The sequence below is a fragment of the Streptomyces sp. NPDC059255 genome, assembly GCF_042752355.1.
In the GTDB taxonomy this organism is placed as follows: Bacteria; Actinomycetota; Actinomycetes; order Streptomycetales; family Streptomycetaceae; genus Streptomyces.
In genome coordinates this window covers 137,142-191,878 of the sequence record NZ_JBHYZP010000007.1, presented here as the reverse complement: position 1 = coordinate 191,878, position 54,737 = coordinate 137,142, and the positions used below count along the sequence as shown (strand labels likewise).

At 72.1% G+C, this 54,737-nt stretch carries 56 protein-coding genes and 1 pseudogene (1 of these 57 only partly in view); 22 read left to right on the top strand and 35 right to left on the bottom strand.

Going from position 1 to position 54,737, the window contains the following annotated elements; translation table 11 throughout:
• Positions 1-40: 40 nt before the first annotated feature.
• Entirely contained in the window at positions 41-466 is a 426-nt protein-coding gene (locus tag ACFXKG_RS12520; protein ID WP_384836348.1) for a winged helix-turn-helix transcriptional regulator, read from the bottom strand.
• 130 nt (positions 467-596) lie between these two features.
• Between ACFXKG_RS12520 and ACFXKG_RS12515 the strand changes: the two genes are divergently transcribed.
• The gene (locus ACFXKG_RS12515) at positions 597-1,460 is read left to right on the top strand and encodes an aldo/keto reductase family oxidoreductase (RefSeq protein WP_384836345.1); all 864 of its coding nucleotides are present in this window, start codon (positions 597-599) and stop codon (positions 1,458-1,460) included.
• 124 nt (positions 1,461-1,584) lie between these two features.
• Here ACFXKG_RS12515 and ACFXKG_RS12510 read toward each other — a convergent pair whose 3' ends face one another.
• The 4 genes from ACFXKG_RS12510 to ACFXKG_RS12495 all read right to left on the bottom strand — a co-directional run bounded on the left by ACFXKG_RS12510 (position 1,585) and on the right by ACFXKG_RS12495 (position 4,902).
• The gene (locus ACFXKG_RS12510) at positions 1,585-2,646 is read right to left on the bottom strand and encodes an SCO1860 family LAETG-anchored protein (protein WP_384836342.1); all 1,062 of its coding nucleotides are present in this window, start codon (positions 2,644-2,646) and stop codon (positions 1,585-1,587) included.
• Positions 2,647-3,051: 405 nt separating this feature from the next.
• Positions 3,052-3,495: an NUDIX hydrolase gene (locus ACFXKG_RS12505; protein WP_384836339.1), complete on the bottom strand. Its 444-nt coding sequence runs from the start codon at positions 3,493-3,495 to the stop codon at positions 3,052-3,054.
• 211 nt (positions 3,496-3,706) lie between these two features.
• On the bottom strand, positions 3,707-4,306 hold the full coding sequence (locus tag ACFXKG_RS12500; protein WP_384836336.1) for a hypothetical protein: 600 nt from the start codon (positions 4,304-4,306) through the stop codon (positions 3,707-3,709).
• Positions 4,300-4,902, bottom strand: coding sequence for an exonuclease domain-containing protein (locus ACFXKG_RS12495; protein ID WP_384836333.1), 603 nt, complete (start codon positions 4,900-4,902; stop codon positions 4,300-4,302). The genes ACFXKG_RS12500 and ACFXKG_RS12495 overlap by 7 nt, the downstream gene beginning before the upstream one ends.
• Before the next feature lie 23 nt (positions 4,903-4,925).
• Here ACFXKG_RS12495 and ACFXKG_RS12490 point away from each other — a divergent pair.
• Positions 4,926-5,018: pseudogene (locus ACFXKG_RS12490) on the top strand (GNAT family N-acetyltransferase); the annotation flags it as partial.
• 23 nt (positions 5,019-5,041) lie between these two features.
• On the opposite strand, the gene ACFXKG_RS12485 reads toward ACFXKG_RS12490, so the two are convergent.
• A complete protein-coding gene (locus ACFXKG_RS12485; protein ID WP_384836330.1) occupies positions 5,042-6,133 on the bottom strand; it encodes an amidohydrolase family protein in 1,092 nt (363 codons plus the stop codon).
• Between the two features lie 112 nt (positions 6,134-6,245).
• Here ACFXKG_RS12485 and ACFXKG_RS12480 point away from each other — a divergent pair, with 112 nt between their 5' ends.
• From ACFXKG_RS12480 to thpD, 5 genes are all read left to right on the top strand, one after another.
• The gene (locus ACFXKG_RS12480) at positions 6,246-7,388 is read left to right on the top strand and encodes a pyridoxal-phosphate-dependent aminotransferase family protein (RefSeq protein WP_384836327.1); all 1,143 of its coding nucleotides are present in this window, start codon (positions 6,246-6,248) and stop codon (positions 7,386-7,388) included.
• Between the two features lie 329 nt (positions 7,389-7,717).
• Entirely contained in the window at positions 7,718-8,266 is a 549-nt protein-coding gene (gene ectA, locus ACFXKG_RS12475; RefSeq protein WP_384836325.1) for a diaminobutyrate acetyltransferase, read from the top strand.
• A 147-nt stretch (positions 8,267-8,413) separates the two neighbouring features.
• Positions 8,414-9,682, top strand: a complete 1,269-nt coding sequence (ectB, locus tag ACFXKG_RS12470; RefSeq protein ID WP_384836322.1) for a diaminobutyrate--2-oxoglutarate transaminase — start codon at positions 8,414-8,416, stop codon at positions 9,680-9,682.
• 133 nt (positions 9,683-9,815) lie between these two features.
• A complete protein-coding gene (locus ACFXKG_RS12465) occupies positions 9,816-10,214 on the top strand; it encodes an ectoine synthase (protein WP_365808728.1) in 399 nt (132 codons plus the stop codon).
• 2 nt (positions 10,215-10,216) lie between these two features.
• Complete coding sequence (thpD, locus tag ACFXKG_RS12460) at positions 10,217-11,113, top strand: ectoine hydroxylase (RefSeq protein WP_384836319.1); 897 nt, start codon at positions 10,217-10,219, stop codon at positions 11,111-11,113.
• A 67-nt stretch (positions 11,114-11,180) separates the two neighbouring features.
• On the opposite strand, the gene ACFXKG_RS12455 is transcribed toward thpD, so the two are convergent.
• Both ACFXKG_RS12455 and ACFXKG_RS12450 read right to left on the bottom strand, forming a co-directional pair.
• Positions 11,181-12,260, bottom strand: coding sequence for an alkene reductase (locus ACFXKG_RS12455; protein ID WP_384836316.1), 1,080 nt, complete (start codon positions 12,258-12,260; stop codon positions 11,181-11,183).
• 274 nt (positions 12,261-12,534) lie between these two features.
• The gene (locus tag ACFXKG_RS12450; protein ID WP_384836313.1) at positions 12,535-13,938 is read right to left on the bottom strand and encodes an aminotransferase class I/II-fold pyridoxal phosphate-dependent enzyme; all 1,404 of its coding nucleotides are present in this window, start codon (positions 13,936-13,938) and stop codon (positions 12,535-12,537) included.
• A gap of 165 nt (positions 13,939-14,103) precedes the next feature.
• Between ACFXKG_RS12450 and ACFXKG_RS12445 the strand changes: the two genes are divergently transcribed.
• The 5 genes from ACFXKG_RS12445 (at position 14,104) to ACFXKG_RS12425 (ending at position 18,910) form a co-directional block, all read left to right on the top strand.
• On the top strand, positions 14,104-15,072 hold the full coding sequence (locus ACFXKG_RS12445; RefSeq protein ID WP_384836310.1) for a hypothetical protein: 969 nt from the start codon (positions 14,104-14,106) through the stop codon (positions 15,070-15,072).
• A 168-nt stretch (positions 15,073-15,240) separates the two neighbouring features.
• The gene (locus tag ACFXKG_RS12440) at positions 15,241-16,047 is read left to right on the top strand and encodes a deaminated glutathione amidase (protein ID WP_384836307.1); all 807 of its coding nucleotides are present in this window, start codon (positions 15,241-15,243) and stop codon (positions 16,045-16,047) included.
• The gene (locus ACFXKG_RS12435; RefSeq protein ID WP_384836304.1) at positions 16,047-17,006 is read left to right on the top strand and encodes an ABC transporter substrate-binding protein; all 960 of its coding nucleotides are present in this window, start codon (positions 16,047-16,049) and stop codon (positions 17,004-17,006) included. Before ACFXKG_RS12440 ends, ACFXKG_RS12435 begins: the two co-directional genes overlap by 1 nt.
• A 24-nt stretch (positions 17,007-17,030) precedes the next feature.
• Positions 17,031-18,068: an amino acid ABC transporter permease gene (locus ACFXKG_RS12430; protein WP_384836301.1), complete on the top strand. Its 1,038-nt coding sequence runs from the start codon at positions 17,031-17,033 to the stop codon at positions 18,066-18,068.
• Complete coding sequence (locus ACFXKG_RS12425; RefSeq protein ID WP_384836299.1) at positions 18,065-18,910, top strand: amino acid ABC transporter ATP-binding protein; 846 nt, start codon at positions 18,065-18,067, stop codon at positions 18,908-18,910. Before ACFXKG_RS12430 ends, ACFXKG_RS12425 begins: the two co-directional genes overlap by 4 nt.
• Before the next feature lie 59 nt (positions 18,911-18,969).
• Here the strand turns inward: ACFXKG_RS12425 and ACFXKG_RS12420 are convergent, their stop codons facing one another.
• From ACFXKG_RS12420 to ACFXKG_RS12400, 5 genes are all read right to left on the bottom strand, one after another.
• On the bottom strand, positions 18,970-20,028 hold the full coding sequence (locus tag ACFXKG_RS12420) for an aminotransferase class V-fold PLP-dependent enzyme (RefSeq protein WP_384836296.1): 1,059 nt from the start codon (positions 20,026-20,028) through the stop codon (positions 18,970-18,972).
• Positions 20,029-20,098: 70 nt separating this feature from the next.
• Positions 20,099-20,758 (bottom strand): DsbA family oxidoreductase, encoded by a 660-nt coding sequence (locus ACFXKG_RS12415; protein ID WP_384836293.1) that lies wholly within the window; start codon positions 20,756-20,758, stop codon positions 20,099-20,101.
• Between the two features lie 147 nt (positions 20,759-20,905).
• The gene (locus ACFXKG_RS12410; protein ID WP_382889414.1) at positions 20,906-21,151 is read right to left on the bottom strand and encodes a hypothetical protein; all 246 of its coding nucleotides are present in this window, start codon (positions 21,149-21,151) and stop codon (positions 20,906-20,908) included.
• A gap of 107 nt (positions 21,152-21,258) precedes the next feature.
• Positions 21,259-21,600, bottom strand: coding sequence for a hypothetical protein (locus ACFXKG_RS12405; RefSeq protein ID WP_384836289.1), 342 nt, complete (start codon positions 21,598-21,600; stop codon positions 21,259-21,261).
• A 231-nt stretch (positions 21,601-21,831) separates the two neighbouring features.
• On the bottom strand, positions 21,832-23,364 hold the full coding sequence (locus ACFXKG_RS12400) for an aldehyde dehydrogenase (NADP(+)) (RefSeq protein ID WP_384836286.1): 1,533 nt from the start codon (positions 23,362-23,364) through the stop codon (positions 21,832-21,834).
• Between the two features lie 192 nt (positions 23,365-23,556).
• Between ACFXKG_RS12400 and ACFXKG_RS12395 the strand changes: the two genes are divergently transcribed.
• From ACFXKG_RS12395 to ACFXKG_RS12385, 3 genes are all read left to right on the top strand, one after another.
• Positions 23,557-24,327 (top strand): IclR family transcriptional regulator, encoded by a 771-nt coding sequence (locus ACFXKG_RS12395; RefSeq protein WP_365808702.1) that lies wholly within the window; start codon positions 23,557-23,559, stop codon positions 24,325-24,327.
• A 124-nt stretch (positions 24,328-24,451) separates the two neighbouring features.
• Positions 24,452-25,900 (top strand): peptidoglycan D,D-transpeptidase FtsI family protein, encoded by a 1,449-nt coding sequence (locus ACFXKG_RS12390; protein ID WP_384836283.1) that lies wholly within the window; start codon positions 24,452-24,454, stop codon positions 25,898-25,900.
• A 361-nt stretch (positions 25,901-26,261) separates the two neighbouring features.
• Complete coding sequence (locus tag ACFXKG_RS12385; protein ID WP_384836280.1) at positions 26,262-27,527, top strand: MFS transporter; 1,266 nt, start codon at positions 26,262-26,264, stop codon at positions 27,525-27,527.
• On the opposite strand, the gene ACFXKG_RS12380 is transcribed toward ACFXKG_RS12385, so the two are convergent.
• Positions 27,510-28,688 carry a hypothetical protein gene (locus tag ACFXKG_RS12380; RefSeq protein WP_384836277.1) on the bottom strand — a complete coding sequence of 393 codons (1,179 nt, stop codon included), beginning with the start codon at positions 28,686-28,688 and terminating at the stop codon, positions 27,510-27,512. The two genes, ACFXKG_RS12385 and ACFXKG_RS12380, sit on opposite strands and share 18 nt — an antisense overlap.
• On the bottom strand, positions 28,685-29,692 hold the full coding sequence (locus ACFXKG_RS12375; protein ID WP_384836274.1) for a 5-dehydro-4-deoxyglucarate dehydratase: 1,008 nt from the start codon (positions 29,690-29,692) through the stop codon (positions 28,685-28,687). Before ACFXKG_RS12375 ends, ACFXKG_RS12380 begins: the two co-directional genes overlap by 4 nt.
• Before the next feature lie 277 nt (positions 29,693-29,969).
• Between ACFXKG_RS12375 and ACFXKG_RS12370 the strand changes: the two genes are divergently transcribed.
• Both ACFXKG_RS12370 and ACFXKG_RS12365 read left to right on the top strand, forming a co-directional pair.
• Positions 29,970-30,779 (top strand): NAD(P)-dependent oxidoreductase, encoded by an 810-nt coding sequence (locus ACFXKG_RS12370; RefSeq protein WP_365808693.1) that lies wholly within the window; start codon positions 29,970-29,972, stop codon positions 30,777-30,779.
• Positions 30,780-30,916: 137 nt separating this feature from the next.
• Positions 30,917-32,110 (top strand): TerD family protein, encoded by a 1,194-nt coding sequence (locus ACFXKG_RS12365; protein WP_384836270.1) that lies wholly within the window; start codon positions 30,917-30,919, stop codon positions 32,108-32,110.
• Positions 32,111-32,249: 139 nt separating this feature from the next.
• Here ACFXKG_RS12365 and ACFXKG_RS12360 read toward each other — a convergent pair whose 3' ends face one another.
• Both ACFXKG_RS12360 and ACFXKG_RS12355 read right to left on the bottom strand, forming a co-directional pair.
• Positions 32,250-32,477: a hypothetical protein gene (locus ACFXKG_RS12360; protein ID WP_078490871.1), complete on the bottom strand. Its 228-nt coding sequence runs from the start codon at positions 32,475-32,477 to the stop codon at positions 32,250-32,252.
• Positions 32,478-32,686: 209 nt separating this feature from the next.
• Positions 32,687-34,105 carry an alkaline phosphatase PhoX gene (locus ACFXKG_RS12355; protein WP_384836266.1) on the bottom strand — a complete coding sequence of 473 codons (1,419 nt, stop codon included), beginning with the start codon at positions 34,103-34,105 and terminating at the stop codon, positions 32,687-32,689.
• 165 nt (positions 34,106-34,270) lie between these two features.
• Here ACFXKG_RS12355 and ACFXKG_RS12350 point away from each other — a divergent pair, with 165 nt between their 5' ends.
• Positions 34,271-35,122 (top strand): SDR family NAD(P)-dependent oxidoreductase, encoded by an 852-nt coding sequence (locus tag ACFXKG_RS12350; RefSeq protein ID WP_384836263.1) that lies wholly within the window; start codon positions 34,271-34,273, stop codon positions 35,120-35,122.
• Between the two features lie 141 nt (positions 35,123-35,263).
• Here ACFXKG_RS12350 and ACFXKG_RS12345 read toward each other — a convergent pair whose 3' ends face one another.
• From ACFXKG_RS12345 to ACFXKG_RS12335, 3 genes are all read right to left on the bottom strand, one after another.
• Positions 35,264-36,775, bottom strand: coding sequence for a hypothetical protein (locus ACFXKG_RS12345; RefSeq protein WP_384836260.1), 1,512 nt, complete (start codon positions 36,773-36,775; stop codon positions 35,264-35,266).
• Between the two features lie 174 nt (positions 36,776-36,949).
• Positions 36,950-37,678 carry an antibiotic biosynthesis monooxygenase gene (locus ACFXKG_RS12340; protein WP_384836258.1) on the bottom strand — a complete coding sequence of 243 codons (729 nt, stop codon included), beginning with the start codon at positions 37,676-37,678 and terminating at the stop codon, positions 36,950-36,952.
• Positions 37,679-37,950: 272 nt separating this feature from the next.
• Positions 37,951-38,553, bottom strand: a complete 603-nt coding sequence (locus ACFXKG_RS12335) for an SMI1/KNR4 family protein (protein WP_384836255.1) — start codon at positions 38,551-38,553, stop codon at positions 37,951-37,953.
• Positions 38,554-39,158: 605 nt separating this feature from the next.
• Here ACFXKG_RS12335 and dapA point away from each other — a divergent pair.
• Positions 39,159-40,049, top strand: a complete 891-nt coding sequence (gene dapA / locus ACFXKG_RS12330; protein WP_384836252.1) for a 4-hydroxy-tetrahydrodipicolinate synthase — start codon at positions 39,159-39,161, stop codon at positions 40,047-40,049.
• A 31-nt stretch (positions 40,050-40,080) separates the two neighbouring features.
• Here the strand turns inward: dapA and dapD are convergent, their stop codons facing one another.
• The 8 genes from dapD to ACFXKG_RS12290 form a co-directional block, all read right to left on the bottom strand.
• Entirely contained in the window at positions 40,081-41,088 is a 1,008-nt protein-coding gene (dapD, locus tag ACFXKG_RS12325) for a 2,3,4,5-tetrahydropyridine-2,6-dicarboxylate N-succinyltransferase (RefSeq protein ID WP_384836250.1), read from the bottom strand.
• A 117-nt stretch (positions 41,089-41,205) separates the two neighbouring features.
• Complete coding sequence (locus ACFXKG_RS12320) at positions 41,206-41,409, bottom strand: hypothetical protein (protein ID WP_384836247.1); 204 nt, start codon at positions 41,407-41,409, stop codon at positions 41,206-41,208.
• 4 nt (positions 41,410-41,413) lie between these two features.
• Entirely contained in the window at positions 41,414-41,962 is a 549-nt protein-coding gene (locus tag ACFXKG_RS12315) for a TetR/AcrR family transcriptional regulator (RefSeq protein ID WP_384836245.1), read from the bottom strand.
• Positions 41,962-42,288: a DMT family transporter gene (locus ACFXKG_RS12310; RefSeq protein ID WP_384836242.1), complete on the bottom strand. Its 327-nt coding sequence runs from the start codon at positions 42,286-42,288 to the stop codon at positions 41,962-41,964. Before ACFXKG_RS12310 ends, ACFXKG_RS12315 begins: the two co-directional genes overlap by 1 nt.
• 72 nt (positions 42,289-42,360) lie before the next feature.
• Positions 42,361-43,026: an aspartate/glutamate racemase family protein gene (locus tag ACFXKG_RS12305; RefSeq protein ID WP_384836239.1), complete on the bottom strand. Its 666-nt coding sequence runs from the start codon at positions 43,024-43,026 to the stop codon at positions 42,361-42,363.
• A 58-nt stretch (positions 43,027-43,084) separates the two neighbouring features.
• Positions 43,085-43,840, bottom strand: coding sequence for an AroM family protein (locus ACFXKG_RS12300; protein WP_384836236.1), 756 nt, complete (start codon positions 43,838-43,840; stop codon positions 43,085-43,087).
• Between the two features lie 124 nt (positions 43,841-43,964).
• Positions 43,965-45,674, bottom strand: coding sequence for an OPT family oligopeptide transporter (locus tag ACFXKG_RS12295; protein WP_384836235.1), 1,710 nt, complete (start codon positions 45,672-45,674; stop codon positions 43,965-43,967).
• 304 nt (positions 45,675-45,978) lie between these two features.
• On the bottom strand, positions 45,979-46,941 hold the full coding sequence (locus tag ACFXKG_RS12290; protein WP_384836232.1) for a DUF1177 domain-containing protein: 963 nt from the start codon (positions 46,939-46,941) through the stop codon (positions 45,979-45,981).
• 265 nt (positions 46,942-47,206) lie between these two features.
• Here ACFXKG_RS12290 and ACFXKG_RS12285 point away from each other — a divergent pair, with 265 nt between their 5' ends.
• Both ACFXKG_RS12285 and pepE read left to right on the top strand, forming a co-directional pair.
• Positions 47,207-48,019, top strand: a complete 813-nt coding sequence (locus ACFXKG_RS12285) for an IclR family transcriptional regulator (protein ID WP_365808673.1) — start codon at positions 47,207-47,209, stop codon at positions 48,017-48,019.
• A 46-nt stretch (positions 48,020-48,065) separates the two neighbouring features.
• Positions 48,066-48,797 (top strand): dipeptidase PepE, encoded by a 732-nt coding sequence (pepE, locus tag ACFXKG_RS12280; protein WP_384836229.1) that lies wholly within the window; start codon positions 48,066-48,068, stop codon positions 48,795-48,797.
• Positions 48,798-49,014: 217 nt separating this feature from the next.
• Here the strand turns inward: pepE and ACFXKG_RS12275 are convergent, their stop codons facing one another.
• The 3 genes from ACFXKG_RS12275 to ACFXKG_RS12265 all read right to left on the bottom strand — a co-directional run bounded on the left by ACFXKG_RS12275 (position 49,015) and on the right by ACFXKG_RS12265 (position 51,305).
• On the bottom strand, positions 49,015-50,112 hold the full coding sequence (locus ACFXKG_RS12275; protein ID WP_384836226.1) for a Gfo/Idh/MocA family protein: 1,098 nt from the start codon (positions 50,110-50,112) through the stop codon (positions 49,015-49,017).
• Positions 50,105-50,497: an ester cyclase gene (locus tag ACFXKG_RS12270; protein WP_384836223.1), complete on the bottom strand. Its 393-nt coding sequence runs from the start codon at positions 50,495-50,497 to the stop codon at positions 50,105-50,107. Before ACFXKG_RS12270 ends, ACFXKG_RS12275 begins: the two co-directional genes overlap by 8 nt.
• A 202-nt stretch (positions 50,498-50,699) precedes the next feature.
• The gene (locus ACFXKG_RS12265) at positions 50,700-51,305 is read right to left on the bottom strand and encodes a TetR/AcrR family transcriptional regulator (RefSeq protein WP_384836220.1); all 606 of its coding nucleotides are present in this window, start codon (positions 51,303-51,305) and stop codon (positions 50,700-50,702) included.
• Positions 51,306-51,453: 148 nt separating this feature from the next.
• Here ACFXKG_RS12265 and ACFXKG_RS12260 point away from each other — a divergent pair, with 148 nt between their 5' ends.
• The gene (locus ACFXKG_RS12260) at positions 51,454-52,425 is read left to right on the top strand and encodes an aldo/keto reductase (RefSeq protein WP_384836217.1); all 972 of its coding nucleotides are present in this window, start codon (positions 51,454-51,456) and stop codon (positions 52,423-52,425) included.
• Here the strand turns inward: ACFXKG_RS12260 and ACFXKG_RS12255 are convergent.
• From ACFXKG_RS12255 to ACFXKG_RS12240, 4 genes are all read right to left on the bottom strand, one after another.
• Positions 52,389-52,670, bottom strand: a complete 282-nt coding sequence (locus ACFXKG_RS12255) for a DUF397 domain-containing protein (RefSeq protein WP_384836214.1) — start codon at positions 52,668-52,670, stop codon at positions 52,389-52,391. The genes ACFXKG_RS12260 and ACFXKG_RS12255 overlap by 37 nt on opposite strands.
• Before the next feature lie 162 nt (positions 52,671-52,832).
• Positions 52,833-53,171 (bottom strand): metal-sulfur cluster assembly factor, encoded by a 339-nt coding sequence (locus ACFXKG_RS12250; RefSeq protein ID WP_365808662.1) that lies wholly within the window; start codon positions 53,169-53,171, stop codon positions 52,833-52,835.
• Positions 53,168-53,632, bottom strand: a complete 465-nt coding sequence (gene sufU / locus ACFXKG_RS12245) for a Fe-S cluster assembly sulfur transfer protein SufU (protein ID WP_382889354.1) — start codon at positions 53,630-53,632, stop codon at positions 53,168-53,170. Before sufU ends, ACFXKG_RS12250 begins: the two co-directional genes overlap by 4 nt.
• Before the next feature lie 22 nt (positions 53,633-53,654).
• Positions 53,655-54,737: the 3' portion of a cysteine desulfurase gene (locus tag ACFXKG_RS12240; RefSeq protein WP_382889352.1), read on the bottom strand. 174 nt of this gene lie beyond the right edge of the window; the window shows 1,083 of its 1,257 coding nt (coding positions 175-1,257); its start codon lies beyond the right edge, outside the window; its stop codon occupies positions 53,655-53,657.

Genomic DNA, 54,737 nt, shown 5'->3' with positions numbered 1-54,737 from the left:
TCGTCTCAGCCCGCAGCAGAGATGGAGAACGCTGTCCACACTAGGAAGCTCGCGCGTCGTGCGCCTCGCGGTTGGCGAGGACCTCGTCCATGTGGGTCTGCGCCCACTGTCTGAGGCCGCGTGTCAGGTGGTGAAGCGAGAGGCCGAGGTCGGTCAGCTCGTAGGTGACGGTGACGGGGACCGTGGGTATCACGGTGCGGGTGAGCAAGCCGTCGCGTTCGAGGGCTCGTAGGGTCTGGGTCAGCATCTTCTGGCTGACGCCGGCCAGGAGCCGGGCGAGCTCGGAGAAACGCATCGCCTTCGGGGCGTGCGGTGCGCCGCCGGACTGTTCGGACGCGTCACCACCCAGTGCGCACAGGATCAGGACGGCCCACTTGTTCGAGATCCGGTCGAGGAGCTGACGGCTGGGGCACACCGCCAGGAACGCGTTGTACTCCGCCTTCTTGTCGGGCTTCGTCGTCGCCACTGATCCGCCTCTCACTCTCTGGGTTAGTTACGCACTTCAGAGTGCCTACTTCCCGATAGGAAGTCTGTCTCCAATGCTGGTGCAAGGGGCCCGGAGACACCACCCCCAGCGACAAGTGAAAGGCACCACGATGAACACGCCTCTTCCCGGCGGAATCCGGACGCTGGGTGACTCGACCGTCACCCGTTTCGGCTATGGCGCGATGCAGCTCGCCGGACCGTGGGTCATGGGGCCGCCCGCCGACCGCGACGGCGCCCTGGCCGTCCTGCGCGAGGCGGTCAGTCTCGGGATCACCCACATCGACACCAGCGGCGCCTACGGACCGCGCATCACGAATGAGCTGATCCGCGAAGCGCTGCACCCCTACCCGGAGTCGCTGTTCATCGCCACCAAGGTGGGCGCGACCCGCGACGCGCAGGGCGGCTGGCCCACGGCCCGGCGCCCCGAAGACCTGCGCGAGCAGGTCCACGAGAACCTCGAATCCCTCGGTGTCGAGACCCTCGACCTGGTCAACATGCGCATGGGCGACGCTCAGGGCACCGTGCCCGGCTCGATCACCGAAGCATTCGAAACGCTCGCCGACCTCCAGCGGGAGGGCCTGCTCCGCCACCTCGGCGTCAGCAACGTCACCGCGGAACAGGTCGCAGAGGCCCGCGCCATCGCCCCGATCGTGTGCGTGCAGAACATGTACAACCTCGCCCACCGCCACGACGACGACCTCGTGGACGACCTCGCCGCCGACGGGATCGCCTACGTGCCGTTCTTCCCCCTGGGAGGCTTCACGCCGCTACAGTCCGAGGCCCTCTCGCGGGTCGCGAGCCGGCTGGAGGCGACGCCGATGTCGGTCGCGCTGGCCTGGCTGCTGCAACGCTCGCCGAACATCCTGCTCATCCCCGGCACCTCGTCCACCGCCCACCTGCGCGAGAACATCGCAGGCGCCAGGCTCTCCCTCTCCGACGAGGACGTGGCCGAACTGGACGGCATCGGCCACTGAACGACACACACGTCGTCGACATTCGGCGGCCGGCCGCCTGCTCCCCGAGGAAGTCCCCGGCGCCGTCGCGGCGGCGCCGAGAACTTCCTCACGGCCACTCTGGCGCGGGCCCATGGGGAAAGGGTCACCGACGGGCGCGGGACCGCCTCGTCAGGGCCAGCGCGCCCGCGCCCGCCGCGAGAAGGGCGGCCGCGCCCGTGACCAGGTAGGGCGTGGTGGAGCTGCCGCCCGTCTCCGCCAGGCCGGCCCGCTCCGGTTCCGCCGCGCTCTGCGCCTTCACGTCGGCCTGCTCCGGCCCGGCCTTGTCGACAGGCCGCCCCGTCTCGGACGCCTCGGGTGTCTCGGAGGCCCTGGACGCCCCGGAGGGCGCCGACTGCCCGGACTCCGGCTGCTCGCCCGCTCCCCCTGCCGCTTCCTCCGCCGGCTCCTCAGCGGCCTTCGCGGGGGCCTTCGGCGACGTGCAGGTCGCTTCGGCGAGCGTCAGCGTGCCCGTCACCTCGGCGACGTTCAGCTTCAGCGGGTTGACGGAGACCTTCAGGCCGAGCGCCGTCGCGGCGGCCGTACGGGAGGTGGTCCGCGCCTTCGACAGGTCGAGGGTCACCTCGCCCACCCCCCGGACCTCGACCCGCGTAGGGCCGCCCGCCGAGAGCGTGACCTTCTTGCCGAGCACGGTCACCTGCCCGAGCAGGTTCGCGTCGGCGACCGGCCGCTTCCCGGCCTCGCAGACCGCGCTGGAGGTGACCTCCTCGATCTCGACGAGCGAGAGCAGCGGAAGCCCGGGGACATGGACCTTCGCATGGGCGAGCCGGGTGTACCCCTGGGCCCGATGCGCGTCGGCCGTCGCCTTCGCCGTGGCGACCTCCGCACGCAGCACGCTGAAGGGCCTGCCCCGGTCGACCCCCTCCAGCTCGGCCGAGAGCGCCGTCCGCTCGGCGCTCGCCGGGGCGTGGACCTCGTTGAGCGATGCCTTCAGCGGAACGTCGACGGTCTTGTTGAGCAGGGACACATCGAGACCGGTCCGCAGCACGACCGCGCTCGCCCGCCCCTCGCCCGCGCCCTCACCCGGGCCCTCGGTGGCCCCCGCCGGTGCGGCGAGGAGCACGGGCCCGGCCGTCAGGGCCGCGACGGCCATGGCGGCAGCGAGGCGGTAACGGCGCACGGGCAGGCAGAAGGTGTTGCTGTTCAAGAGATGGAACCCCCACAAGAGATCTGGTGCCGCTGCCCTTAACGGCTCGGGGACACGAGCCGGCGGCGACTGGGACACCGGAATCTTTACGCACTGAGAGTGAACTAGCGAGCACCTGAAGTGAGTTCACCCTAAAGGGGGGTTTTCGGGTCCAAATTCGATTTTACTGGCACGGACGTTCGCGCGCTTCCCCCGAATGGCCGGGGGCGCAGTCGCGCGACGGGGCAACACCCGCCGGAGCACGGCGAAGGGCGCATAAGGACCTTCAACGACACGACCGGTCGCCGCGTCACGCCCGGTCAACCGGCAGCCGCTGCCGGGGTACGGCCCCGGCAGCGCACCCTGGGCTTCGCGGCCCACACGTCACCATCTCCCCGGGCCCGGGCCGTCCCCGTGGGCTCCTTGTCAAGCTGCGGCCAGCTGCTGGGTCAACAGCAGTGCCAGGGGCCCGCCTTGGAGCAGAAAGCAACCCTGGGTGGCGGCCTGGACCGCGTCGGCCATCGGCCACCACATCAGTTTGAAGTCCGCTTCGCTCGATGTGAGTTGCTGCGGGCCGCAGGTGACATCTTCGGCCAGGAAAAGGTGGATGCGGGCGGGGGAGTCCAGAGTGATGGCGTACGAGCCGAGGGGCCGCCAGGTCCGGGCGGTGACACCGGCTTCCTCGCGCAACTCGCGCCGTGCGCACTCCTCCGGTGTCTCCCCGCCTTCCCGGCGCCCTCCGGGCAGGAACAGGTACGCGCCGCCGTGCCGTGGGAATTCGGCGGTCAGGACGGCGACCATGCCCTCCCTGTCCCGGGCCACAATGACGGAGGCGTCAGATGTCGCCCCCCGCTGGGATGTGTCGTTCATGGCCCGGGAGCGTAGCCGCCTGCTTTGGCAGCAGGGCGGCGAACGGCACGTTGAGAACGGCAGGACGCTGGTGACATTGATGGCGGCAGGGCCTGGTCACGGTCGTCGGGGTCGCTCCAGGTACCGGGACCGGTCAGGCGCATGGTGCCGAACCCGAGGCGGGAGATGGTCTTGCCCGCGATGATGATGGTTCCTGCGGGAGGAGTGCTGGTCATAGCGGCGCCTCCGTCGTGCAGAGTTGGAGGGCGCGCTCGATGGCCAGGTCCTGGCTGGCGGGGTCGCTGGTGACACGGACGTGCCGGATGTTCTCCTCTCGCAGGAGATCGTGGGTGTGGCGGTCGACCAGCGTGCGGTAGCGGGCGTCGTAGTCGTGCTTGCGTTCGACGGGGAGGGTCGGGGTGAGGACAGTGTCCAGAAGAAGGTCGTACGTGTGGCCGTGGGCCGAGGCGAGACGGTGCAGTGCCTCGCGGTCCGCCCGCGCAGCGGGCTGCCGACGCCATTCCTGCGCGGCCCGGAAGTAGGCGAGCGCGTCCCAGCACGCTCGGTCGGCGAGCACGACCTGTAGGGGGCCTTCCTCCAGTCGAGCCGCGGCGGCGATACCGGTGGCCATGACCCACATGGTGGACGCGAGGGTGTGGTGCTGCATCTTGGGCAACGGTACGAGGGCGGCACGCCGACCGAGCTTGCCGGTGCGGGCCACAGGAATGCCCTGGCCTCGCAGTTCCATCTCGATGCGCCGCATCAGCAGGGTCTTGCCGGTGGAGTGGGCTCCCATCACGCCGATGCGGATGGGCACGGGTGAGGTCACCACAGAGTTGGCTCCTGTTCCGGCTCGGGAGCGCCGGGCAGTCCGGGCGGTACGGCGGCGGCTACGAGCTGGTCCCAGTTCTCGAAGCGGTTGGCCATGGCAATGAGGAGCTGTGCGGTTGCGTAGGCGTCGAAGGTGGCACGGTGGCGTTCCGCGGGGGCCGCGCTCAGATCCGGAGCGACGTGTTCGATCAGCGCGTCAAGGCTGTACTTGCCGAGGCCGGGGTAGGTGGCCTTGGCCAGCCGGAGCGTGTCGAGCACTCCGGCCGGCTGCCATAGAGGGAGGTGCGCGGAGAGCACCTTGTAGTCCACGTGCGCGTTGTGGGCGCAGATCCATGACGTGCCCAGGATCGTGTGTACCTGGTCGGCGATCTCGGCCCAGCCCGGCTCCTTCTCCAGCCGCTGATTGGTCAGGCCGTGGACGCGAGCGGCGAACGGGGTGACGGGGCGGCGCGGCCTGGTCAGCCACGCCCCCGCCGTGCTGGTGTCCGGGCGCCTTTCCCGTACGGGGAGGGCGGCGACCTCGACCAGGTCGGGCGGGTTGGTGCCGTTGCCCTCGACATCGACAACGAGCAGCGGGGGCCAGAAGGAGAAGTTCATGTGCCGGTGTTTCCGTTCTCCGCCTTCCACAGGCGTGGGGGTACCAGGACATCGGGCGGAGCCAGCCCTCAGCAGCCTCGCCGGTCCTCACGGTGATGATCCGCGCAACGCGCTGACCGGCCTGACCGGCGCGGACACATCAGCCCACCACCCGCCCGTTCAGCACGATCCGCCGCGGCGCCGCCAGGACCCGTACGTCCGCCCTGGGGTCCTCGTCGTACACCACCAGGTCGCCCGGTGCGCCCTCCTCCAGGGACGGGCGGCCCAGCCACTGCCTTGCGCGCCAGGTCGTCGCGGAGAGGGCTTCGAGGGGCGGGATGCCCGCGGTCACCAGTTCCGCGACCTCGCCGGCGACCAGGCCGTGGGCTAGGCCGCCGCCCGCGTCGGTGCCGACGAAGACCTCGATGCCCGCGTCGTACGCCGCGCGCACGGTGTCGTAGCGGCGCTCGTACAGCCGGGTCATATGGGCCGACCAGCGCGGGAACCGCTCCTGGCCGCCCGCGGCGAGGCGCGGGAACGTCGCGATGTTGACCAGCGTCGGGACGATCGCCACGCCGCGCTCCGCGAAGAGCGGGATGGTGTCCTCGGTGAGCCCGGTGGCGTGTTCGACGCAGTCGATGCCCGCCTCGACCAGATCGCGCAGCGCGGCCTCCGCGAAGCAGTGCGCGGTGACCCGGACGCCCAGCCGGTGCGCCTCGGCGATGGCCGCCTCGACCTCGGGGCGCGGCCAGCAGGCGGTCAGGTCGCCCGCGTCGCGGTCGATCCAGTCGCCGACGAGCTTCACCCAGCCGTCGCCGCGGCGGGCCTCCCGGGCGACGTAGGAGACCAGGTCGGGGGGCTCGATCTCATGGGCGTAGTTGCGGATGTAGCGGCGCGTACGGGCGATGTGGCGGCCCGCCCTGATGATCTTCGGGAGGTCCTCGCGGTCGTCTATCCAGCGGGTGTCCGCGGGCGATCCGGCGTCCCTGAGCAGCAGGGCGCCCGCGTCCCGGTCCCCGAGCGCCTGCTTCTCGCTGGTGGCGTCGTCCACCGCGCCGTGGTGGTCGAGGCCGACGTGGCAGTGGGCGTCGACCAGTCCGGGCAGCGCCCAGCCGTGGACCGTACGGACGTCACGGGCGCCCGCGGGCCGGTCGAAGGTGATTCTGCCGCCCACCACCCACAGCTCGTCCCTGACCTCCTCGGGGCCGACCAGCACCCGTCCCGTCACCCGCAGCACCGCGTGATCACTCATATGCAGCACTGTACGAGGCCGTGAGTACCCTCGACCGGAGGGATTCCCCTGCCCGGCCGGGAAGGGGGTCTCTCCCCCGCTCCCCCGATCCGTCCCTGAAGAGAGCACCGCCGTGACACCTGCGCACCCCCTGCTCGACCTGCCCCCGCTGACCGCCGCGCACTTCGCCTCCGTCGAGCGCCGGGTGGCCGGCCTCCTCGCCACCGGGAACGATGTCGTGATCACCCAGGGTGAGGCCCTGCTCCCGCTGGAGGGGTGCATCCGGGGCGGCGCGGGGCCGGGTTCCACCGCGCTGAACGTGGTCACGGGGCCGTACGGGCAGACCTTCGGGAACTGGCTGCGGGACTGCGGCGCGACCGTCGTGGACCTGGCGGTGCCGTTCCACACCGCGGTGACCGCCGCCCAGGTCGAGGAGGTGCTCGCCGCGCACCCGGAGATCGACTTCGTCTCGCTGGTGCACGCGGAGGCCGCGACCGGCAACACCAACCCGGTGGCCGCGATCGGCGAGGTGGTACGGGCCCATGGCGCGCTCTTCATGCTGGACGCCGTCGCCTCGGTGGCCGCCGAGCCGCTGCTGACCGACGCCTGGGGTGTGGACCTGTGCGTGATCGGCGCGCAGAAGGCGATGGGCGGGCCCGCCGGGGTCTCGGCGGTCGCGGTGAGCCCGCGCGCCTGGGAGCGGTTCGCCGCCAATCCGCGGGCGCCCCGGCGCTCGTACCTCTCGCTGCTCGACTGGAAGGAGCGCTGGATCGACGCGGGCCGCAGGGCGCTGCCGCACGCCCCCGCCCAGCTGGAGATGCTGGCGCTGGAGGCGTGCGTGGAGCGCATCGAGACGGCGGGCCTGGCTGCGGTGACCGGGCGGCACGCCGCCGCCGCTGCCGCCACCCGGGCCGGCGCCCTGGCGCTCGGGGGCGGTCTGGCGCCGTTCGTCCACGAGGCGGCGGAGGCCGCGCCGGTCGCCACGACGCTCCGTACCCCCGCCGGGGTGGACGCCACGGAGCTGGTCGCGAAGGCGCTGGCCACCGATCCGTCGCTGCCGCTGATCGCGGGCGGGGGCGCGCTGGCCGCCGAGATGATCCGGGTGAACCACTACGGGGCGGACGCGACCGGTGACGTGGTGCGGTCCTGCCTCGACGCGCTGGGGGCCGCGCTGGCGGGAGCCGGGGTCGCGGTGGACCGGCCGGGTGGCGTCCGCGCGGCCGACGCCGCGTGGGCGGCCGTCCGCGCGGACGCGTCCGACCTGACCGGAAAATAGAACCACCCCATATACCGAATGAATTCAAGAATACGGGGAGCTGCTTTATTCCGAGCAGCTCCCCGTATTCTTCTGCCCGCTTTTCATTGGCCTAAACGCCCGGGTTCCGACACCCTCGAACCCGTGATTCCGACCGGTCTCGCGAGCGTTACGGACATGTGACCGAGCCCACAATGACCACCGATTTGCCTGGATTTATCCGCACATAATAACCCCAAAGCTGGTGGGTCCGCCACCGCACCCGCGCCCGCGCGATAACACAGGAGCCCATATCTCCCAACCCCTGCCGAAGATGCACTTTGCCCATTTGCTCGGTAAATTCAATTCACATGACCGCCGCACAAGCAGACCTTGCAGGCGCCCGAAGCGAATTCAACCGACCCCTGACGATCGACACCCCACGAGTGGAGGACGGAGCCGCGATCTGGCGCATAGCCCGCGACTCCGAGGTCCTGGATCTCAACTCCTCGTACAGCTACCTGCTCTGGTGCCGTGACTTCGCCGCGACGTCCGTCGTCGCCCGCGACGGCGGAGGCGAGCCGATCGCCTTCGTCACGGGGTACGTCCGGCCCGAGCGCCCCGAGGCACTGGTCGTCTGGCAGGTGGCCGTCGACGCGAGCCACCGCGGACGCGGGCTCGCCGGCACCCTGCTCGACGAGCTGACCGTCCGGGCCGCCAAGGAGCTGGGCATCACGGCCGTGGAGACGACCGTGACCCCGGACAACACCGCCTCGGACCGCCTGTTCACCGCGTACGCGGCCCGCCACGGCGCGCCGCTGGAGCGCGAGGTCCTCTTCGACGGCGGGCTGTTCCCCGACGGGGTGCACCAGCCGGAGGTGCTGTACCGCATCGGCCCGCTCGCGCCGCTCGCCCCCTGAGCCCGCCCGGCCCCCTTCCCGTACCGGGCCATCCCTGTACGCGGCCACCCCCGTACGCGGCCACCCCCGTACGGGACGCGCGTGCCCTCCGTACGTGACGCGGCCGCCCTCCCCGCGCTTCCTCCTCTCACACCGGCTGGAGACCCCATGACCATCACCCCGCCCGCACTGAGCGTCTTCGAGACCCTCGAATCCGAGGTACGCAGCTACTGCCGCGGCTGGCCCGCCGTGTTCGACCGCGCGCAGGGCGCCCGCCTCACCGACGAGGACGGCCATGGCTACCTCGACTTCTTCGCCGGCGCCGGATCACTCAACTACGGTCACAACAACCCGGTACTGAAACGGGCGCTGATCGACTACATCGAACGGGACGGCATCACCCACGGCCTCGACATGGCGACGACCGCGAAACGCGCCTTCCTGGAGTCCTTCCAGAACGTGGTGCTCCGGCCGCGCGACCTCCCGTACAAGGTGATGTTCCCCGGCCCGACCGGCACCAACGCGGTCGAGGCCGCCCTCAAGCTGGCCCGCAAGGTGAAGGGCCGGGAGTCGATCGTCTCCTTCACCAACGCCTTCCACGGCATGTCGCTGGGGTCGCTGGCCGTCACCGGCAACGCGTTCAAGCGCGCCGGGGCCGGTATCCCGCTGGTGCACGGCACCCCGATGCCGTTCGACAACTACCTGGACGGGCAGACGCCCGACTTCCTCTGGTTCGAGCGGCTGCTGGAGGACCAGGGATCCGGTCTGAACAAGCCCGCGGCCGTCATCGTCGAGACGATCCAGGGCGAGGGCGGCATCAATGTCGCGCGCCCCGAGTGGCTGCGCGCGCTGGCCGATCTCTGCCGCCGCCAGGACATGCTGCTGATCGTCGACGACATCCAGATGGGCTGCGGCCGCACCGGCGCCTTCTTCTCCTTCGAGGAGGCGGGCATCACCCCGGACATCGTCACGCTGTCGAAGTCCATCAGCGGGTACGGGCTCCCCATGTCGCTCTGCCTCTTCAGCCCCGAGCTGGACGTCTGGGAGCCGGGCGAGCACAACGGCACCTTCCGGGGCAACAACCCGGCCTTCGTCACCGCCGCCGCCGCGCTGAACACGTACTGGGCCGACGGGCAGATGGAGAAGCAGACCATCGCGCGCGGCGAGCAGATCGAGCGCGCTCTCGACGCGCTGCGCGCCGAGTCCACCGGCGACGTACCCGAGATCCGTGGCCGCGGCCTGGTCTGGGGCATCGAGTTCGCCGACAAGACCCGCGCGTCCGCGGTCTGCGCCCGCGCCTTCGAGCTGGGGCTGCTGCTGGAGACGTCGGGCCCGCAGAGCGAGGTCCTGAAACTGCTGCCGCCGCTCACCATCACCGCCGACGAGCTGGACGAGGGGCTGCGGACCGTGGCCCGCGCCGTCCGCGACACCTCCTGACCGAACCGGCACACCGAACCGGCACACCGAACTGACACACCGGCCCGGCACGCCCAGGCGTCGCAGCTCTGGGACGCCGGCACCGCCGGGCAGCGACCCCGTCACCGTCGAGAGAGAAAGGCGTCAACGCACCGTGATCGTCCGATCGTTCAAGGACATCGAGAACACCGACCGCCATGTGAGGTCGGCCTCCGGCACCTGGGAGAGCAAGCGCATCGTGCTCGCCAAGGAGAAGGTCGGCTTCTCCCTGCACGAGACCGTGCTGTACGCGGGTACGGAGACGTCGATGTGGTACGCCAACCACATCGAGGCCGTCCTGTGCGTGGAGGGCGAGGCCGAACTCACCGACGAGGAGACCGGCGAGACCCACTGGATCTCCCCCGGCACGATGTATCTGCTCGACGGGCACGAGCGCCACACGCTCCGCCCCAAGACCGATTTCCGCTGTGTCTGCGTGTTCAATCCCCCCGTGACCGGGCGGGAGGACCACGACGAGAACGGCGTCTACCCGCTGCTGACCGAGGAGGGCTGACCATGACCACCACCCCCGTGCACACCGACCTGTACCCGACGCGCGGCCGTGGCGAGGTGACCACGCCGAGGCAGGACCCCGTCGTGTGGTCCCCGCCCGGCGCGGCGGGCCCGATCTCCCCGGACGGTCTCGGGGCGTTCGAGCGGGACGGTTTCCTCCCCGTCGACCAGCTGATCGGCCCGGACGAGGTGGCGCTCTACCGCGCCGAGCTGGAACGGCTGATCACCGACCCGGGGGTACGCGCGGACGAGCGCTCGATCATCGAGCCCAAGTCCCAGGACGTACGGTCCGTCTTCGAGATCCATCGCATCAGTGAGATCTTCGCCGGACTCGTACGCGACGAGCGGGTGGTGGGCCGTGCCCGGCAGATCCTCGGTTCCGACGTCTACGTCCACCAGTCCCGGATCAACGTGAAGCCCGGCTTCGGCGCCTCCGGTTTCTACTGGCACTCGGACTTCGAGACCTGGCACGCGGAGGACGGTCTGCCGAACATGCGGACCGTCTCGGTGTCGATCGCGCTGACCGAGAACTTCGACACCAACGGCGGCCTGATGATCATGCCGGGGTCGCACAAGACGTTCCTCGGCTGCGCGGGCGAGACGCCGAAGGACAACTACCGGCAGTCGCTGAAGATGCAGGGCGCCGGCACGCCCTCCAACGAGGCGCTGACCAGCCTCGCCGACGCGCACGGCATCCGGCTCTTCACGGGCAAGGCCGGGTCCGCGACCTGGTTCGACTGCAACTGCATGCACGGCTCGGGCGACAACATCACGCCGTACCCGCGCAGCAATGTCTTCATCGTGTTCAACAGCGTGGAGAACGCGGCGGTCGAACCGTTCGGGGCGCCGGTGCCCCGGCCCGAGTTCATCGGGGCGCGGGACTTCACCCCGGTGCGCTGAGCCGACGCACATCCGAGGGGCGCGGGACCGGTCAGGAGGACGACCGGTCCCGCGCCCCTTTCCCGTGTCAGGCGGCCGAGTCGTCGCGTTGTACGGCCGGGTAGTCGATGTACCCCTGGTCGCCGCCGCCGAAGAAGGTCGCCCGGTCCGGGGCGTTGTACGGGCCGCCCGCCCGCAGCCGGGCCGGCAGGTCCGGGTTGGCGAGGAAGAGCCGCCCGAAGGTGATCAGGTCGGCCGTCCCGTCCTCGATCAGCTTCAACTCCTCGGCGCTGGTGCCGTTCTCCGTCGCGGCGGTCAGGATGAGCGTCCCCGAGTAGAGCTTGCGCACGGTCCTGGCGAACTCCCGCGTGTTCTCGATCAGGCTGAGGTAGGCGAGGCCCAGCCGGTCCAGCTCCGCCACCAGCGCGGTGTACGTCGGCTCCGGGTCGGGCTCTTCGAGTCCCAGCAGCCCGATGGCGGGCGAGAGCCGGATACCGGTGCGCGCGGCCCCGATCTCCGCCGTGACGGCGCGGGTCACCTCGACGGCGAAGCGGATGCGGCCCTCGACGGAACCGCCCCACTCGTCGGTGCGCAGATTGGTGTTGGGGGCGAGGAACTGATGGATCAGATAGCCGTTGGCGCCGTGCACCTCGACGCCGTCGAAGCCCGCCTCGATCGCGTTGCGGGCGGCGGTGGCGAAGTCGGTGACGGTCGCGCGTATCTCGTCGGAGGTCAGTTCGCGCGGGACGACGTACTCCGCGGGGCCGGTGTGCAGGTAGATCCGGCCGGGCGCGGCGACGGGCGAGGCGCCGACCGGTACCAGGCCGTCCGGGTACAGGTCCGGGTGGCCGATCCGGCCGCCGTGCATGAGCTGGGCGAAGATCCGGCCGCCCGCGGCGTGCACGGCGTCGGTGACCCGGCGCCAGGTCGCGACCTGCTCCGGACTGTGCAGCCCCGGGGTGTCCGGGTAGCCCTGGCCGAGGACGGAGGGCTGGATCGCCTCGGTGATCAGCAGCCCGGCCGAGGCCCGCTGCCGGTAGTACTCCACCGTCGAATCGGTGGGCGAGTTCCCCGGGCCGAAGGCACGGCTGCGGGTCATCGGGGCGAGCGCGACGCGGTTGGCGAGCTGCGTACCCGAGAGGTCGATCGGGTCGAACGCGGTGGTCATGAGGTCTCCTGGCGTCGGGGGACGGCCGAACCGGAACAGGGCGGCGACGCCCGGCCGTAGAGGGCCGGCCGATGCGTCAACCCCGGCTCGCCCCGGCTCATTCCGCCCACGACCGCGGCGCAGGCCGGACGGCCCGCACAGGTCGGGCGACCCATGCCGCAGGACGGCCCGCACGGCGGGACCGCCCACGCGGCCGGACCGCGGCGCGACGGGACCGCCCATGCCGCCGGACGGCCGCCCATGCGGCGGGACGGCCCGCGCGGTGGATCAGCTCTCAGCCCAGTCGGCCGGCCGACGTCGACGCCGCCAGGGCGATCAGCGCGGCCGTCTCGTCGAGCGCCTCCTCGTCGTCCGTGAGCCTGCTCGTGGCGATCCGTACGTGCGGCAGGGCGTACGCGACACAGAAACGGCTGCCCGGGGAGACCGTGACGCCCCGCGCGGCCAGGGTGACCAGCGCGGACGCCTCGTCCGCCACCGGCACCCACAGCATCAGCCCGTCCCGGTTCGCGGTGTGCACCCCGCGCCGGGCCAGCCGCCCGGCGAGCCCCTCGCGCCGCAGGTCGTAGCGGTGGGCGGCGGCCCGTACGGTCCGGGTCGCGGCGTCGTCGGTGAGGAGGTGGGCGAGGGCGTCCTGGAGGATACGGCTGGTCCAGCCGGTGCCGAACGTCCGCAGCACCCGGGCCCGTTCGACCACCTCGCGTGGCCCGCCGATCACCGCGATGCGCAGGTCGGGGCCGTACGCCTTGGAGTACGAGCGCACCAGGACCGTACGGTCGGGCAGGTGGGCGCCGATACTGGCCACCGGGTCCGCGGCGAGCGGGCCGATGCCGTCGTCCTCCAGCACCATGACGTTCGGGGCGCTCTCCAGCACCCTCGCCAGCGCCGCCGCGCGCTCCTCGCCGACCGTCCAGCCGCACGGCGCCTGCGCCCTGGACTGGTGGAGGAAGAGCGCGGGCCGCCGCTCCAGCGCCTGGGCGAGGGAGCCGGGCAGCGGCCCCTCGCCGTCGCAGGCCACAGGCACGATCTGCGCGTCGAGCGCCTCCAGGATGTCGAGCAGCCGCGCCGCCGTCGGATCCTCCACGGCGACCCGGTCGCCGGGCACGATCAGGGCCTGGCAGAGCAGTTGCACCCCCTCGTAGCCGCCGCCCACCGCCGTCCACGCCGCCGCCTCGAACGGCCAGGTGTCCCGTACGGCGTCCAGCAGACCGTCCGTGATCGCCGTACGCGAGTAGTCGTTGAGCCGCGGGGTGCGCGCACCCGCGAGGAGCGCGTCCGCCAGTCCCGGCAGCAGCGCCGGGTCGGGGGCCGCGACCGCGAGATCCAGGGTGAGGTGGCTGCCGAGATCGCCGACCCGTTCGAACCGGGCCGGGTGCGGGACGCTCGGCGGGCCGCTGACCACGCTGCCGCGCCGGCCCAGGGTTGTGATCATCCGGTGTCTGCGCAGGACCGCCCACGCCTCCGCGACGGTGCCGGGGCTGACCCCCAGCGCGACGGCGAGCGCGCGCACGGTCGGCAGGGCGCTGCCCGGGGCCAGTTCACCGGAGCGTATGAGGTCGGTCATGGCCGCCGCGACCCCCCGCGCGCTGGGGTCGGGGATGCGCCCGGCCAGTCTGACCGCGCCCTGTGGCCCCGCCGCCCATGCCTTGTCCACCGTTTTGTCCTCCCGCGTCGCCGACACGCTCCGTAGATTACGGCACGGAAAATTTATGTTCGGACACAAAACACATCTTGTTTGACCTATCGCTGAACAATATTGTTCCAGCCATCGCACGGCCGAATATTGCTTATTCGGCTCGATTGTGAACCATGCGAGAAGTGCACCGAAAAGCAAGGAGCGTCCGCTGTGTCATCTCCCGTGATCCATCTGGGGCTACGTGACTGGGACCACCTCGTGCCACTGGCCTCCGGCCTGGTGGACGTGGCGGGCTTCACGGTCCGGGTCGACTCGCGGGAGGTCACCCCCGACGTGCTCGCCGAGCCGGGGCTCGACGGCGGCGAGACCTCGTTCAGCCGCTACGTGCAGGCCCGCGCGGCGGGTGACGACCGGCTCGTCGGGCTGCCCGCGTTCATCATGCGGGGGTTCCGCCACCGCTGCGTCCTGGTACGGGCGGACAGCCCGTTCCGCACCCTCGCCCAGCTCGCCGGGGCCCGGATCGGGCTCACCGGCTGGCCCGACTCGGGCAACACCTGGACCCGGGCACTGCTGCGCGGCGCCGGGGTGGATCTCACGGGGGTGGAGTGGCGGGTGGGGCCGCTGACCGCCGGGGAGTCGGGCAAGGACCGGGTGGGCGGGCGGCCCCTCCCGTCGAACGTCTCCGTCCTGGCCGAGGGCGACTCGCTGGAGGAGGAGCTGGCCGCGGGCCGGCTGGACGCGGTCCTCACCCCGTTCATGCCGGCGGAGCTGTTCACCTCCGCCAGCCGCTTCCGGCATCTTCTCGACGACCATCCGGCCGCGGAGCGCGCGTACTGGGAGACCACCGGATTCGTCCCCGGCATCCATCTCGTCACGCTCAAGAAGGAGACGGTCGAGGCCCACCCCGCCCTGCCGGCCGCGCTGCTCTCGGCGCTGGAGCGCTCCAAGCACCGCTGGGTCGCCCGCCGCCGGCTGCTCACCGACACCACCCCCTGGCTGCTCCACGAACTCACCGAGTCGGCACGGCTGTTCGGCGACGACTGGATGCCGTACGGGGCCGATCCCAACGCGGCGATGACCCGCGCCTTCTGCGAGGAGCTGCACGCCCAGGGGATCTGGCCGGAGCCGATAGACCCGCGGGTGGTCTTCCCCGACCCGGCGCTCGCCACCGCCCGCTGACTCCCCGTCGCCCACCGCCTCCCTGTCTCCCGCTGACTCCCCGTCGCCCACCGCCTCCCTGTCTCCCGCCGACTCTTCGTCGCCCACCGACTCCCGTCGCCCGCCGACCCTCCGTCGCCCACCGCCTTTCCCTCGCCGGCCCACCGATCCACCTCCGGAGCCCACACCATGCGTATCGCCGTCGGACAGTTCGCCGCCACCCCCGACTGGAAGGACAACCTGACCGCCTGCCAGGAACTCACCGCCGAGGCGGAGCGGGGCGGCGCGGACCTGCTCGTCCTCCCCGAGGGGGTCCTGGCCCGCTTCACCGAGGACCGCCACCGCATCCGCGAGGTCGCCCAGCCGCTGGACGGCCCGTTCGTCACCGAACTGCGCGCGGCCACCGCCGGGGGGCACACCACCGTCGTCGTCGGCATCCACGAACCGTCCGACGACGGCCGCGTGTTCAACACGCTGGTGGCGCTGCGCGACGGCGAGCTGATCGCCCGCTACCGGAAGATCCATCTGTACGACGCCTTCGGCGACCAGGAGTCCGCCCACGTACGGCCGGCGGACGAGCCGCCGGTGATCGTCGAGGTCGCGGGCACCAAGGTCGGCCTGATGACCTGCTACGACGTGCGCTTCCCCGAGCTGGCCCGGCTGCTCGTGGACGCCGGCGCCGAGGTGCTCGCGCTCCCCGCGGCCTGGGTGCGCGGCCCGGCGAAGGAGCGGCACTGGGAGATCATGACCGCGGCGCGCGCCCTGGAGAACACCTGCTGGGTCGCGGCGAGCGGGGAGTGCGGGCCCCGCAACATCGGCAACAGCCTGATCGTGGACCCGCTCGGCACCGTCCGCTCCCGGCTCGCCGCCGTCCGCGGCCTGGCCTGGGCCGAGGCCGACCCCGACATGACGGCTGCGGCCCGCCGGACCCTGCCCGTCCTGGCCAACCGGCGGTTCACCGTCAACCCCACCGTCCTTCCCCTCGGAGCCCACTGATGCGTGTGACGCGATCCCCCAAGAGCGTGGCCCTGCTGGCCACCACCGCCCTCACCTGTTGTCTCGTCCTCACGGGCTGCGGCAGCAACCCGCCCCAGGCCGACGGCGCCACGGACAGCGCCGCCGGCGGCAAGGCCGAGCCCGCCGGGGCCCGGCTCACCGAGGACCCGGCGCTGCACGCGCTGCTGCCGGAGAAGAACCGCAAGTCCGGCACGCTGGTCTCGGTCAACAACGGCTCCTTCCCGCCGTACGAGATCGCCGGTTCGGACGGTCACAGCCTCACCGGCGCTTCCGCCGACCTCTCCACCTCGCTCGAACAGCTCCTCGGCGTGAAGATCGAGCACGTCACCGCCGACGGTCTGCCCAGCGAGCTGACCGGCATCAAGGCGGGCCGCTACGACCTCGCCATCGGCCCCGTCGGCGACTTCAAGGCGCGTCAGGGCGCCAACGACTTCGTCGACTGGGTGAAGGAGTTCGTCGTCTTCGCGGTGCCCAAGGGAAACCCGCGCGCCATCAACACCCTCGACGACACCTGCGGCCGGCGGATCGCTGTCATGGGCGGCGGCTCCGCCGAGGGCGTGATCAAGACGCAGTCCGAGAAGTGCGTCAAGGACGGCAAGGCGGCGGTGCAGGTCCAGTCCTACAAGGACCAGCCGGGCTCCATCCTGGCGGTGCGCTCCGGCCGGGCCGACGCGTTCTTCTCCTCGCGGGCACCGCTCACGTACTTCGTGTCGCAGGCCAAGGGCGACCTCGAACTCGCCGGGACCGGACAGCCCAACGGCTTCGGCGATCTCTACCAGGGCGCCGTCGTCGCCAAGGACTCGCCGCTGCGCGACGTGCTCCTGAAGGCCGTCCAGAAGCTGATCGACAACGGCACCTACGGACAGATCATGAAGAAGTGGGGCCTGTCCGCCAACCAGCTCGACAAGCCCGGCGTCAACCTCGGCGGCGCCGCCTGACCACCGTGAGGAGGTGCGCCGCCCATGGCCACCACTGACGCTCCCCCGCCCATGACCGGCGAGGACCCGGCGCGGCCCGGCTCCCGTACCGGTACCGGCAGCCCGTCCGGCGCGGTCCCCGCCGTGGACGTCGCCGGGGCCACCCCGGTCCGGCATCCCCTGCGCTGGCTCTCGGTCCTGGCCCTCGCGGTCCTCGCCGCCCAGCTCACGCACTTCCTGGTGACCAACGCCAACTTCGAATGGTCCACGGTCGGCAGCTACTTCGGCGCCCAGGTGATCGGCCAGGGCATCGCCACGACCGTCGAACTGACCGTGGTGGCCATGCTCATCGGCATCGTCGGCGGTGTGCTCGTCGCGGTCGGCCGGATGTCGGAGAACCGCGTGCTGAGCGCGGTCTGCGGCGCGTACGTCTGGTTCTTCCGCGGCATCCCGGTCCTGGTCCAGCTGGTGTTCTGGTACAACCTGTCCGCGCTGCTGCCCAGGATCTCCTTCGGGGTGCCGTTCGGCCCCGAGTTGATCAGCGGGCAGACCAACTCCCTCATCACCCCGCTGCTCGCCGCCATCCTCGGCCTCGGGCTCAACGAGGCCGCCTACATGGCCGAGATCGTGCGCGGCGGGCTGCTCGGCGTCGATCAGGGCCAGTCGGAGGCCGCGGCGGCGCTGGGCATGGGCCGGGCGCGGATCCTGCGGCGGGTGGTGCTGCCGCAGGCGATGCGGTTCATCGTGCCGCCCACCGGCAGCCAGGTCATCAACATGATGAAGGCCACCTCGCTGGTGAGCGTCATCGCGCTGGCCGATCTTCTCTACACCGTGCAGTCGATCTACAACCGCACCTTCGAGACCATCCCGCTGCTGATCGTCGCCTGCCTCTGGTACCTGGTGATGACGTCGGTGCTGTACGTCGGCCAGTCGTTCATCGAGCGGTACTACGCGCGCGGGGCGACCCGTAACGCGCCGCAGGGCTTCTGGGACTTCGCCTTCTTCCGGCGCCGGGCCGCCGCCGGGGCGCCCCTCGCCGAGGAGCGGGACGCACGGCACGAGCAGGAGGAGAGGACCCCATGACGGAGGACAGCCTGACCAAGATCCCGGCGCCCGCTCCCGCTCCCGCGGAGGCGTCCAGGGAGGCAGCCGGGGACGCGGCCGGCCCGCCGCTCGTCGTGGCGCGGAACGTCCACAAGAAGTTCGGCCATCTGGAGGTGCTGCGCGGCATCGACCTCGACGTCCACGCGGGCGAGGTCGTGGTGCTGCTGGGCCCGTCCGGCTCCGGGAAGTCGACGTTCCTGCGGTGCGTCAACCACCTCGAACAGATCGACTCGGGCTCCGTCCACGTCGGCGGCCAGTTGATCGGCTACCGCCGCTCGGGCGACCGGGTCCACCATCTGCGGCCAGGCGAGGTGACCCGTCAGCGCCGCGACATCGGGATGGTCTTCCAGCACTTCAACCTCTTCCCGCACCTGACGATCCTGGGGAACGTCACGGAGGCGCCGGTGGGCGTGCTCCGCGTACCGAAGGCGCAGGCGCGCAGGACCGCGCTGGAACTGCTGGAGCGGGTCGGCCTGTCGGACAAGGCCGACGCCTATCCGCGCCAGCTGTCCGGAGGCCAGCAGCAGCGGGTGGCGATCGCCCGCGCCCTGGCGATGCAGCCGAAGCTGATGCTCTTCGACGAGCCGACCAGCGCCCTGGACCCGGAGCTCGTCGGCGAGGTCCTGGCCACCATGCGGGATCTGGCGCGCGACGGGCTCACCATGCTGGTGGTGACGCACGAGATCGGCTTCGCGCGGGAGGTGGCGGACCGGGTGGTGTTCATGGACGGCGGCCGGGTCCTGGAGAGCGGCACTCCGGAGGAGGTGCTCGACCACCCGTCCAACCCGCGGACCAGGGCGTTCCTGGCCCGCTTCCTCTGACCGCCGCACCCCGCACTCCGCCCCTCCGCCCCTCCGGCGGTCCGGCCGCCTGGGCCCGCCTAGGCGGCCGGACCGAGGGCCTCCAGCGCCCGGTCCACGTCCTCGGTGGTGTTGTAGAGGTGGAAGGCGGTACGCAACGAGCCCGCGCGGACCGCGACCGCCACCCGGGCCTGCCGGAGGCCGGGGTGGCGGTGGGCCAGTCCCGGCAGCGCGACGACGGCGGAGTCCCCGGCGTCCACGGGCACGTGGCCGAGGGCGGCCAGCCCCTTGCGGAAGCGGGCGGCGAGGGCGGTGTCATGGGCGTGGATCCGCTCGACGCCGATCTCCTCCAGGAGGGCGAGGGACCGCTCGGCCCCGCAATAGGCGAGGAGGGCCGGCGACTCGTCGTAACGGCGTGCCGAGCGCGCCAGTTCGCCGACGGGCCCGTAGGTGCTGGCCCAGGGGTCCTCGCCCGCGACCCAGCCCGCGTGGAGCGGCACCAGCGACTCCTGCGCCTCCTCGGTCACGGTGAGGAACGACGTGCCGCGCGGGGAGCACAGGTACTTGTAGCCGGCGGTGACGGTGTAGTCGTACGCGCCCGCCGCCAGCGGAAGCCAGCCGGCCGACTGGCTGGCGTCCAGCAGCGTACGGGCGCCGTGCGCCGCGGCGGCGGCCCGTACCCCCGCCAGGTCGGCGATCCTGCCGTCCGCGGACTGGACGGCGGAGAAGGCGACGAGCGCGGTCTCCGGCCGGACCTCCTCGGCCAGCCGGTCCAGCGGGACATGGCGCGTCCTGAGGTCGCCGCGCATCGCGAACGGGGTCGAGACGGAGCTGAACTCCCCCTCGGGCAGCAGGACTTCGGCGCCGGGCCGGAGCGGGGCCGCGATCACCGCGATGTGCACAGCGACCGAGCCGCCGACGGCGACCCGGTCGGCCGGCACCCCGGCGAGCCGGGCGAAGGAGGCACGGGCGGCGTTCACGATCTCGAAGCCGCCGTCCCCCAGCCCGCCCCGCCCGGTCGCGTTGGCCCCGGCCATCTCCTGAACGGCGGCGACGGCCCGGCGGGGCAGCAGGCCGCAGGTCGAGGTGTTCAGATACGTCATGTCCGGCGCGAACTCGGCGCTCACCAGGGGGTCCATGCGTCCCACCCTGTGGTCCCGCCCCCGCCCGGTCAATCACGCATGTCTGACGGACGGACCGAAGCGTTGCTCATGCATGGGCCCCGGCCTGCGCACGGCTGTCCCACGCCTGCTCCAGCGCCTGGGTGAAAACCTCCGCGGGCTGGCCGCCGGAGACGCCGTACCGCCGGTCGAGCACGAAGAACGGCACCCCGTTCGCGCCCAGTTCGGCGGCTTCGCGCTGGTCGGCCCGTACGTCGGCGGCGTACTCCTCCGGGTCGGCGAGCACCGCGCGCGCCTCGGCCTCCTCGATCCCCGCCTCGACCGCGAGCCCCACCAGCGTGTCCTCGTCGTAGACGGAGCGCTCCTCGGCGAAGTTGGCCCGGTAGACGAGGTCGAGCAGCGCGTCCTGGCGGCCGCGGGCCTTAGCGAGATGGAGCAGGCGGTGGATGTCGAAGGTGCTGCCGTAGTCCCGCCCGTCGAGGACGTAGCCGAGCCCTTCCGAGCGCGCGTTGGAGGCGACGTGCTCCTCCATTTCACGCACCTCCGCCGGGGTGCGCCCCGTCTTGGCCACCAGCATGTCGAGGACCGTCCCGGTGTCCGCCTTGGTCAGCCGGGGGTCCAGCTCGAAGGACCGGTGCACGACCTCCACCTCGTCACGGTGCGCGAATCCGGCCAGCCCCTTCTCGAAGCGGGCCTTGCCGATGTAGCACCAGGGACAGGCGATGTCGCTCCAGATCTCCACACGCATGTGTCTGATTCCTCCAGGTCACGTCCGCCGCGTTCGCGACCCCGTACGGGCACGGCGACGGCGCTCAGCCGGTACGGAGGCACCCTCCGCCCCCAGCGGCAACGCGCCCGGCCGGCGACTCATTCCCAGCGGCTGATTCCCTGCGGCTCATTCCCCGCTCAGGCCGTGGTGGGGAACCTGGTGGATGTAGGAGGCGCCGCAGGCGTGGCAGAGCGGCTGCCCTGCGGGGGTGCCCCACAGGTCGGCCGACTGGGTGACGGCCGCCGGGTCGAGGTCACGTCCGCAGAGGGCGGTCGCCTCGTCGGCCCGTGCCATGTGCCAGACGAAGAACCGGGGCTCCGGGTCGCGGGGCGAGGCGCCCTCCTCGTACTCCGCGCGCATTTCGTAGTCCATGGGATATCTCCTGACCTGCGCCATGTCCGGGGAACCGAGGCGGAGACGGAAATGCCCCGTCCGGCGCAGCGGGCCGGACGGGGCGGGAGTGCCGGTCGGGACGCCGGTCAGGAGAAGACCACGGAGCGCAGCTTGAGCCGCTCGGAGGCGGAACCGCCGGGGCGCAGCGTGTAGTAGTCGCCGTCGCAGTCCGGCTCGGTGAAGACCGTCGCGGTGGACTTGGTGCGGTTGCGCGGCGAGTGGGCGGGCGGTACGTACTCTCCGGCCGCCTCGGGGATCGTGATGCAGGTGCGGCTCTCGGGGTTCACGAGCTCACCGAGGCGGGGCTCGCCCGCGATGTCCGTGTAGACGTAGCTGAAGGTGCCCTCGGCGGCCGAGGCCTGACCCGGGAGGGCGACGAGCAGGGTGAGGGCGCCGACGGCGGCGGCCAGGGTGGTACGGAGGCGCATGCGGGAGAACTCCTTGTGTCGTACTGGCGCCTTGAGGCTCCACGACACCGCCCCCGCACGACGGGCTCGTAGCCGCGGCGTCACCCGAAAGCGGTCGCGGAAACGTTCCTTCCTCACCCGTACGGAGCAGTCGGGGCGCGGGCCCCGGAACGCGGGCCCCGGAACGCGACCGCCCCACCGCACGCGATGTGCGGTGGGGCGGCGGCGGAGCGAGGTGAGTGGGGGCTCAGCTCAGCTCTCGGGGCGGCCGTCGACGCGGCGCGGCAGGTCCAGCGGGTTCTCGTCGCGCAGCTCCGGCGGGAGCAGCGCGGCCGGCGTGGACTGGTACGAGACCGGGCGCAGCCAGCGCTCGATCGCCGTGGCGCCGACCGAGGTGGAGGTGGAGGTCGTCGCCGGGTAGGGGCCGCCGTGCTGCTGGGCGGGGGCGACCGCGACGCCGGTGGGCCAGCCGTTGACGAGGACGCGGCCGGCCAGCGGGGTCAGCTCGGCGAGGAGCTCGGCGGCGCCGGGCTCGGTGCCGTCGGCCTCTTCACCCGCGAGGTGGAGGGTGGCGGTGAGGTTGCCGGGGAGGCGGGAGAGGATCGAGGTGACCTCGTCCGTGGAGGTGTAGCGGGCGACGACCGCGACCGGGCCGAAGCACTCCTCCAGCAGCAGGTCGTGCGGCCCCTCCGCGGTGAGCAGTTCGGCGGGCAGCGTGAGGAAGCCCGCGCTGACGGTGTGCTCGCCGCCCGCGCCGGGGGTGACCGGGGCGTCCACGCCGGGGAGCGCGGCCCGTTCGGCCACGCCCGCGACGAAGGCGTCGCGCATCCGGTGGTCGAGCATCACGCCGGGCTCGGTCTCGCTGACCGCGGCGGTCAGGGACTTGACCAGCCGGTCGCCGGGCTCGCCGGCCGGGGCGAGGACGAAGCCGGGCTTGGTGCAGAACTGGCCGACGCCCAGCGTCATCGAACCGGCGAGGCCGGCGCCGATCTCCTCGGCGCGTCCGGCCGCGGCGGCCTCGGTGATCACGACGGGGTTGAGGGAGCCCAGTTCGCCGTGGAACGGGATGGGCGCGGGCCGGGCCGCGGCCGCGTCGAAGAGGGCACGCCCGCCGCGTACGGAGCCGGTGAAGCCGGCCGCCGACACCAGGGGGTGCTTGACCAGCTCGACACCGGCCTCGAAGCCGTGGACGAGGGAGACGACGTCCTCGGGCAGCCCGACCTCGGCGGCGGCCCTGCGCAGCACGGAGACGCACAGCTCGGAGGTGGCCGGGTGGTCGGGGTGCGCCTTGACGACGACCGGGCAGCCGGCCGCGAGCGCGCTCGCGGTGTCGCCGCCGGGCACGGAGAAGGCGAACGGGAAGTTGCTCGCGGAGTAGACGGCGACGACGCCGAGCGGCACCTTGTAGCGGCGCAGGTCGGGCCAGGGCGGCGTACGGTCGGCGTCGGCGTGGTCGATGCGTACGTCGAGGAAGGCGCCCTCGTCGACGACCTCGGCGAAGGCCCGCAGCTGGGCCGTGGTGCGGGCGAGCTCGCCGGTGAGCCGTACGGGCCCGAGGGCGGTCTCGGCGTCCGCCGCCTCGATGACGTGCTCACCCGCGGCGTCGAGCAGGTCGGCCGCCGTCCGGAGCAGGGCCGCGCGCACCGTACGGTCGGCGAGTGCTCCCCTGACCGCGTGCGCGCCCCGTACCGCGCTGTCCACTTCCCCGGCGGTGGCCTCCCGCGCGACCTGCTCACGCTGCTTCCCCGTTCGGGGGTCGACACTCCAGACTGGTGCTGCTGCCACCACGGCTTCCTTCCCGACTCACGACGTACGGACCACTGGCCATTCACCGTCGGGCTCCCCGCCCCGGAAGTTGTTCGGTATTCTGAACAGGATTCCTGATAGTGAATGTGCAAGGACTCTATTTCCGCACGTTCTGTGTGGTCAAGAGCGGTCAAGTGGGCAAGGCGAGCGGGCCAGAAGAGGCGAGGGACGATGTCGGCTGCGGAAACCGGTGGAGCACAAGTCAAGTCCGCGGTACGGACGGTCGAGTTGCTCGAATACTTCGCCGGACGCCCCGGCATGCACTCCCTCGCCACCGTCCAGGAGGCGGTCGGCTACCCCAAGTCGAGCCTCTACATGCTGCTGCGCACGCTGGTCGAGCTGGGCTGGGTGGAGACGGACGCGACGGGGACGCGGTACGGCATCGGCGTACGGGCGCTGCTCGTCGGCACGTCGTACATCGACGGGGACGAGGTCGTGGCCGCCGCCCGGCCGACGCTGGACCGGCTCTCGGACGACACCAGTGAGACCATCCACCTCGCGCGGCTCGACGGCACCAATGTGGTCTATCTCGCGACCCGCCAGTCCCAGCACTATCTGCGGCCCTTCACCCGCGTCGGCCGCCGGCTGCCCGCCCACTCGACCTCGCTCGGCAAGGCGCTGCTCGCGACGCACAGCGACGAGCAGGTGCGCAAGCTGCTGCCGGAGACGCTGCCCGCGCTGACCGAGCACACCATCACGGACCGCGAGAAGCTCATCGAGGAGCTGCACACGGTGCGCGAGCAGGGGTACGCCGTGGACCGCGAGGAGAACACCCTCGGGCTGCGCTGCTTCGGGATCGCGATCCCGTACCGGACGCCCGCGCGGGACGCGATCAGCTGCTCGGTGCCGGTGGCCCGGCTCACGCCCGCGCACGAGCAGATGATCAAGGACACGCTGTTCGACGCGCGCGACCGGCTCACGCTCGCCACCCGGCGGCTCTGAGCGCCAGGACGAAGAGTTCGCCAGTAGTTCGTCAGGATTCGCCAGGATTCGCCAGGATGAAGAGTTCCTGAGAAGCGCCTTCAGGGGGAACGCGGCGCCCTCCCCCACTCGTCCCTCATACGGGATGAACAAGACGATCAGACACACAGCGGTCATCTGCCTCTCCCTGGTGCTCGCCCTCCTCGTACGGGCGACCTGGCTCCAGGCGTACGAGGCCAAGGCGCTCGCGGACGACACGCACAACCGTCGCGCCGCCATCGCGCAGTACGCGCAGCCCTTGGGCGACATCATCGTGGCCGGTTCGCCGGTCACCGGCTCCAGAAGAACGACCGGCGGCGATCTGGCGTACGAGCGCACCTACCGGGACGGCGCCCTCTACGCGCCCGTCACCGGCTACAGCTCGCAGGTGTACGGCTCCACCCAGCTGGAGGGCATCTACGCGGACGTCCTCGACGGGACCGACAGCCGGCTCCAGAACCCGGTCGACGCGCTCATGGGCAAGCAGGCGAGGCCCGGCGACGTGCTGACGACGATCGACCCCGCCGTGCAGCGCGCCGGATTCGCCGCGCTGGGCTCCACCAAGGGCGCCGCCGTCGCGATCGACCCGAAGACCGGCCGGGTCCTCGCCGTGGTCAGCACGCCCGGGTACGACCCGACGCGGATCAGCGGGACCACGGACGGCCCGGCGTGGTCCCAGCTCACCGGGGACCCGGACAAGCCCATGGTCAACCGCGCCCTGCGGCAGCCGCTGCCGCCGGGTTCGACGTTCAAGCTGGTCGTCGCGGCGGCGGCGCTGGAGAACGGGCTCTACAGCTCGGTGGACGAGGCGACGGACAGCCCCGATCCGTACACGCTGCCCACGACGAGCCAGAAGCTGGGCAACGAGAACACCTCCGCGCCCTGCGAGAACGCGACGATCCGCACCGCGCTGCGGTACTCCTGCAACACCGTCTTCGCGAAGATGGCCGTCGATCTCGGGCAGGACAAGGTGCGCGCCATGGCGGAGAAGTTCGGGTTCAACGACTCCACTCAGGACATGCCGGTGCGTGCCTCGGCGAGCGTCTACCCGTCCGGCATGGACAAGGCGCAGACGGCGCTGACCGGCATCGGCCAGTTCGACGTGACGGCGACGCCGCTCCAGATGGCGATGGTCTCGGCGGCGCTGGCCGACGACGGGCTGATGGCCGCGCCCCACATGGTGTCGAAGGTCGTGAACGCGGACGGGGACACCCTCCAGGAGTACCCGGACGGGGACACGACCCGGATCGTCTCGTCCGCCACGGCGGAACAGCTGCGCAGCGCGATGGTGACGGTCGTCCAGGACGGCACCGGGACCAACGCGCGGATCGACGGCGCGGAGGTGGGCGGCAAGACGGGCACCGCGCAGCACGGCGTGGAGAACAGCCGCACGCCGTACGCCTGGTTCACGTCGTACGCGAAGGACGCGTCCGGCGGCAAGCAGGTGGCGGTCGCGGTGATCGTGGAGGACTCGGGCGCGGCGCGCTCGGAGGTCAGCGGCAACGGGCTGGCCGCGCCGATCGCGCAGAAGATGATGAAGGCGGCGCTGAAGTGACCCGTGCGGCCGCTGCCGCCGATGCGGCCGGTGCCCCCAGTGCCGCCGGTGCCCCCAGTGCCGCCCGTGCGGCCGGTGCCGCCGGTGCCGCCGATGCGGCCGGTGCCGCCGGTGCCGCCGATGCGGCCGGTGCCGCCGGTGCCGCCGATGCGGCCGGTGCCGCCGATGCGGCCGGTGCCGCCGATGCGGCCGGTGCCGCCGGTGCCGCCGATGCGGCCGGTGCCGCCGGATCTGAGGATCCTCAGCTTCCCCAGCTCCCTCGGCTAGGCGGGAAGTAGGTCTTTCTCCCCATGCGGCGGCCCGCTCCTCAGCCGCCACACTGACGCCCGGTGCGCCGCGGCGGAAGGGATGGGTGGAGGCCATGGGGTCGACGCGTGGGGGTGTGGTACGGGACCGGAACGCGGCGCTCTACCTCGCCGGGATCGTGGTCTCCGGGTTCGGCACGTCCGCGATGTGGCTGGTGTCGGGGGTCTGGGTCAAGTCGCTGACGGGGTCGGACAGTCTGGCCGCGCTCACGGTCTTCGCGATGTGGGCGCCGGTCCTGGTGGGCCCGCTGCTGGGGGTGGTGGCCGACCGGGTGCGGCGGCGCCCGCTGCTGATCGGCTGCCAGCTCGCGATGGCGGTGCTGCTCATGGCGCTGCCCGCGGTGGACTCGGCGGACCGGGTCTGGATCCTGTTCTGCGTGCTGTTCGTGTACGGCGCGAGCGGTGTCGTCCAGGACGCGGCGGAAGCGGCCCTGGTCGCCGCCGCCGTCGACCGGCGGCTGCTGGGCGACTTCAACGGGCTGCGGACGACCGCCAACGAGGGCACGAAGCTGCTGGCGCCGCTCGCGGGCGCCGCACTCTACGCGCGGTACGGCGGCGGCCCCGTCGCGCTGCTCGACGCGGCGACGTTCGTCCTGGCCGCGGGCCTCTTCGCGCTGCTGCGGGTACGGGAGGACCGGCCGGACCCGGCGCCGCCGGGCGCCTGGCGGTCCGGGCTCGTGGCGGGCGTCCGGCGGCTGCGGGAATCGCCGGCCGTCCGCCCGCTCGTCCGCGCCGCGTCGGTCACGATGCTGCTCGCGGGGGTCAACGGGGCGGTCGTCCACGCCGTGATCGACCGGGGACTCGGCCACGCCCCGGCGTACGCGGGGGTGCTGTACGCGGCGCAGGGCGCCGGGTCCGTGCTGACCGGGATCCTCGCCGGTCCGCTGCTGCGGCGGCTGCCCGAGCGGAGGTACGCCGCGGCCGGGATCGCGCTGTTCGCGGTGTCGGTCGCGGCGCGGGCGCTGCCGTACGACGCGGTGGTGCTGGCGAGCGCCGTGGGGGTGGGCCTGGGGCTGCCGTGCGTGCTGATCGCCGCGCTCACCGCCGTCCAGCGGGAGACACCGGACGCGGTGCTCGGCCGGACGGCGGCGACCGCCAACACCCTGATATATGTCCCGAACGCGGTGGCGCTGGGGCTCGGCGCGGGGCTGCTGGCCGTCGTCGACCACACCGTGCTGCTGGCGGTGGCCGGTGCGGCCGGGCTACTGACGGCCGGAGGACTCCTGTGGGCGACGGCGCCGGGGGCGGGCGGGAGCGCGGGCCCGGCGGAAGGAAGCGCGGGCCCGGTGGAAGGGGGCGCCGGCTCACCCGCCCAGGTGTGAGAGCGCCGCCCTGACCGCCGCCAGGTCCGCGTCGGAGGCGAGCCCCGCGTGGTAGAGGCGCAGTTCGGTCGCGCCGAGTTCCGCGGCGCGCGCCGCGTCGTCGGCGAGGATGGCCGGGTCCCCGCCCATGCCGCTCACGACGCCGAAGTTGGCGGCCAGCACGGAGGTCCCGGTGCGGTGGTCCGCGAACGGCCCGAGCATCGCCGGTGCCGCGCCGCCGCCGCAGGGCAGGACCACGCCGTCCGCGACGCCGAGGATGTGCGCCGGGTCCACGCCGGTGTTGGCGCCGACCCGGTACGAGGCCGGGTCGGCGTGCAGCAGCACCTGGAAGCCGGGGGGCGCCTCCGCCCGTACGGCCGCGACGGCCGCCTCCTGGAACCCGCGGGCGACGCCGTCGCGCCACGCCGCGACGAGGGCCGCGAGATCCGCGCCGAGCAGCTTCTCGACGGCGGGCCATCCGCTCTCCTGCGAGCCGGTGGCCCACACGGGCTCCAGGGAGCGGCGTACGGCGGCGGCCACTTCGTCCGGGTCGGCCCCGAGGCCCGCGTACCCCTCCCGGCAGACCGTGCAGAAGCAGAGCGACATCAGGTACTGCGCGGCGTCCCCGAGGGCGACACCTGCGGTCTTGTCGTGGGCGTGCAGATGGCCGAATCCGTACCAGCCGCAGGATTCCAGCTCGGTCCCGCCCGTGCCGGGGCGGACGCCGGCCTCGGCGGCCAGCTCCGTCAGGTACGCGGCGACGTCGGGGCGCGCGACGCACGGCGCCCAGGGGTAGCGGTCGCCGTAGGCGTTGACCACGGAGGTGTCGGGGCGCTCCGCGCCGAGGCGGGAGTTGTGCGCGAGGACGACCCAGCTGTGCACGTCGAGCCCCGCGCCGGCGAGCGCCTCGGCGGCCGCCCGGTAGGCGTCGCCGGGGGCCCAGGCGCCCGCGGGGTACGGACGCGGCTCGCGGCCCGCCCAGCGGGCGGGGTCCGGCGGGTAGAGGACGGCGGCGTGCTCGGCGGTGACGATCCGGTGGCGCGGGTGACGGGGGGTGAGGGCGCGGGTGGAGTGGTAGGCCGCGGCGAGGGTGACCTGCCGGACGCCGAGGTCCGCGATCCTGGCGGGGGCGTCGGGGTCGCCCACGATGTCCCAGGGGTAGACGAAGGCTGAAGTCCTCACGCGTCCTCCTCACGGGTGTCGCCGGTGTCGCCGGCCGCGGCGGTCGCGCCGACGCCGCCGGTCGCGTCGTCGGGGAGCAGCGTACGGCCGTGCTCGATGAGTTCGGCGAGGACCTTGAGGTGGTCGGCGCCCGGTTCGCGCAGGGGTGGCCGTACCTCTCCGACGTCCAGACCGCCGAGCCGTACCCCCGCCTTGACGAGCGAGACGGCGTAGCCGCGGCCCAGGTTGCGCAGTTCGACCAGGGGTACGAAGAAGCCGTCGAGCAGCCGGACGGCGGTCGCGTCGTCCCCGGTGATCAGCGCCCGGTGGAAGGCGAGCGCGATGTCGGGCGCGAAGGCGAAGACCGCGGAGGAGTAGAGGGTGACGCCGATGCCCCGGTAGGCGAGCCCGGTGAGTTCGGCGGTGGGCAGCCCGTTGAAGTACAGGAACTCCCGCCCGGGGAGTTCGCGGCGGACGGTGCTGACGATGCGCTGCAGCAGATCGAGGTCGCCGTAGCCGTCCTTCAGCCCGATGATCTTCTCGACCCGCGCCAGGGCGACCACGGTCGCGGGGGTGAAGACCACGTTGTCGCGCTGGTAGACGATGGTCTCCAGGGAGGTGGCGGCGGCCAGCGCGGTGTAGTGGCGGACCAGCCCCTCCTGGTCGGCGACGACCAGATAGGGCGGCAGGGCGAGCAGCCCGTCCGCGCCCGCCGCCTCGGCGATCCGCGCGTACCGGACGGCGAGCGCCGTGCCGTAGCCGGCGCCCGCCACGACGGGGACGCGGCCCGCGGTCTCCTCGACGGCGGCGGCGACGCACTGCCGGAACTCGTCCGGGTCCAGCGCGTGGAACTCGCCCGTACCGCAGCACGCGAAAACGGCGGCGGCGCCCGCGTCGACACCGGCGCGCACATGCGCGCGGTAGGCGTCGAGATCGAGGCCGCCGTCCGGTCCGTACGCGGTGACGGGGAAGAACAACGGCCCGGCCACTTCGGTGAGGCGGGCGGCGAGCGGGGCTGAGGTCACGGGCGCTCCCTGGCCGTGCGGCGAGCGGCCGACCGCTCGTGCACCAATATGATCGACGTCCACGTCTCTGAACGCCGCCACGCTAGGCCAGCCCCGAGGTGCCGGTCAAGACGGTGCGCGGCAACCCGGGGACGGAATGGCCACCTTCGGGCGACACTTGACGGTGCCCGGCCGGACTCCCTATTTTGTCCACGCATGTGAATTCCGTCTACGAATCTGAGTGCACTCCGAACCTTCGAGATCCGAACCGCCGAGAACCGTCGAGGAGATTCCGCCCATGCCCGCACCCCGCACCGTCCTGCTCACCGGCGCCGCCGGCGGCCTCGGCACCCTGATGCGGGGCCTGCTGCCCGCGTACGGCTACGAGCTGCGGCTCTTCGACGCCACGCCCATCGAGGGCGAGCCGGACGCGATCACTGCGGACCTGGCGGACAAGGCGGCGCTGCGCGAGGCGGTGACGGGTGTCGACGCGATCATCCACCTCGCGGGCATCTCTCTGGAAGCCTCCTTCGACAAGATCCTGCGCGCCAACATCGAAGGCACGTACAACCTGTACGAGGCGGCGCACGCGGCGGGAGTACGGCGCACGGTCTTCGCCTCCAGCAACCACACGGTCGGCTTCACCCCGCGCCCCGAGCCCGGCGAGCCGCTGATCCCGATCGACACGCCGCGCCGCCCCGACACCTTCTACGGGCTCTCCAAGTGCTTCGGCGAGGACCTGGCGCAGCTCTACTGGGAACTGCACGGCCAGGAGACCGTCTCCGTACGCATCGGCTCCTGCTTCCTGGAGCCCACCACGGTCCGGATGCTCTCCATCTGGCTGAGCCCCGGCGACTGCGCCCGGCTCTTCCACGCGGCGCTCACCGCCGAGGACGTCGGCCACACCACCGTCTACGGCTCGTCCGCCAACACCCGGCTGTGGTGGGACCTGACGACCGCGCGGGCGCTCGGGTACGAGCCGCAGGACGACTCGGAGCAGTACGCCGAGAAGCTCATCGCGGAGCAGGGCGAGGCGGATCCGGCCAACCCCGCGCACACGCGGCTGGGCGGCGCCTTCACCACCGACCCGCCGCAGTGGCCGTACTGACCCGGGGCGGCCGTACCGGGACGCGTCCAGGGGCGTCCGAGGGGCGTCCGAGGAGGCAGGAAGCCTTCGAAGGTAAGGGTCGAAGCAAGGGTCAAAGGTAAGGGAACGGCAAAGCGGGGTCGTTCGTTACGCCTGGCATGACAGCTATGACCCCCGGCTCGAACATCCCTCTTCCCACCGCCCACATCGCGGTGGACGTCGCCGCTCCGGTGCGGCTCGACGTATCGGGCCTGCTGCTCACCGCCGACGGCAAGGTGCGCTCAGACGACGACTTCATCTTCTACAACCAGCCGACGGGCCCCGGCGTGAGCTACCGCTCCGGCGGGGGTTCGGCGCCCGACGCGATCGTCGTCGACACCACCGCCGTCCCGGCCGGCATCGAGAAGATCGTCGTCACGGCGAGCCCGGACGCCGCGGGCCAGAGCTTCCAGGGCATCGAGCCCACGGCCACGATCCGTGACGCCGCCGGCACCGCGCTGGCCACCTTCACCCCACCCCGGCTGGGCGCGGAGACGGCCCTCGTGATCGTGGAGATCTATCTGCGCAACGGCGCCTGGAAGGCCCGCGCGGTCGGCCAGGGGTACGCCGACGGGCTGGCCGGGATCGCCACCGACTTCGGCGTCTCCGTCGAGGAGCCCGCCCCGGCCGCACCCCCGGCGCCCGCCGCCGCGCCCGTCGCCGACCCGCGGGTCGCCGCTCCCCCGGTCCCGGCCACGCCGCCCGCGGCCCCCGCGGCGCCGGCGCCCGGCAGCGGGAAGATCAACCTGGACAAGGGCCGGATCAGCCTCCAGAAGAACCAGACGGTGTCCCTGGTCAAGGGCGGCGCCCCGCTGCTCAGCCGGGTGAAGATGGGGCTCGGCTGGGAGCCGGCGTACCGGGGCAAGGACATCGACCTCGACGCGTCCGTGATCGCCTACGGCCCGAACCGTAACCACGTCGAGAGCTGCTACTTCGGCAAGCTCTCCATCCTGAACGGGGCGGTCAAGCACTCCGGCGACAACCTCACCGGCGAGGGCGGCGGGGACGACGAGGTGATCGTCGTCGACCTCGGGAAGATCCCCACCGAGGTGAGCGGCCTGGTCTTCACGGTGAACTCATTCTCCGGGCAGAAGTTCACCGAGGTCGCCAAGGCGTACTGCCGGCTGATCGACGCGGCGAGCGGCGAGGAGCTGGTGCGCTTCGACCTGACCACCGCGGAGCCGCAGACTGGCGTGATGATGGCGAAGCTGATCCGCCAGTTCTCCGGCGAGTGGGAGATGACCGGCCTCGGGGAGTTCGCGAAGTCCCGGACGGTGCGTGGCATGGTCAAGCCCGCCGCGAAGATCCTCTGAGCGGGACGACACACGGGACGGCACGCGAGACGGTCGGCGGGACGGCCCGCGGGGCAGCGCGAAGCCCCCGGGCCTGCCGCGGGTCCTGAAGGTCCGCCGCGGGCCCGGGGGCCGGGGCAACGCGCTCCGAAGACCGGCTTCAGAGCTTCGTGAGCTTGGCGAAGGGGCTCAGAATCCGCCCCTGTCGACCCGAGAAATCGATGAGCACTGCGTGTTCGCCCTCGACTCCGATGACTCTTCCCAATCCGAACTGATCATGGGAAACCCGGTCTCCCACATCGAACTGCTCGGGCGGAGGTGAGGCCGGGGCCTGGCGGTTGAAGGGACTGGACGGCAGGTGGCGCCGGGATCCGGCTGACTTTGTCATTACGTGGAGTATGCGCCCAAGGGACCCCGCCGCGCCATGCCCGACCACGGACGAGCCACCGGATCACGCGCCCCGGCCCGTACGCGACCCTCTCCGCGCCCCCTTTCCGGCCTCCGCGTCCGGCCGCCCGGAAGGGAACCTTCCGGGCCGCTCAGGACGTCGCGGTGGTCGGCCCGGCACGGGGACCGGAACCGGTGCCGGCACCGGCGTCAGCGGCGTGGTGAGCGCCGCCAGGGGCCGGTGACGGCCAGCATGATGCCCGGTTCCTGGATGTTGGCGAAGAGGGTGCGGCCGTCGGGCGAGAACACGACGCCCGTGAACTCGCTGTCGTTGAGGTCGTTGCGCGCGATGGGGTACGTCCGCCCGCGCTCCGTCGCGCCGAAGAGGTGCTGAAGCCCTTCGCCGTCCTCCGCGATGACCAGACCGCCGTACGGCGAGACGGTGATGTTGTCGGGGCCGTCGAAGCCGCCGTCCTTCGTGGGATCCGGGTTGACGCCGAGCAGCACCTTGAGGGTGAGCGTGCGCCGCCGGGGGTGGTAGAACCACACCTGGCCGTCGTGCGGGGTCCCGGGGCTCTCGGCGCGGGCGTACGAGGACACGAGGTACGCGCCGCCGTCCCCCCACCACATGCCTTCCAGTTTCCTGGCCCGGGTGACGTCCCCGGTGCCGAACTGCTCCCGTACGTCGACGGTCCGCGCGTCCCGTTCCGGTACGTCCACCCAGTCGACGCCGTAGACCGTGCCGATCCGTGTGGCACGCGAGAGGTCGTCGACGAACGAGCCGCCCGCGTCGAAGCAGCGCGGCGCCTGGAGCGCGCCCGCGTCGTCGGCGAGCCGGGCGAACTGCCCGCGGCCGTGCTTGAAGCCGTGCGGCGGGATCCAGCGGTAGAACAGGCCGTTGGGACCGGAGGCGTCCTCGGTCAGATACGCGTATCCGGTGCGGGGGTCGATGACGACGGCCTCGTGGTCGTACCGGCCGAGCGCCTTGATCGGCCGGGGGTCGCGGTTGGCGCGCCGGTCGTACGGGTCGACCTCGAAGACGTAGCCGTGGTCCTTGGTCATCCCGTTCTCGCCGGCGCGGTCGGTGTTCTCCTCGCAGGTCAGCCAGGTGCCCCAGGGGGTGCGTCCGCCCGCGCAGTTGGTCGACGTACCGGCGATGCCGACCCACTCGGCGGTCCGGCCGCCCGGACGCGTCTCCACGACCGTGCAGCCGCCGGCCGCGGCGGGGTCGTAGACCAGGCCCTCGGTGAGCGGCACGGGGTGGGGCCAGTCGGACCTGGGGCCCTTCAGCTCGTGGTTGTTGACGAGCAGGGTGATCCCGCGGGATCCCTCGAAGGTCGCCGTTCCGTCGTGGTTCGAGGGTGTGTACTCGCCGGTCTCCAGCTTGGTGACCCCGCTGTGGGTGACGACCCGGTACGAGAATCCGGCCGGCAGTGCGAGCATGCCGCGCGGATCGGCGACGAGGGGCCCGTATCCCGGCTCGGGCGCGGGACCTGACGCGACGTCGGGCGCGTCGTCGGCGGCGAGCGCACCGGGCGCGGTGGCGAACGTCCCCGCGGCGCCGGTGAGGACGAGTCCCGCGCCGGTGAGCGCGGATCTTCCGGTGAATTCCCTGCGGGTCAGCGGCATCGGGTCTCCTTGGGGCGGCGGAAGGAGGTACGGCGGGGGTGAAGGTACGAGGGGCGGAGGTACGGAGGTACGCTCCCGGCACTGCCGCGGAGGTACGCTCCCCGACGCTGCCGCCCGCGCCTGAACGGCGGTTGAACACCGCCCGACGACGAGAGGCCCCGATCCATGAATCTCCCCGCCGGGAAGCACATCGGGAAGCCGGTCGACGGGCCGGGCAACGAACCGATCGACAGGCCCGTCGGGAAGGCCCACGCGGAGCTCGCCGCCACCGGTCGCGGCGTCCTCGTCAGCGGCGCGTCGCGGGGTCTCGGCCGGGCGGTCTGCCGGGCGTTCGCCGCCCAGGGCGACCGGGTCGCCGTCCACTACGGCAGCCGGGCCGCCGACGCCCGCGCCACCCTGGAGTCGCTGACCGGCACGGGCCACGTGCTGGTCGGCGGTGATCTCTCCGACCCGGTGGAGGCGGCCCGGGTCGCGGACGAGGCGGCGGAGGCGCTCGGCGGGATCGACGTCCTCGTCAACAACGCGGCGGTGAACGAGGCCCACCCGCCGGCCACGACGGACTACGAGGAATGGACGACCGTCTGGCAGCGCCATCTCTCCGTCAACCTCCTGGCGACGGCACTGCTCAGCCACCGTGCCGCGCACGGCATGATCGCCCGTGCGACGGCCGGCCGGATCATCAACGTCGGCTCCCGGGGCGCCTTCCGCGGCGAACCGGACCACCCGGCGTACGGGGCCACGAAGGCCGCGGTGCACGCCCTGGGGCAGTCCCTGGCGGTCTCCCTGGCTCCGTACGGCATCGGTGTCGCGTCGGTGGCGCCGGGCTTTTTCGACACGGAGCGGGTGGCGGCCCGGCTGGCGGGCGAGGAGGGCGAAAGGATCCGCGCCCAGAGCCCGTTCGGCCGGGTGGCCTCGGCGGACGAGATCGCGGAGGCGGTGCGCTGGCTGGCCTCGCCGGGGGCGGTGTGGTCGTCGGGCGCGGTTCTGGACCTGAACGGAGCGTCGTACCTCCGGTGACCGTCCGCACGGTCCGTCACACCCGTCGCCGCACCGCCCGTCACACCCGCCGTCGCACCGCCCCTCCCACCCGCCGGGTGCTCACCCGCCGCGCGCTCGACCGCCGTATGCTCACCTGCCGCACGGTCAACCGCCGAAGGCTCAACTGCCGCCGCGCGACCGCGCCTTGAACGCCGCCTTGCGCGCGTCCTTCGACACGCCCCGGTCCCGGTGCAGCCGGCCCATCGCCTCCAGGACGTCCGCCGTCGCCGGGTGGTCCACCCGCCAGGCCGCCTCGAAGAACCCGCTGTGCTGGCCGACCAGTCCCTCCACCAGTTCCTGGAGCTCGTCCGGCTCGCCCTCCGCGTCGAGCTGCGCGGCGATCGTGTCGACGGCCAGCCAGAAGATCATCGACTCCGGCGGCGGCGGTACGTCCCCGGCCCCCAGCTCCGCGAGCCAGACCCGCGCCAGACCGCCCAGTTCCGCGTCGTCCAGGACCTCGCGGACCGCCGCCTGGGCCTCCGCCCCGACGAGGGAGAGCGCCTGCTGGCACTGGAGGCGGCGCAGCGGTGCGCCGGTGTCCCTGCCGCGGGCGGCGGAGAGGAGTTCGCGTACGGCGTCGAGCGGCGCACGCCCGGCGAGCCACTGCTCCGTCTCGGCGCGGGCCGCCGCCTCGGGGAAGCGCGCGACGCCGTCGAGGAGCGCGTGGGCGTCCTTGCCGGCCAGTTCGCCGACGACGGGCGCGGCGACGCCCGCCTCCAGCATCCGGGACCTGATCCCGTAGAGCCCGAGCGGCGTCAGCCGGACCATGCCGTACCGGGAGACGTCGTCGTCGCCGACCGGCGACTCCGGGTCGGGTGTGTCCGCCGGGTCGGCGTCCTCCGCCATGAGCGCCTCGTCCACCGGTACGTACGAGACGAGCCCGATCGGCTCCAGCACCCGGAACTGCTCGTCCAGCCGCATCATCGCCTCGGACACCTGCTCCAGGATGTCGTCGGTGGGCTCGCCCATGTCGTCGGGGATGATCATCGACGCGGCGAGTACGGGCAGCGGGACGGGGCTGTCCGCGCCGCCGCCTTCCGCGACGGTGAGCAGGTAGAGGTTGCCGAGGACGCCTTCGAGGAACTCCGCCTCCTCCTCCGGGTCCCAGTCGAGCGCGTCGAAGTCGATCTCGCCGTCGTCGTCGATGGCCGCCGCGAGATCGTCGAGCACGGGCACGGTGGCGTCCGCGAAGGCGACGTCCAGGGCGTCCAGCCAGAGGGAGAGGATGTCCTGGGGGGCGCCGGACGTGACCAGGGCGAGCTGCTCGCCGGGCGTGACGCGCCCGGTGCGCTCCTCCTCGTCGCCCGCCTCGTCGCCCTCCTCGGCGGACTCGTCGCGCTGGTCGGGGTACTCGACGTCCAGCAGCCCGGTGTCGACCGCGACCCGCCACGCCTCGCTCGCGTACGCCTCGCCGTCGCCCTCCGAGAACTCGTCGCCGAGGCCGAGCTGCTCCGCCGCGGCGGGCAGTTGCTCGTCGACCAGTTCGCCCCCGGCGATCACCCGGGTCTCCGGGCCCGCCCAGCGGGCGAGGCGCACGGCCCGGGCGAACAGCGGCGCGGCCAGCGCCTCCCGGGCCAGTTCGGCGTCCGGGAGCAGCCGAACCGGCGGCAGGATGGGGTGGTCTGCGGGCATCTGGTGGGTCTCCTTGTGGGGTGACGGAGGCGGGATGTGTGAGTCCGGACGGGTCCCCAGCGTAGACGCTTTGGACCCTTCCCACCCGGTTCATGTACCCGACAACCGCCGTCCCCCGGACCTCCCTTGACCCGGGAACCGCGCCGCACCGGTTCCGTCCGCCGCCGGGGCGGGTCAGCCCGCGGCGTCTTCTCCGGAGGACAGGCTGATCGCGGGCGTCCAGCGGGACACGGCGCTGCCCTTCACCCCCGGGTGGTCCCGGACCGCGCGCCACTGCTCCGTGTCCGACCCGACGCCCCGGCCGGGTGGAGCGAGGGCGTCGGCATGGGCCTGTTCGCTCTCCCACCCGGCGAGGTTGAGGACCCGGGTCCCGTCCGTGGAGACGTGGAAGTACGCGGAGAGCCCGCCCGGCGGCAGGTCCGGGTCGGTCTCGATCGCGTGGCGGACGGTGTCCACCCAGCCGCGGGCGCGCGCCGGGTCGGGGCCCTCGAACTCCACGTCGACGGTGACGAAGCAGCCGGGCGCCGGAGGCTCTCCGCCGGGCGCCGTCGCCGACCGCTCGCCGCGGAAGAGGGTGTACAGGCGCAGCCCCACGCGCTCGATGCCGGGTACGGCGGCGTCGATCTCCGCGATGCGCTCGTCCCGGCCGGTGGCGACGAACTCCCGGTACGCGGCCTGGTCACGCCACTGGGAGTAGTGGAGCAGCGTCTGCCCGTCGTTCCCGGTGAGGACGGTGTACGAGAGCAGCCCGGCCGCCGGCCATTCCCTGCTCCGCCAGGCCCGGGTGATGGCCTCGACCGCCGCCCGCTGCCGCTCGGGCGTGCCGACGCGCCAGGTGCTGATCGTGACGGAGCCCACGCCGGGGCGGGTGACATCAGGAAGGGTGCTCAGTCGCACGGACATGGTGGTTCCTCCTCGCGGCACGCCCCCGCGGCGCGCCCACGACCAGCATGCTCGGAGCTGAAGCGCGGTTGAGGTCAACCCCGGGCCGGGGGCGTCGTCCCGAGCCCCCGCCTCACGGCCTCCAGCACTCCGGGTCCGGCCCTGTCACCCCGTGTCCCGGTCACCCCGTAACCCCTTACCCCCGCAACCCCGTTGTCCCCGTAACCCCGTTGTCCCCGTTCACCCCGTATCCCCGTTATGCCGTACTCGCTTCCGCGTCGCGCGTCGCGGTGTCAGACCACCACGTCGAACCACGGCCGGCGCGTGGTGGCCCAGTGCGCCACCCAGCCGGCGAGACCGGCCCCCGCTGCCGGGTGGCCGAAAGTCGTCCCGAACGGCGCCGCTCCCACGTCGCTGATGGTCCATATCCGGCCACGGTGCGCGCCGGTGACGACCAGATGCCAGTACATGCCACAACCGTCCGAACCCAGCACCACACTGCCGTGATTGCTGACCTCGTCGATGAGCGGTTCTATCTCCTCGTACGGCCGGGGGTCGTCCTCCCACACCCATGCCTCGGTGAGGGGGAAGGGCTTCGACAGCACCCGCTGGGTCTGGTCGCACCCCCAGTCCTCGGGCAGCGCGGCCACCGGCAGCAGCCCGTCGATGTCGGCGGGACCCTCCGCGCAGCCGTCGCACACCTCCGCGACGAGCGTGCGGTACGGCTCGGGCAGGACGATGCCCTGCTCGCGCTCGAAGGCGCGTACCGCGTCCCAGCCCAGCGGCGGCAGGCGCCGCTCCGGCGGGAAGGCCGCGCGCAGCGCGTCGAGTTCGCCCAGGTCGGCGCTTTCGGTGTTTCCGGCGTCCATGCTCTTCATGCCTTCCATGCCTTCCATGCCCTCCATACCCCTTGCTGCGTCAGCACCCGCTGGCACTCCGCCCCCTGCTACCCCGGAGCGCCCCGCGGCACGCTGATGTCGGGGGCGCGGTCATGGGTGAGCCGAACGATATGGCCCCCTTCTGCCCGCACCTACGCATCCGAACGTCCAGGGGCGCGATACCAGGCCACGGCTCGGAGGGAGGAACCGATGCCGACGAACGGGGGCAAGGTGGTACGGGCCGCGCCCGCGCCGACGCGACCACGGCCTACGCGCCGGGCTCGCGGGTGTGCATCATTGGCCAGAACTTCGGCATCCGGGGCACCGCCGACGCGGCAGGACCGCCGGCCGCCGTTCACCGGCGCGACGGCCACGGCCCGCACCCTTCCCGGGCGCCTGCCGGCCTTCCCTGTTCGACGCGTACGCAGCACGCGACCCCCTCCCCCGTTCGACCACCCGAACAAAGCGGCGGCCTGCGCCGATCATGCCAGACCGACGCACCCCAGAACCTTCAGTGTTGCTTCGCGTTCACCCGAAGCAGATCTAAGTGGACCTTCACAGTCCGGCGGGCGGAGACTCACGGTATGACGACATCACGCCCCTTCGGACGAGCACTTTGCGCCATGGTCACGCCGTTCACTCCCGCCGGGGAGCTGGATCACTCCGGCGCGCGGGCGCTCGCCCGCCAGCTCGTGGACGGCGGATGCGACGGACTTGTCCTGAACGGCACCTCGGGAGAGTCCCCCACCACGACGGACGCCGAGAAGACCGCTCTGGTCGAGACCGTGTGCGCGGAGGTCGGCGACCGGGCGCACATCGTCGCGGGCGTCGGCAGCGCGGACACCCGCCACACCCTCGCGCTGGCGCGCGCGGCCGAACGCGCGGGAGCGCACGGCCTGCTGGTGGTCGCGCCGTACTACAGCCGCCCGCCGCAGGCGGACGTCGAGGCGCACTTCCTGCGGATCGCGGACGCAGCGCGCGTCCCGCTGATGCTGTACGACATCCCGGCGCGCACCGGCACCCGGATCGAACCGGCGACGCTGGTCCGGCTCGCCGCGCACCCGCGCGTCGTCGCCGTGAAGGACTGCGCGTACGACCTGATGGGCAGCTCGAAGGTGATCGCCCGCACCTCGCTCGCGTACTACTCCGGCTGCGAGGAGCTGAACCTCCCGCTGTACGCGGTGGGCGGCGCGGGTTTCGTCAGTACGGTGGCCAATGTCGCGCCCGGTGCGCTCCGCGCCGTCCTGGACGCCTACGACTCCGGCGCCCGCGGGCGTACCGACTCCGTACGGCTGCATCAGCGCGTGCTGCCGCTGGCCGAGGCGATGATGGCCGCCGGGCTGCCCGGCACGGTCACCGCGAAGGCGCTGCTCGGCCGGCTCGGGTTGCCGGGCGGGCCGGTCCGTGAGCCGCTGCGGCCCGCCGGCCGGGAGACGGCCGACGGGCTGCTGCGGTTGTACGGCGAACTCGTGGGGGTCCCCATGGAGGCCGCCGCGGAGACCGCCGCGCTGTGATCAGCCACCTGTTGGTCAGCTGATCGGCCGATCAGTTGTGGCTGTGGAGGACGTCGTTGAGGCCGCCCCACACCGCGTTGTTCGGGCGGGCCTCGACGGCGCCGGTGACCGAGTTGCGGCGGAAGAGGATGTTGCTCGCGCCGGACAGCTCGCGCGCCTTGACGATCTGGCCGTCCGGCAGCGTGACACGGCTGCCGGCCGTGACGTACAGCCCGGCCTCGACGACGCACTCGTCGCCGAGGGCGATCCCGACGCCCGCCTCCGCACCGATCAGGCAGCGCTCGCCGATGACGATGCGTTCCTTGCCGCCGCCCGAGAGGGTGCCCATGGTGGAGGCGCCGCCGCCGACGTCGGAGCCGTCGCCGATGACGACGCCCGCGGAGACCCGGCCCTCGATCATGGAGGTGCCGAGGGTGCCCGCGTTGAAGTTGACGAAGCCCTCGTGCATCACGGTGGTGCCCGCGGCGAGGTGCGCGCCCAGGCGCACCCGGTCGGCGTCGGCGACCCGGACGCCGGCCGGCGCCACGTAGTCCGTCATCCTCGGGAACTTGTCGACCGAGGTCACCTGGAGGTGCAGCCCCTCGGCGCGGGCGTTGAGCCGTACGGTCTCCAGCGCGTCCACGGCGACCGGGCCGAGCGACGTCCAGGCGACGTTGGCGAGCAGGCCGAAAATGCCGTCCAGGTTCTGGCCGTGCGGCTGGACCAGCCGGTGGCTGAGGAGGTGCAGCCGCAGGTAGACGTCATGGGTGTCGAGCGGCTTGTCGTCGAGGGAGGCGATGACCGTACGGACCGCGACGGTCTCGACCCCGCGGCGGGCGTCGGTCCCGATCGCTTTCGCCGCGCCTTCACCGAGCAGTTCCACGGCGCGCTCGGCGGAGAGCCGCTCGGTGCCGGCCGGGCCGGGCTCGGCGGTGAGCTCGGGGGCGGGGAACCAGGTGTCGAGGACGGTGCCGTCCTCGGTGAGGGTGGCGAGGCCGGCGGCGACGGCGCCGGTGGTCCGGGAGGAACTGGGGGAACCTTGGGAAGACGTGTCGGTCATGCCCCGAACCTAACGTTCCCGACGCCGCCCGGGCCAACCGGTCTCAGGTGCCGGGCGCGCGCCACCCGTACGCGCTCCGCCCCACTCCACCCGCACGCACCTCGGCCGGAGCCTCGCTCAGCTCAGGCGGTTGCCCGCGGCCCCGCCCGCCCGGTGATCGGTGTCGTCCTCCGCGCGGGGCAGCGCGCGGTGTCCCTCGGAGTGGTGGTTGACCCAGCCGCAGACACCGCAGCTGTAGCGGCCGTCGAGTCCGGCGATGAGGGTGCCGCACTGCCGGCACTCGGCGTAGGTGATCTCGGGCCCCGGAGGCTGGTCGTTCATCCCGTCAACCTACGGCGGGCGGGATGAGCCGCGCCAGCGCCCGCCGGGCGTACTCCTCGTCGTACACCCCGTCCGTCAGCAGCACCTGGAGGCAGATCCCGTCCACCAGCGCGATCAGCGCCCGCGCGGTCAGGGGGTCGGTGTGCGGATGGAGCACCTCCGCGACGCCGTCGCTCCACTCCGCGGCGACCTGGCGCAGCGCGGGCCGGCGCAGGGCCGCCAGGTACAGCTCGTACTCCAGCTCGACGCCGGTACGGTCCCGGGCCAGCCACTGCCCGGTGATCCGGGCCAGCTCGCCCGCGATGTCGCACCCCGGCCGGGCGAAGGCGGCGCTCTCCCGTACCTCGCGCGCGAACCCCTCGTTGGCCTGCCGGAGCGCGGCGACCAGCAGTTCGTCCAGCGAGGCGAAGTGGTACGTGGTCGAGCCGAGCGGCACATCGGCCTCGGCGGCGACCGTACGGTGGCTCAGCCCGGCGATACCGGCGCGGCCGACCACGCGCAGTGCGGCGTCGATGATGCGCTGACGGCGCTCGGGGTCGTAGCGGCGGGCCATCAGTGGGCCCCTCCGAGGTTGAGCACGACGACGCCCGCGATCACCAGGGCGATGCCCAGCAGTTTGAGCGCGTCCGCGGACTCGTTCATGAACACCATCCCGATGGCGGCGACCAGCGCCGTGCCCGCTCCGGCCCAGATCGCGTACGCCGTCCCGATGGAGAGCGTCTTGAGCGTCTGGGAGAGGAGGAGGAACGCGACGACGTACCCCGCCACGGTCAGCACCGAGGGCCACAGCCGGGTGAAACCCTCGCTGTACTTCATGGCGGTCGTCGCGCCCACCTCGGCCGCGATGGCGACGGCCAGCAGTCCGTATCCCGTTCCCATGCGTACGAGTGTACCTATCGATGCGTACGACCGTACGCATCGATAGGCCCCGATGCCTCGGTGCCTCGCGGCTCAGCGGATCCGGGCGTAGGAGGCCATCAGCCCCGCGGCGAGCACCGCGTCCACCGCGGGCACCGACAGCCGGTCCTCCAGCAGCGGACGGATCCCGATCGTGGTCAGCCCCGTGCAGGCCAGCAGCAGGGTGTCCGCGCCCGCCTCCACCAGCTCGGTGGCCGCCGCCAGCACGGCGGCCGGGCCGTGCGGTGCGAGAAGGTCGGTCGTACGGTGCACGTCGCGCGGGCGTACGGCACCGAGGAAGTGCGGGCCCAGTACCGCACGGACGCCGGGCGGCGCCTCGTCGGTGATGCCCAGCACGCCGACCCGGGTGCCCAGACCGAGCGCCACGGCGGCGGCCGCGGCACCCGCGCCGATCACCGGCACCCCCACGGCCGCACGGGCCTGTGCGAGCGCCGGGTCCGCGGCGCAGCTGATGATCACGGTGCCGGCGCCTTCGTCGGCCAGCTCACGGACCAGGGCCACGATCTTGGGCTCGGCGAGCCGTTCGGTCTCCTCGTCGTGGATGCCGTGCGGCTGGTCCGGGATGCAGCGGGAGACGGTCGGGTAGCCGAAGTGCTGCTCCAGGATCCGGCCGTGGGCGGTGACCAGCGCGGGATCGTCGCTGGTGAGGACGCGGACCAGGCCGACGGGCGACGACGGTCCTGGCGGTGCGGCGTTCATGGGAGACGGGTCCTCTCTGCGGGTCACGACTGCTGCCGGTTTGTTGCCGGTCTGCTGGTCAGGACGGCTCCCGGCGGAACGCGGCCACGACCTCACCGGCCATCCGCACCGCGAGGGCCCGGGCCAGCAGGACCGGACGGTCCGCGGCGCGCGCCGCGGCCCGCCGCATCTCCTCGGTGTAGCCGATGCAGTCCAGGACGAGCCATGAACTGCCGCCGTCCGCGAGCGTCCGGGCGGCCTCGGCGACCTCGTCGAGGGCGCGTTCGCGCGGTGCGTACGGATTGGCGCCGGCGGCCAGGACGCGGCCCGGCAGGACCTCGGAGAACCGCCGGGCCACGTCCTCGGCCTGGTCGGGGTGGGGGCAGACGACGCCGACCGGATCGGTGCCGACGATGGCCGCGACGGCCTGCTGCACCAGCGGTTCGGCGAAGAGCAGCGGCCGGGTCGCCGGCACGGCGGGGAAGTGTCCGGTGCACAGCAGAAGCGTCGCGGCGGCGCCGTCGCGCTCCGCGCGGGCGACGGCCTCTTCCATACGGGGGATCAGTGCCGCGTGCCCGAGCACCACGGAGCCGCCGTCCCGCAGCCGGGAGACCAGCGGAGCCTCACCGGGCTCGGGGGCCAGCAGACGGCGGGTCTCCTGCCCGGCCTCGCCGTCGAACCGGTCGTTGTCGAGCGCGCCGTGCTCGACCAGGCGTACGCCCGGCAGCAGCGGTTCGGCGTCCGGACGGAGATCGGAGCGCGGGGCCTGGCCGATGGTGACCAGTCCGAGAGCGAGCGGGGCCGGCGGATTCGCGGCGCTGTCCGGGACGTCCATGTGTCACTCCTTCAGAGAGAGCTGGAGGCGAGAGTCGGAGGGAAAGCTGGAGGAGGGGCGGCGGAGCGCCGGCGGGGAGCCGGGCGGGAGCCGAGCGGGAGCCGAGCGGAGTTCCCCGCCCGGGTCACATGACCTTGGTCAGCTGGCCCACGTCGTTCAGCGAGCTGCCCGCGACCAGTCCGGCACCGACCAGGGACAGATCGTTCTCGGCCTGCTCGTCGGACTCCTTGCGCGCGGCACGGTCGGTCAGCCCGCGGCGGCGCCACATCGTGTAGCCCCGGCGGATGACGAGCGCCCCGAGCACCATCCAGCCGGCATTGGGCGTGGCCACGAGCAACCCGGTGGCCAGCAGGACACCCATCTGCCGGGACGAGCCGCCGATGAACTGGATCAGCGCGCCCGGGATGGCCCACAGAAGCATGGTCCGCAGGGTGTCGGGGTCGAGGCCGGTCTTGATGGTGGTGACATAGACCTCGGAGACCGGCGGGATCCGGCCGTCCGCGAAGAAGGACTTCCAGGCGATGGCGACCACGACGAGCGCGACGCCGAAACCGACGAGCTGGGCCAGGTACTGCTGGCGCCGCCCTTCCATCTCGAAGGGGAGCCACGGGGCGGCGTCCTTGCGCAGCAGCCACCCGGCCTTGAAGTCGTAGCCGAGGTCGGCGAAGGCGGGGCCGGTGGAGGCGGTGTACCCCACCAGCAGGGCGAGCGGCACGGTGGGAATGTGCAGGACCAGGCCGACGATCAGCACGATCAGGGTGACGGCGAAGGCGGGGAACCAGCCGGAGTGCATCGCCGCCAGCCCCACGATGAGCTGGTGCACGAGGGCGGCGGCGCCGGCCAGCGCCACCCAGCCGATCAGGGCGGGCAGGGACATCCCGGCCACCACGCCGCCCGCGACGGCGACCACGACCGCGCCGCAGAGGAAGAGCACCATGCCTTCCAGCAGCCCGCGGCGCAGCCGCGCCGCCCCGACCGTGGGTCCGTGCTCGGCGTCGGCCGCCGGGCTGCCCGTGGTGTCCACGGCATCCGTTGCGCCGGTGTGGTCCGAGCTGCCGGTACGGCCCCGTCCCTTACGGCCCCTCATCAGCAGCAGGGCCTGCACCAGGGCCACCAGCCCGGCGCCGATCATCAGGCCGTGCGGCACCCGGTCGGCGGTGAGGTTCACGTCCAGCAGCTCGGGGGCGTACTGAGCGACGGTCAGGCCGGTGCCGAACATCAGCAGCGCCCATATGTTGCCCAGGAAGCCGACACCCGCGGCGCTGGTGGGGAGCTTGAACAGGGCGCCGACGAGGCCGACGACCGCGCTCACCCCGAGCACCGCGGCCTTGCGTCCGCCGCTGTCCCCGGCCTTGATGGTCTCCGCGGCGGCGATGCCCGCGGGCCAGGAGTTGGTGGCCGGCAGCAGCTTGGAGTCGAAGACCCGGTACAGCACCCAGCTGTCGACGGCCAGCCCGATGGCGGCGCCGCCCAGCATGGGCCACACCAGGTCGGTACGGCCCAGCGCGAAGGGCACCGCGATCGGGGTGAGCAGGGAGTTCGCGGCGGCGAACGTGGCGCCGGAGATCGCCGACTGCACCAGGTTCTGCCGGTGCTGGGAGCGCATCCGCATCAGCGCGCCGAGCGGGATCCGGCCGATCATCATCGCGATCAGGGCGCCGATCACCGCCGTGTTGGGGGAGATGCCGAGCGAGGTGATCAGCACGATGCCGATCAGGGCGCCGAGGACCGACATCGCGAGGGTGATGACGAGCGTGATCGGCTCGAAGGCTCTGGGGTGCCGTTCCGTCGGCGCCGCCGTGGCCGGCGCGGCGGTCGAAGCTCTCGGGTTCAAGGGGACTCCTGGGTGGGGACGACGCGACGGGACTGGTGGCGGGGGACTGCGGCAGGGAAGGCGAGGGAGCGGAGGAAGCGGAAAAACGGCGGTCCGGCGCTCGGCGGTCCGGCAAAAGACGGTCGGGCTTCGGCAGCGGCGGCGAGTCGGTCCGGGCGGGGTGAGCCGGTCCGGTCAAGGGCGGTGAGCCGGTCCGGGCGGGATGAGCCGGTCCAGGCGGGGCGAGTCGGTCCGGCGGGGGTGAGCCGGTCCGGTCAAGGGCGGTGAGCCGGTCCGGGCAGGGCACGCCCGGACCGGCCCCAGGTCACTGCGCCGAGGCGGGCGCCTGCAGCTGGGTCATGGGTCCGTACAGCTCCACCAGCCGCGCGAACTCGTCCGCGTCGTGGAACCGGGCGACCCCGCGGCCGAACTCCTTGGCGGTCTCGATCGCGAACCGGGCGGCGGCCGCGATGTCGGTCTCGTGGCTGGCGCCGGTGGCGCAGCCGGCCACCGGCGTGGCCGCGGTGATCGCGAGGCCGACCACCGGCGCCTCGGTGGCGACGGCGGGCTGGAGGATGGAGTTGATGTGGTGCACCCCGTTGCCGTACGGGGTGATGTCCTGCGTGGTGACGGGCAGCACCCGCGCGGGCTCGCCGGTCACGGTCTCCAGGACCGACAGCAGGTCCTCGCTGACCCGCAGGATCCAGCCCTGGAGGATGGTCGGCGACAGCGCGATCCCGCGGTGGCTGAGCAGCCGGTTGCCCTTGGTGGTGTCGATGGACACGACCGCGTCCATCTCGGGCGAGATCTCCTCGCGGTTGCACACCAGCGTGTCCACCGGGGAGTCCATGAACGGTACCGGGTCGTGCGGACGGGTGGGAGCCCAGCCGCACACATGGGTGGAAATCATCACATCGCCGTCCAGGACATCGCCGCGGGCGTGCATGTCCAGCAGCTTCGCCGCGGCCGACAGTGCCGCGACGGCGCCGTCGGCGTCGGAGACCAGCCCGACGCGCTCCGGCCGGGCACCCACTCCGCCGAGCCTGCCGAGCACACCGAGGGTCGGCGCGTCACCACCGGCGAGCCGGCCGTTCCGGCCGGGGACGGTCACGGAGACGAAGTCCGTGCTGCCCTGGTCGCCCTCGACCGTGCGTACCTCGATCCGCGGCGCCGTACGCGCGTCGGCGCCGGCCGCGGCCTGGACGGCCCGCAGATGCGCGGCGAGCAGTTCGCCACTGGTCTGGGGGCGGTCGAGGAGTTCGATGATCTCAAGGACGTGCTTCAGCAAGGGAGGACCTCTCAACGGTGTTCAGGCAGGTGCGGCGGCCTGATGCGGGGAGTTCCACGCGGCTCGCGGCTGGCGGGGGATCGCCCCGGCAGCGGATCGAGAGCGGGTCAAGAACCCGGCCACTCAAGAACTCGACCATCTCGACAGCGCGACGACTCGACAGCTCCCGGTCGCATTGGTTTCACGCCGACCTGGCTCAGAGTCCGCCTCATGGCCCACAGGGCGCAATGGTTTCTCGATATCCGGGATTGTTTACGATTCAGCCATGACTGACAGAACACCGGTAACGGAAACACCGCCCCTCCAGACCGCGGACCGCGTTCTCAGCCTGCTGCTCTCCTTCGACCGCGAGCACGCGGAGTGGGGCGTCACCGAGGTCGCGACCGAGTTCGGCCTGGACAAATCCGTGGCCCAGCGGCTGCTGGCCGCGCTGGCCTACCGCGGGTTCCTGGTCTCCGACAAGCGCTCGCGCCGCTACCGGCTCGGCCCCGCCGTGTGGCACCTCGCCCGGGTGTGGGAGCGGGACGGCGGGCTGGCCAGCCTGGTCCGCCCCCCGCTGCGCGCGGTGGCCGAGTCGGTGGGGGTCGGCGCGCTGTTCGCCGTGCCCGACGGGGTCCACATGCGCTGCGTCACGGCGGTGGACGGCGCGACGGGCCCCCTGCGCATCTACGGCCTCGCGGGCGAGCTGTACCCGGCGCACGCCGGGGCCACCTCCCGCGCCTACTTCGGTATGCTCCCGCCGGGCGACCGGGCGGCGCTGCTGTACGGTCGCCCCATGGCGCGGTTCAGCGACCGTACGCTGACCGATCCCGTACAGCTGGAGGAGCTCTTCGCCGAGGTCCGGCGCAAGGGCTACGCGTACTCCGAGGGCGAGTACGATCCGGAAACCGCGGCGCTCGCCGCCCCGGTGACGGTGGGCAGACGCGCGGTGGGCACCCTGTCCCTGGCCGCCCCGCTTGATGTGTTCCGCACCCGCAAGGCGGAACTGGTCGCGCCGCTGCTCCAGTGCGCGGCGGATCTGGGCCGGCTGCTGACGCCCGTACGGCCACGGCGCGACGGAGCGTCCGGCGCCCGCTGACACCAGACCCCGAACTCCCTCTCCCCCAGGAAAGGCCAAGGCCACCATGCGGTTGCTGCTGCTCTCGAACTCCACGGCCCCCGGACGCGGTTACCTCGACCACGCACAGGAGGAGATCCGCGCAGCGCTCGACGGCAGGCGCCGGCTGGTCTTCGTGCCGTACGCCCTCGCCGACCACGACGGTTACACCGCGCGCGTCGCCGAGGCGCTCGCGCCCCTGGGGGTGGAGGTGACCGGCGCCCACACGGCGTCGGACCCGGCGGAACTGGTGCGGGGCGCGGAGGCGGTGTTCGTCGGCGGCGGCAACAGCTTCCGGCTGCTCAAGGCGCTGCACGAACGTGACCTGGTCCGGGCGATCCGCGAACGGACCGGCGCCGGCGCGCTCTACATGGGGTCGAGCGCGGGCACCAACATGGCCTGCCCGACGCTGCGCACCACCAACGACATGCCCATCGTCCAGCCTCCGAGCTTCGAGGCGCTGGGCCTGCTGCCGTTCCAGATCAACCCCCACTATCTGGACGGCAGCCCCGCCACCGCGCACATGGGCGAGACCCGGGCCGAGCGGCTGGAGCAGTTCCTGGAGGAGAACGACGTCCCCGTGGTCGGCCTCCGCGAGGGCACCTGGCTGCGCCGGGAGGGCGACCGGCTCACCCTCGGCGGCATCGAGGCCGGAGCCGTGGTCTTCCGGCGGGGCGAGCAGCCCGCGGAGATCCGTCCGGGCCACGACCTGAGCGCGCTGCTCCAGGAGCGACCGCGGTTCGACGCTCCGGCGGCCTGACGGTGACCTGACCGCGCCCGGAAGCCCGCCGGAAGCAGGCCGCGAGCCGACCCGGAGCGGGTCGGTTACGCGAGATCGAGGACGGCTTTGCCGTGGAGGCGGCGGTCGAGCAGCGTCTGTACCGCCTCGGAGTGGCGAGTCCAGGGGCCGGTACGGCGAAATGATGTCGGACAGTGTCGAAATCGACTGGCCGCGCGCCTATCGACTGGCCGCGCGCCTAAGGATGGAGGGCTTTTCGTCGGCCTGTGGCGGCGGACCGTACGATCGCGTCAAGGAGTCGGTGACGCTTGACGGCATGGGCGAAGTCCGGGGCGACAGCCGTTCCGTGGATGAGATCGTCCCGAATCGCGGTGTAGGCGTGCGCCAGCGTGTGGCTCACCGTTCCGGCCAGGCCGGGATGGTCGTCGTAGCCGCTGGGCAGCGTGACCTTCGTAGGCCGACCGCCGTTGCGTGTGCCACGCACCGTGACCGGACCGAGGTGCGGGAACTCGGCGGCGGTGATCTCAAGTCTCCCCTCCGTGCCGTCGATGATCAGAGAGAACCCTGCACCCGATGCCGCGCCTCCACGGTGGTGGACGGACAGGATCGCCCCGCCCGCCACGGTGCCCGAGATCGCGATCTGGTCCTCGGCGGTCATCGGAACGACCTGCCCGGTGCGCCCGAGGGGAACCTGGCGGCGCCGGGTCGCGGTCGTGGCGACCACATCCTGAAGCTCGCCGACGACCATCGACACCAGGTCGATCGCGTGTCCGAACGCGATGGTCAGCATCGTGGCCCCGAGCTTGCGGTCGAGCGTGTAGACCATGCTCGGAGACACCGGAGTGCCCCATTCGGTCGACGACGCCACGACGGTGGCGGAGAGCACTTCCCCCACGAATCCTTCGGACACGAGGTCGGCCAGCCGGCGGAAGGTAGGCGAGGAGCGTCCCTGAAGACCGACGAAGGTGCGCGTCGTCCCGGCGGCACGCTCCATCTCCTCGGCCTCGCGCAGGTCGACGGCGAGCGGCCACTCGGAGAGCACCGGCACGCCCGCCTTCAGCACGGGCAACACGAGTTCGCGATGCTGGGGCACTTTGACGGCGACAACAACGAGGTCGACGTTCTCGTCGCCGGCGAGCTGCTCGACCGACGTGTACGCGGGTACGCCGTACGCCGCTCCCGCGGCCCGGGCCGAGGCTTCGGAGCTCGCCGCCAGCGCGCGAAGCTCGATCCCGTCGACGGCGCTCAGCGCGGGCAGGTGAGCCCCGGCCGCCCAGCCTCCCGTGGCGCTCAGGCCGACGATGCCGACACCGATCGGCTTACGGGGGTCAGGCACCGAGCTGCCGCCTCAGGGTCTCGGCGTCGTGCAGGGCCGTCATGTGCACGAACCGCCCGTCACGAACCTGATAGATGGCGTACTCGACGATCTCGAACGAGGCGCCGGTGGGAGCCACGCCGAGCCACTCCTTGGCGGGCGTGCCCGTGTTGGTCAGACGGGCGGCCAGGCGATCACCGTCGACCGCGATCTCCCGGGGCTCCCAGTGAAAGTCCGGGACCGCGTCGATGTCGCCGTTCAGCACAGCGATGACCTGGTCCCGAGTGCCCGGCTCGCCGTTCAGGGTGGTCTCGTCGTCGATGAACTCGCCCATGCGGTAGATCTCGTGGGCGTTGAGCGCCCCGATGTAGCGCAGGTAGAACTCACGCAGGTCGGTGTGGGACATGATCCCCTTCTTCGGCCCCCGGAGCGGAGGTCATGCTCGGTGTTTCGCGACGGCCCTTGACGGTTTCCTCGCGGTGATCGTCGGCAGGGGGAGGAACCGCTGTCCGAAACTTCTGTCCCGAACGGTACCGAAGTTTTGCCGCACCGTCACGGCCCTCATGCGAGGAGATGGTTCCACCGGGGCGAACGAAGGGGTGCAGCCGCTATGCGGGCCAGCCGAGCAACGCCGTGTCGACGATCTCATCGAGCTCAGCAGTACCGAGGCCGTTGGCGGCCTGCACCGCGATGCCGAAACCCATCGCCATGATGAACCGGGCAAGACACCGAGGGTCGGCGTTGCACGGAAGATCACCCTCGTCGACGGCGCGCCGGAAGCGCTCCTCAAGGCGGACTCCCGCGTCGTTGCGCCAGTCGACAAGCAGGTCGTGGACGGCCCGGCTCCCGTCGCTCGACGCCAGCGCACCCTGCACGGTCAGGCACCCGGAGGGGCCGCCGGGAGGGGTCGTGGTGCGGACCGCTCCGCGGAGGAACGCCAAGGCCACGGCCCGTGCAGTGGGCTCCTCCAGGGCGCGCGTGGCGTAGGCGGCCGGCCCCGCGCCGTAGCGCTGGAGGGCCTTGCGGAACAACTGCTCCTTGCTGCCGAAGGCCGCGTACATGCTCGTCTTGGTGATCCCCATGGCGCCGGTCAGTTCAGCGAGGCTCGCACCTTCGTACCCTCGGGCCCAGAACACCCGCATCGCGCGTTCCAGCGCCTGGTCGATGTCGAATTCTCGAGGCCGACCCATGACGGCCCTACGGGAGTCGCCCATGCCACAAGCGTACCACTCGGTACAGATCACCGCTGACCAGCAGTTCCATCCCCACAAGGTGGCGAATGCAGTTCAGTACCGACAGGTCTTGATGTGCTAGCGTTCTGCACCGACCGGTACTTAATTGATGGGAAGGGAAGTCCGCGCCATGAAAACCGTTTCGCTCGGCAGCCTCAAGGTCTCGCGCATCGGTCTCGGAGCCATGGGAATGTCGGCGTTCTACACCGGCGCCGGCCAGTTCGACGACGAGTCGATCCGCACGATCCACCGCGCTCTGGACCTCGGGGTCACCCATATCGACACCGCTGAGGGGTACGGCCCCTTCATCAACGAGGGGCTGGTCGGCCGGGCCCTGCAGGGGCGCCGGGACGAGGTGGTGCTGGCGACCAAGTTCGGACTGATCTCCCACACCGGTGTCACGTCCCCGGACAGCACCCCGGCCAACATCCGCCTGGCCGTGGAGGGATCACTGAAGCGCCTGGGTACCGACCACCTCGACCTCTACTACCAGCACCGGGTGGACCCCGGCACGCCCATCGAAGAGACCGTTGGCGCGCTGGCCGAACTGGTGGCCGAAGGCAAGATCCGCCACATCGGCCTGTCGGAGGCCGGCCCCGCCACGATCCGCCGCGCTCACGCCGTGCATCCGGTCACCGCGGTCCAGTCCGAATACTCCCTGTGGACCCGCGACCCGGAGGCCGAGATCCTGCCTGTCCTGCGCGAACTGGGTATCGGCTTCGTGCCGTACTCCCCGCTTGGCCGCGGCTTCCTGACCGGCAACATCCGCTCCCTGAACGATCTTGACGCCGACGACTGGCGCCGTACCAACCACCGCTTCGCCGACGGCAACCTGGAACGCAACCTGCGCATCGTCGACGAGGTCCGGGCCGTGGCCGCCGAGATCGACACCACGCCCGCGCAGGTCGCCTTGGCCTGGCTGCTCGCCCAGGGTGACGACATCGCGCCCATCCCCGGCACCAAGCGAGTCGCCCGGCTGGAGGAGAACGCCGCCGCCGACCACATCGAGCTCACCGCCGGCCACGTCGCCCGCCTGAACGACCTGCCCCGGGCCTCCGGCGAGCGCTACGACGCGGACAACATGGCCGCCATCGACCGCTGATCGAAACACGAGGACAGAAGCTGTCGAACACCGCACCGGCAGCGATCCGGGCACCGGTGCAGCACGGCTTCGCCCACCTCGAAAACTGGCGCGTGCTCGGCACAGTCCGCACCGACCCGACCTGGGCGACCGCCCTGGTCAGGGCCCTGACCACCGAATACGGCCAGTTCAACACAGTTGTTGTCCCCACCGCTGTACGAGCTCTTACGCCACCGGGCACGGGGAAGGTCGAGTTCGCGGTTCACCGAGGCAGCTCCTCGTGGCCGTAGCCGCTTCACTTCACCACCGGCAACGGGCCGACGCGGAAGGCCCCACGACCGGTCGCCGGTCGTGGGGCCTTCGGGAACGCCAGTGGGACGGCACCCATGGAACGGCGCCAAAAGGACAGCCCCAGTGGGACGGAACGCTCAGACGTTGAAGCCCAGCGCGCGCAGCTGCTCGCGGCCGTCGTCCGTGATCTTGTCCGGGCCCCACGGGGGCATCCAGACCCAGTTGATCTTCAGCTCGTTGACGATGCCGTCCGTCGCCGCCTTGGCCTGGTCCTCGATCACATCGGTCAGCGGGCAGGCCGCCGACGTCAGGGTCATGTCGAGGGTGGCGATGTTCGCGTCGTCGATGTGGATGCCGTAGATCAGCCCGAGGTTGACGACGTCGATACCCAGTTCGGGGTCGACGACGTCGTACAGGGCCTCACGGACCTCGTCCTCCGAGGCCGGCTTCATGGTCAGGGTCTCGTTCTCGCTCATGCCGTCTCCTTCGTCGCGCTGTCGCCCAGAGCCTGGGCCGTCGCGTCCTTCCACGCCATCCAGCTCAGCAGGGCGCACTTCACTCGGGCGGGGTACTTCGAGACGCCGGAGAACGCGATCGCGTCCTCCAGCAGCTCCTCCATCGCGTCGTCCGGCTCCAGCTGGCCCTTGGACTGCATCAGTTCCAGGAAGGCGCCCTGGATCTTCCGCGCCTCCGCCAGTTCCTTGCCCACCAGCAGATCGTTGAGCACGGACGCGCTGGCCTGGCTGATCGAGCAGCCCTGCCCCTCGTACGAGACGTCCGCGATCAGCGAGCCCTCGTACCGCACCCGCAGCGTGATCTCGTCGCCGCACGTCGGATTGACATGGTGCACCTCGGCGTCGCCGTCCCGCAGGCCGCGCCCGTGGGGGTGCTTGTAGTGGTCCAGGATGACGTCCTGGTACATGGAATCCAGCTTCACGGACAGCCAGCCCTTCTCGTCCTCATCCGAAGAAGTTACGGACGTGCTCCAGCCCCTCGACCAGGGCGTCGACCTCGGCCGGAGTGGAGTACAGATAGAAAGACGCCCGTGTCGTCGCGGGAATTCCGTACCGCAGGCAGACCGGCCGCGCGCAGTGGTGGCCGACCCGGACCGCGATGCCCTGCTCGTCCAGGACCTGGCCCACGTCGTGCGGGTGGATGTCACCCAGCGTGAACGAGATCGTGGCGCCCCGGTCCTCGGCCGTCGTCGGGCCGATGATCCGCAGGTCGGGGACTTCCAGCAGCCGCTGGACCGCGTATTCGGTGATCGCGTGCTCATGCGCGGCGATCTTGTCCATGCCGATCGCGGCGAGGTAGTCCACGGCCGCGCCGAGGCCGACGGCCTGGGCGATCGGGGGCGTACCCGCCTCGAACTTGTGCGGCGCGGGGGCGTACGTCGACGAGTGCATCGAGACGGTCTCGATCATCTCGCCGCCGCCGAGGAACGGCGGCAGGTCCTCCAGCAGCTCCTGCCGGCCCCAGAGCACGCCGATCCCGGTCGGGCCGACCATCTTGTGGCCGGTGAACGCCACGAAGTCGGCCTGGAGCGCCTGGACGTCCAGCACCTGGTGCGGGGCGGCCTGCGAGGCGTCGATGCAGACCAGCGCGCCGACCTCCTGGGCGCGGCGGACGATCGCCTCGACCGGGTTCTGGGTGCCCAGGATGTTGGAGACCAGCACGAAGGAGACGATCTTCGTCTTCTCGGTGATGATCTCGTTGAGGTTCGACAGGTCGAGACGGCCCTCGTCGGTGATGCCGAACCACTTCAGCTTCGCGCCGGTGCGCTGCGCGAGCAGCTGCCACGGCACGATGTTGGAGTGGTGCTCCATCTCCGTGATGACGATCTCGGTCTCGTGGTCGACCCGGTAGGGCTCGTCGGCCCAGCCGAGCATGTTGGCCACGAGGTTCAGCGACTCGGAGGCGTTCTTGGTGAAGATCACCTCGTCGCGGCTGGGTGCGTTGATGAAGGCGGCGATCCGGTCGCGGGCGCCTTCGTACAGCGCCGTGGCCTCCTCGGCGACGGTGTACACGCCGCGGTGGACATT

Bases quoted from the DNA above. Each gene is read 5' to 3' on its own strand.
- ACFXKG_RS12515 (WP_384836345.1), top strand. From the start codon at position 597: ATGAACACGCCTCTTCCCGGCGGAATCCGGACGCTGGGTGACTCGACC.
- ACFXKG_RS12505 (WP_384836339.1), bottom strand. From the start codon at position 3,495: ATGAACGACACATCCCAGCGGGGGGCGACATCTGACGCCTCCGTCATT.
- ACFXKG_RS12495 (WP_384836333.1), bottom strand. From the start codon at position 4,902: ATGAACTTCTCCTTCTGGCCCCCGCTGCTCGTTGTCGATGTCGAGGGC.
- ACFXKG_RS12485 (WP_384836330.1), bottom strand. From the start codon at position 6,133: ATGAGTGATCACGCGGTGCTGCGGGTGACGGGACGGGTGCTGGTCGGC.
- ectA (WP_384836325.1), top strand. From the start codon at position 7,718: ATGACCGCCGCACAAGCAGACCTTGCAGGCGCCCGAAGCGAATTCAAC.
- ectB (WP_384836322.1), top strand. From the start codon at position 8,414: ATGACCATCACCCCGCCCGCACTGAGCGTCTTCGAGACCCTCGAATCC.
- thpD (WP_384836319.1), top strand. From the start codon at position 10,217: ATGACCACCACCCCCGTGCACACCGACCTGTACCCGACGCGCGGCCGT.
- ACFXKG_RS12455 (WP_384836316.1), bottom strand. From the start codon at position 12,260: ATGACCACCGCGTTCGACCCGATCGACCTCTCGGGTACGCAGCTCGCC.
- ACFXKG_RS12440 (WP_384836307.1), top strand. From the start codon at position 15,241: ATGCGTATCGCCGTCGGACAGTTCGCCGCCACCCCCGACTGGAAGGAC.
- ACFXKG_RS12435 (WP_384836304.1), top strand. From the start codon at position 16,047: ATGCGTGTGACGCGATCCCCCAAGAGCGTGGCCCTGCTGGCCACCACC.
- ACFXKG_RS12430 (WP_384836301.1), top strand. From the start codon at position 17,031: ATGGCCACCACTGACGCTCCCCCGCCCATGACCGGCGAGGACCCGGCG.
- ACFXKG_RS12425 (WP_384836299.1), top strand. From the start codon at position 18,065: ATGACGGAGGACAGCCTGACCAAGATCCCGGCGCCCGCTCCCGCTCCC.
- ACFXKG_RS12420 (WP_384836296.1), bottom strand. From the start codon at position 20,028: ATGGACCCCCTGGTGAGCGCCGAGTTCGCGCCGGACATGACGTATCTG.
- ACFXKG_RS12415 (WP_384836293.1), bottom strand. From the start codon at position 20,758: ATGCGTGTGGAGATCTGGAGCGACATCGCCTGTCCCTGGTGCTACATC.
- ACFXKG_RS12410 (WP_382889414.1), bottom strand. From the start codon at position 21,151: ATGGACTACGAAATGCGCGCGGAGTACGAGGAGGGCGCCTCGCCCCGC.
- ACFXKG_RS12405 (WP_384836289.1), bottom strand. From the start codon at position 21,600: ATGCGCCTCCGTACCACCCTGGCCGCCGCCGTCGGCGCCCTCACCCTG.
- ACFXKG_RS12395 (WP_365808702.1), top strand. From the start codon at position 23,557: ATGTCGGCTGCGGAAACCGGTGGAGCACAAGTCAAGTCCGCGGTACGG.
- ACFXKG_RS12390 (WP_384836283.1), top strand. From the start codon at position 24,452: ATGAACAAGACGATCAGACACACAGCGGTCATCTGCCTCTCCCTGGTG.
- ACFXKG_RS12385 (WP_384836280.1), top strand. From the start codon at position 26,262: ATGGGGTCGACGCGTGGGGGTGTGGTACGGGACCGGAACGCGGCGCTC.
- ACFXKG_RS12370 (WP_365808693.1), top strand. From the start codon at position 29,970: ATGCCCGCACCCCGCACCGTCCTGCTCACCGGCGCCGCCGGCGGCCTC.
- ACFXKG_RS12365 (WP_384836270.1), top strand. From the start codon at position 30,917: ATGACAGCTATGACCCCCGGCTCGAACATCCCTCTTCCCACCGCCCAC.
- ACFXKG_RS12360 (WP_078490871.1), bottom strand. From the start codon at position 32,477: ATGACAAAGTCAGCCGGATCCCGGCGCCACCTGCCGTCCAGTCCCTTC.
- ACFXKG_RS12355 (WP_384836266.1), bottom strand. From the start codon at position 34,105: ATGCCGCTGACCCGCAGGGAATTCACCGGAAGATCCGCGCTCACCGGC.
- ACFXKG_RS12350 (WP_384836263.1), top strand. From the start codon at position 34,271: ATGAATCTCCCCGCCGGGAAGCACATCGGGAAGCCGGTCGACGGGCCG.
- ACFXKG_RS12345 (WP_384836260.1), bottom strand. From the start codon at position 36,775: ATGCCCGCAGACCACCCCATCCTGCCGCCGGTTCGGCTGCTCCCGGAC.
- ACFXKG_RS12340 (WP_384836258.1), bottom strand. From the start codon at position 37,678: ATGTCCGTGCGACTGAGCACCCTTCCTGATGTCACCCGCCCCGGCGTG.
- ACFXKG_RS12335 (WP_384836255.1), bottom strand. From the start codon at position 38,553: ATGGAAGGCATGGAAGGCATGAAGAGCATGGACGCCGGAAACACCGAA.
- dapA (WP_384836252.1), top strand. From the start codon at position 39,159: ATGGTCACGCCGTTCACTCCCGCCGGGGAGCTGGATCACTCCGGCGCG.
- dapD (WP_384836250.1), bottom strand. From the start codon at position 41,088: ATGACCGACACGTCTTCCCAAGGTTCCCCCAGTTCCTCCCGGACCACC.
- ACFXKG_RS12320 (WP_384836247.1), bottom strand. From the start codon at position 41,409: ATGAACGACCAGCCTCCGGGGCCCGAGATCACCTACGCCGAGTGCCGG.
- ACFXKG_RS12315 (WP_384836245.1), bottom strand. From the start codon at position 41,962: ATGGCCCGCCGCTACGACCCCGAGCGCCGTCAGCGCATCATCGACGCC.
- ACFXKG_RS12310 (WP_384836242.1), bottom strand. From the start codon at position 42,288: ATGGGAACGGGATACGGACTGCTGGCCGTCGCCATCGCGGCCGAGGTG.
- ACFXKG_RS12305 (WP_384836239.1), bottom strand. From the start codon at position 43,026: ATGAACGCCGCACCGCCAGGACCGTCGTCGCCCGTCGGCCTGGTCCGC.
- ACFXKG_RS12300 (WP_384836236.1), bottom strand. From the start codon at position 43,840: ATGGACGTCCCGGACAGCGCCGCGAATCCGCCGGCCCCGCTCGCTCTC.
- ACFXKG_RS12285 (WP_365808673.1), top strand. From the start codon at position 47,207: ATGACTGACAGAACACCGGTAACGGAAACACCGCCCCTCCAGACCGCG.
- pepE (WP_384836229.1), top strand. From the start codon at position 48,066: ATGCGGTTGCTGCTGCTCTCGAACTCCACGGCCCCCGGACGCGGTTAC.
- ACFXKG_RS12270 (WP_384836223.1), bottom strand. From the start codon at position 50,497: ATGTCCCACACCGACCTGCGTGAGTTCTACCTGCGCTACATCGGGGCG.
- ACFXKG_RS12265 (WP_384836220.1), bottom strand. From the start codon at position 51,305: ATGGGCGACTCCCGTAGGGCCGTCATGGGTCGGCCTCGAGAATTCGAC.
- ACFXKG_RS12260 (WP_384836217.1), top strand. From the start codon at position 51,454: ATGAAAACCGTTTCGCTCGGCAGCCTCAAGGTCTCGCGCATCGGTCTC.
- ACFXKG_RS12250 (WP_365808662.1), bottom strand. From the start codon at position 53,171: ATGAGCGAGAACGAGACCCTGACCATGAAGCCGGCCTCGGAGGACGAG.